General features: G+C 62.2%; 42 protein-coding genes and 1 pseudogene. 21 read left to right on the top strand and 22 right to left on the bottom strand.

From position 1 onward, the window contains the following. Positions 1-202 precede the first annotated feature (202 nt). Positions 203-451 (top strand): YfhL family 4Fe-4S dicluster ferredoxin, encoded by a 249-nt coding sequence (locus Q1W40_RS10755; RefSeq protein ID WP_300711747.1) that lies wholly within the window; start codon positions 203-205, stop codon positions 449-451. Positions 452-457: 6 nt separating this feature from the next. On the opposite strand, the gene pth is transcribed toward Q1W40_RS10755, so the two are convergent. After that, positions 458-1,093: an aminoacyl-tRNA hydrolase gene (gene pth, locus Q1W40_RS10750; protein WP_300711745.1), complete on the bottom strand. Its 636-nt coding sequence runs from the start codon at positions 1,091-1,093 to the stop codon at positions 458-460. Between the two features lie 56 nt (positions 1,094-1,149). Here pth and Q1W40_RS10745 point away from each other — a divergent pair, with 56 nt between their 5' ends. Both Q1W40_RS10745 and Q1W40_RS10740 read left to right on the top strand, forming a co-directional pair. Further along, positions 1,150-1,371, top strand: a complete 222-nt coding sequence (locus Q1W40_RS10745; RefSeq protein WP_108286412.1) for a SlyX family protein — start codon at positions 1,150-1,152, stop codon at positions 1,369-1,371. After that, on the top strand, positions 1,371-2,429 hold the full coding sequence (locus Q1W40_RS10740) for an RNA methyltransferase (protein ID WP_300711742.1): 1,059 nt from the start codon (positions 1,371-1,373) through the stop codon (positions 2,427-2,429). Before Q1W40_RS10745 ends, Q1W40_RS10740 begins: the two co-directional genes overlap by 1 nt. On the opposite strand, the gene Q1W40_RS10735 is transcribed toward Q1W40_RS10740, so the two are convergent. Continuing rightward, the gene (locus Q1W40_RS10735; protein WP_300711740.1) at positions 2,410-3,306 is read right to left on the bottom strand and encodes an EamA family transporter; all 897 of its coding nucleotides are present in this window, start codon (positions 3,304-3,306) and stop codon (positions 2,410-2,412) included. The genes Q1W40_RS10740 and Q1W40_RS10735 overlap by 20 nt on opposite strands. 10 nt (positions 3,307-3,316) lie before the next feature. After that, positions 3,317-3,817 (bottom strand): methylated-DNA--[protein]-cysteine S-methyltransferase, encoded by a 501-nt coding sequence (locus tag Q1W40_RS10730; RefSeq protein WP_300711737.1) that lies wholly within the window; start codon positions 3,815-3,817, stop codon positions 3,317-3,319. 272 nt (positions 3,818-4,089) lie between these two features. Between Q1W40_RS10730 and Q1W40_RS10725 the strand changes: the two genes are divergently transcribed. The 3 genes from Q1W40_RS10725 to Q1W40_RS10715 all read left to right on the top strand — a co-directional run bounded on the left by Q1W40_RS10725 (position 4,090) and on the right by Q1W40_RS10715 (position 7,941). Continuing rightward, positions 4,090-5,493 carry a phosphomannomutase/phosphoglucomutase gene (locus Q1W40_RS10725; RefSeq protein ID WP_300711735.1) on the top strand — a complete coding sequence of 468 codons (1,404 nt, stop codon included), beginning with the start codon at positions 4,090-4,092 and terminating at the stop codon, positions 5,491-5,493. Between the two features lie 24 nt (positions 5,494-5,517). Beyond that, positions 5,518-6,591: a glycosyltransferase family 4 protein gene (locus Q1W40_RS10720; RefSeq protein WP_300711733.1), complete on the top strand. Its 1,074-nt coding sequence runs from the start codon at positions 5,518-5,520 to the stop codon at positions 6,589-6,591. A 66-nt stretch (positions 6,592-6,657) separates the two neighbouring features. Then, a complete protein-coding gene (locus tag Q1W40_RS10715) occupies positions 6,658-7,941 on the top strand; it encodes a 3-deoxy-D-manno-octulosonic acid transferase (protein WP_300711731.1) in 1,284 nt (427 codons plus the stop codon). A 189-nt stretch (positions 7,942-8,130) separates the two neighbouring features. Here the strand turns inward: Q1W40_RS10715 and Q1W40_RS10710 are convergent, their stop codons facing one another. The 7 genes and pseudogenes from Q1W40_RS10710 to Q1W40_RS10680 form a co-directional block, all read right to left on the bottom strand. Next, on the bottom strand, positions 8,131-9,483 hold the full coding sequence (locus Q1W40_RS10710) for a TolC family outer membrane protein (protein WP_300711729.1): 1,353 nt from the start codon (positions 9,481-9,483) through the stop codon (positions 8,131-8,133). 50 nt (positions 9,484-9,533) lie between these two features. Further along, the gene (locus Q1W40_RS10705) at positions 9,534-9,863 is read right to left on the bottom strand and encodes a rhodanese-like domain-containing protein (protein ID WP_300711727.1); all 330 of its coding nucleotides are present in this window, start codon (positions 9,861-9,863) and stop codon (positions 9,534-9,536) included. Between the two features lie 5 nt (positions 9,864-9,868). Further along, positions 9,869-10,528 carry a protein-L-isoaspartate O-methyltransferase gene (locus Q1W40_RS10700; protein WP_300711725.1) on the bottom strand — a complete coding sequence of 220 codons (660 nt, stop codon included), beginning with the start codon at positions 10,526-10,528 and terminating at the stop codon, positions 9,869-9,871. A gap of 39 nt (positions 10,529-10,567) precedes the next feature. Next, a pseudogene (locus Q1W40_RS10695) lies at positions 10,568-13,729 on the bottom strand (efflux RND transporter permease subunit). 12 nt (positions 13,730-13,741) lie between these two features. Continuing rightward, positions 13,742-14,863, bottom strand: coding sequence for an efflux RND transporter periplasmic adaptor subunit (locus Q1W40_RS10690; RefSeq protein WP_300711723.1), 1,122 nt, complete (start codon positions 14,861-14,863; stop codon positions 13,742-13,744). 6 nt (positions 14,864-14,869) lie between these two features. Next, entirely contained in the window at positions 14,870-15,511 is a 642-nt protein-coding gene (locus Q1W40_RS10685; protein ID WP_300711721.1) for a TetR/AcrR family transcriptional regulator, read from the bottom strand. Positions 15,512-15,652: 141 nt separating this feature from the next. After that, complete coding sequence (locus tag Q1W40_RS10680) at positions 15,653-16,840, bottom strand: acyl-CoA dehydrogenase (RefSeq protein ID WP_300711719.1); 1,188 nt, start codon at positions 16,838-16,840, stop codon at positions 15,653-15,655. A gap of 99 nt (positions 16,841-16,939) precedes the next feature. Here Q1W40_RS10680 and Q1W40_RS10675 point away from each other — a divergent pair, with 99 nt between their 5' ends. From Q1W40_RS10675 to Q1W40_RS10655, 5 genes are all read left to right on the top strand, one after another. Then, entirely contained in the window at positions 16,940-17,833 is an 894-nt protein-coding gene (locus Q1W40_RS10675) for a LysR family transcriptional regulator (protein ID WP_300711717.1), read from the top strand. Between the two features lie 207 nt (positions 17,834-18,040). After that, entirely contained in the window at positions 18,041-18,574 is a 534-nt protein-coding gene (gene msrA, locus Q1W40_RS10670) for a peptide-methionine (S)-S-oxide reductase MsrA (RefSeq protein WP_300711715.1), read from the top strand. A 45-nt stretch (positions 18,575-18,619) separates the two neighbouring features. Continuing rightward, the gene (locus tag Q1W40_RS10665; protein WP_300711713.1) at positions 18,620-19,003 is read left to right on the top strand and encodes a DUF2946 family protein; all 384 of its coding nucleotides are present in this window, start codon (positions 18,620-18,622) and stop codon (positions 19,001-19,003) included. Positions 19,004-19,075: 72 nt separating this feature from the next. Continuing rightward, positions 19,076-21,070: a TonB-dependent receptor gene (locus Q1W40_RS10660; RefSeq protein WP_300711711.1), complete on the top strand. Its 1,995-nt coding sequence runs from the start codon at positions 19,076-19,078 to the stop codon at positions 21,068-21,070. 82 nt (positions 21,071-21,152) lie between these two features. Further along, a complete protein-coding gene (locus tag Q1W40_RS10655) occupies positions 21,153-22,112 on the top strand; it encodes an AEC family transporter (protein WP_300711709.1) in 960 nt (319 codons plus the stop codon). A 20-nt stretch (positions 22,113-22,132) separates the two neighbouring features. Here Q1W40_RS10655 and pdxH read toward each other — a convergent pair whose 3' ends face one another. Together pdxH and Q1W40_RS10645 are read right to left on the bottom strand one after the other, a co-directional pair. Further along, on the bottom strand, positions 22,133-22,765 hold the full coding sequence (gene pdxH, locus Q1W40_RS10650) for a pyridoxamine 5'-phosphate oxidase (protein ID WP_300711707.1): 633 nt from the start codon (positions 22,763-22,765) through the stop codon (positions 22,133-22,135). Positions 22,766-22,830: 65 nt separating this feature from the next. Further along, complete coding sequence (locus tag Q1W40_RS10645; RefSeq protein WP_300711705.1) at positions 22,831-23,457, bottom strand: gamma-glutamylcyclotransferase; 627 nt, start codon at positions 23,455-23,457, stop codon at positions 22,831-22,833. A gap of 40 nt (positions 23,458-23,497) precedes the next feature. Here Q1W40_RS10645 and Q1W40_RS10640 point away from each other — a divergent pair, with 40 nt between their 5' ends. From Q1W40_RS10640 to eda, 3 genes are all read left to right on the top strand, one after another. Next, the gene (locus Q1W40_RS10640) at positions 23,498-23,713 is read left to right on the top strand and encodes a hypothetical protein (protein WP_300711703.1); all 216 of its coding nucleotides are present in this window, start codon (positions 23,498-23,500) and stop codon (positions 23,711-23,713) included. 180 nt (positions 23,714-23,893) lie between these two features. After that, a complete protein-coding gene (gene edd / locus Q1W40_RS10635; protein WP_300711701.1) occupies positions 23,894-25,735 on the top strand; it encodes a phosphogluconate dehydratase in 1,842 nt (613 codons plus the stop codon). Then, complete coding sequence (gene eda, locus Q1W40_RS10630) at positions 25,726-26,373, top strand: bifunctional 4-hydroxy-2-oxoglutarate aldolase/2-dehydro-3-deoxy-phosphogluconate aldolase (RefSeq protein ID WP_300711699.1); 648 nt, start codon at positions 25,726-25,728, stop codon at positions 26,371-26,373. Before edd ends, eda begins: the two co-directional genes overlap by 10 nt. Before the next feature lie 318 nt (positions 26,374-26,691). Here the strand turns inward: eda and gloA are convergent, their stop codons facing one another. Beyond that, positions 26,692-27,102, bottom strand: coding sequence for a lactoylglutathione lyase (gloA, locus tag Q1W40_RS10625; protein WP_300711697.1), 411 nt, complete (start codon positions 27,100-27,102; stop codon positions 26,692-26,694). A 242-nt stretch (positions 27,103-27,344) separates the two neighbouring features. Here gloA and Q1W40_RS10620 point away from each other — a divergent pair, with 242 nt between their 5' ends. From Q1W40_RS10620 to Q1W40_RS10610, 3 genes are all read left to right on the top strand, one after another. Continuing rightward, complete coding sequence (locus tag Q1W40_RS10620) at positions 27,345-27,722, top strand: VOC family protein (RefSeq protein WP_300711695.1); 378 nt, start codon at positions 27,345-27,347, stop codon at positions 27,720-27,722. Further along, the gene (locus tag Q1W40_RS10615; RefSeq protein WP_300711694.1) at positions 27,719-28,597 is read left to right on the top strand and encodes a PA4780 family RIO1-like protein kinase; all 879 of its coding nucleotides are present in this window, start codon (positions 27,719-27,721) and stop codon (positions 28,595-28,597) included. The genes Q1W40_RS10620 and Q1W40_RS10615 overlap by 4 nt, the downstream gene beginning before the upstream one ends. A gap of 80 nt (positions 28,598-28,677) precedes the next feature. Continuing rightward, a complete protein-coding gene (locus tag Q1W40_RS10610; RefSeq protein WP_300711749.1) occupies positions 28,678-29,367 on the top strand; it encodes a DTW domain-containing protein in 690 nt (229 codons plus the stop codon). 45 nt (positions 29,368-29,412) lie between these two features. Here the strand turns inward: Q1W40_RS10610 and Q1W40_RS10605 are convergent, their stop codons facing one another. The 4 genes from Q1W40_RS10605 to Q1W40_RS10590 form a co-directional block, all read right to left on the bottom strand. Continuing rightward, positions 29,413-29,964 carry a PaaI family thioesterase gene (locus Q1W40_RS10605; RefSeq protein ID WP_300711693.1) on the bottom strand — a complete coding sequence of 184 codons (552 nt, stop codon included), beginning with the start codon at positions 29,962-29,964 and terminating at the stop codon, positions 29,413-29,415. Positions 29,965-30,102: 138 nt separating this feature from the next. After that, a complete protein-coding gene (locus Q1W40_RS10600) occupies positions 30,103-30,999 on the bottom strand; it encodes a dioxygenase (RefSeq protein ID WP_300711691.1) in 897 nt (298 codons plus the stop codon). 11 nt (positions 31,000-31,010) lie between these two features. Then, positions 31,011-32,627 (bottom strand): AMP-binding protein, encoded by a 1,617-nt coding sequence (locus tag Q1W40_RS10595; protein WP_300711689.1) that lies wholly within the window; start codon positions 32,625-32,627, stop codon positions 31,011-31,013. Between the two features lie 15 nt (positions 32,628-32,642). Continuing rightward, a complete protein-coding gene (locus Q1W40_RS10590; protein ID WP_300711687.1) occupies positions 32,643-33,452 on the bottom strand; it encodes a citryl-CoA lyase in 810 nt (269 codons plus the stop codon). Between the two features lie 213 nt (positions 33,453-33,665). On the opposite strand from Q1W40_RS10590, the gene Q1W40_RS10585 reads away from it, so the two are divergent. The 4 genes from Q1W40_RS10585 to Q1W40_RS10570 are packed head-to-tail and all read left to right on the top strand — an operon-like array spanning position 33,666 to position 38,196. Beyond that, positions 33,666-34,859 carry an amino acid ABC transporter substrate-binding protein gene (locus Q1W40_RS10585; RefSeq protein ID WP_108324900.1) on the top strand — a complete coding sequence of 398 codons (1,194 nt, stop codon included), beginning with the start codon at positions 33,666-33,668 and terminating at the stop codon, positions 34,857-34,859. Position 34,860: 1 nt separating this feature from the next. After that, positions 34,861-35,712 carry a branched-chain amino acid ABC transporter permease gene (locus tag Q1W40_RS10580; protein ID WP_300711683.1) on the top strand — a complete coding sequence of 284 codons (852 nt, stop codon included), beginning with the start codon at positions 34,861-34,863 and terminating at the stop codon, positions 35,710-35,712. Next, positions 35,705-37,489 carry a branched-chain amino acid ABC transporter ATP-binding protein/permease gene (locus Q1W40_RS10575; RefSeq protein WP_300711681.1) on the top strand — a complete coding sequence of 595 codons (1,785 nt, stop codon included), beginning with the start codon at positions 35,705-35,707 and terminating at the stop codon, positions 37,487-37,489. Before Q1W40_RS10580 ends, Q1W40_RS10575 begins: the two co-directional genes overlap by 8 nt. A 2-nt stretch (positions 37,490-37,491) precedes the next feature. Next, a complete protein-coding gene (locus Q1W40_RS10570) occupies positions 37,492-38,196 on the top strand; it encodes an ABC transporter ATP-binding protein (RefSeq protein ID WP_300711679.1) in 705 nt (234 codons plus the stop codon). Positions 38,197-38,222: 26 nt separating this feature from the next. Here Q1W40_RS10570 and Q1W40_RS10565 read toward each other — a convergent pair whose 3' ends face one another. Genes Q1W40_RS10565 through Q1W40_RS10545 form a run of 5 tightly spaced genes read right to left on the bottom strand, consistent with a single transcriptional unit; the run spans position 38,223 to position 42,252 of the window. Further along, positions 38,223-38,858 carry a 2-dehydro-3-deoxy-6-phosphogalactonate aldolase gene (locus tag Q1W40_RS10565; RefSeq protein WP_300711677.1) on the bottom strand — a complete coding sequence of 212 codons (636 nt, stop codon included), beginning with the start codon at positions 38,856-38,858 and terminating at the stop codon, positions 38,223-38,225. A gap of 14 nt (positions 38,859-38,872) precedes the next feature. Then, positions 38,873-39,775, bottom strand: coding sequence for a 2-dehydro-3-deoxygalactonokinase (locus Q1W40_RS10560; protein ID WP_300711675.1), 903 nt, complete (start codon positions 39,773-39,775; stop codon positions 38,873-38,875). Then, entirely contained in the window at positions 39,772-40,707 is a 936-nt protein-coding gene (locus Q1W40_RS10555) for a sugar kinase (protein ID WP_300711673.1), read from the bottom strand. Before Q1W40_RS10555 ends, Q1W40_RS10560 begins: the two co-directional genes overlap by 4 nt. A gap of 4 nt (positions 40,708-40,711) precedes the next feature. Then, positions 40,712-41,716 (bottom strand): D-erythronate dehydrogenase, encoded by a 1,005-nt coding sequence (denD, locus tag Q1W40_RS10550; RefSeq protein WP_300711671.1) that lies wholly within the window; start codon positions 41,714-41,716, stop codon positions 40,712-40,714. Next, positions 41,716-42,252 carry a hypothetical protein gene (locus Q1W40_RS10545; RefSeq protein WP_300711669.1) on the bottom strand — a complete coding sequence of 179 codons (537 nt, stop codon included), beginning with the start codon at positions 42,250-42,252 and terminating at the stop codon, positions 41,716-41,718. The genes denD and Q1W40_RS10545 overlap by 1 nt, the downstream gene beginning before the upstream one ends. Positions 42,253-42,351: the final 99 nt, after the last annotated feature.

Genomic DNA, 42,351 nt, shown 5'->3' with positions numbered 1-42,351 from the left:
TGCCGTCAGAGACAACGGAATGGCAGTGCAGGTCAGCGTTCATGATGTATTCCACAGCTTCATTTTAGGCCCACAGCGTGCGGACCCCTTTGGTGTTGTGGAATTTTGTGATTCCCCAACAGCCCTGCCTGCGGGCGGGTTGGCGTCACTCGTCGATAATCGTGGGCATGAACCTGATTGCGAATTTTGTGGAGTCCTTGGCATGGCTTTGATGATCACCGACGAATGCATCAACTGCGATGTGTGCGAGCCCGAGTGCCCCAATCAGGCGATTTACCTGGGCGAAGAAATTTACGAAATCGACCCGAGCAAATGCACCGAGTGCGTCGGGCACTTTGACGAGCCCCAATGCGTGCAGGTCTGCCCCGTGGCCTGCATCCCGGTCAGCCCCCAGCACGTGGAGACCTCAGAATCCCTCTGGGCCAAATACCGTCGCTTGCAAGGGCAGTGATGTCACTCAGGCGGGGTCTGTCGACTCGGGGGGCACCGCCTTCGGCGGCTTTGGCGGTTTCGGGCGCGGCGGCTTGCTGGTGTGGATCAGGGCCATGGCTTTCTCCATCTCGCCGTCCAACAGCAAAGGCAAGGCTTTCACGGAACGCGCAATGCTGTCTTCGATGGCGGTGCGGTGCTCGGCCATGGGTTTTTTCAATACCCAGCTGACCACTTCGGATTTGACGCCGGGATGGCCCACGCCAATGCGCAGACGCCAATAGTCGGCGGTGCCCAGCTGGGCGTGGATGTCGCGCAAACCGTTGTGTCCGGCATGGCTGCCGCCCAGCTTGAGCTTGGCTTCGCCGGGGGCGATGTCCAGCTCGTCGTGTGCCACCAAAATCTCTTGCGGCTGAATCTTGAAAAACCGCGCCAGCGCGCTGACCGATTTGCCCGACAGGTTCATGAAGGTCTGGGGTTCCAGCAACCACACCGTCTGGCCCTTCACGGTGGTGCGGGCCATCAGGCCGTGGTAGCTGCGCTCGGGCACCAGCGAGACCTTGAGTTCGCGGGCCACCGCATCGATCCACCAAAAACCGGCGTTGTGGCGGGTGTCTTCGTATTCAGTGCCGGGATTGCCCAGGCCGACTAAGAGTTTGATCATGGGACGTGATTATCCTTGGCGCCTGATGGGGGCAAAAATCAGGTCCAATACAGGCCATGGACATTCCCACCCCAATTGAAAACCGCCTGGTCGATCTGGAGATCAAGGCCGGCTTCACCGAAGACCTGCTGGACCAGCTCAACGCACAGGTCTACCGCCAGCAACAGCAAATCGACGCGCTCATCCAGGAGCTGCGCCAGATGCGCGATCGCCTGCCCGAGTCGGGTGGTGGCGCCGAGGTGCGCAATTTGCGTGACGAGATCCCGCCGCATTACTGATGCCCATTCCCAGCTTTCACAGCGTTCAGGACATCCGGGAGTACTTGTGTGCCCTGGGCGCCAACGCCCTGCACGAGCAGCGCATCTTGCGCTTGTGGGTGCAAGCCAAGCCGCAGGACAGCGGGCGCAGGCCTTTGACGAGCTTCATGCCCACAGCGGTGCGCGACGCGCTGCCTGCGCTGAGTGATGCGCTGACAGGTCTGGCCACCTTGCGCGAGCAGCATCCCGGTCAAGACGGCTCCGCCCGTTTGCTGGTGGGCCTGCAAGACGGCCAGACCGTGGAAAGCGTGCTGCTGCCGCGTGACGGGCTGTGTGTTTCGAGCCAGGTGGGCTGCGCCGTGGGCTGCGTGTTTTGCATGACCGGCCGCGAAGGCCTGATCCGTCAGGTGGGCAGCGCCGAGATCGTGGCGCAAGTCGCGCTGGCCCGCACGCTCAGGCCGGTCAAAAAAGTGGTGTTCATGGGCATGGGTGAGCCTTCGCACAACCTCGATCAGGTGATGGAGGCGATTGACCTGCTCGGCACGGTGGGCAACATCGGGCACAAGAATCTGGTGTTTTCCACGGTGGGCGATGCCCGGGTGTTCGAGCGTCTGCCGCAAGGCCGCGTCAAGCCTGCATTGGCCCTGTCGTTGCACACCACACGGGCCGATCTGCGGGCGCAGCTGCTGCCGCGTGCGCCGCGCTTTGACCCGCAAGACCTGGTCGAAGCCGGTGAGGTCTATGCCCGCGCCACGGGCTACCCGATCCAGTACCAGTGGACGCTGATCGAGGGCGTGAACGACAGCGACGAAGAAATCGAGGGCATCGTGCGCTTGCTCAAGGGCAAATACGCCTTGATGAACATGATCCCCTACAACGCGGTGCCCGATCTGCCTTATGCCAGGCCGAGTTGGGAACGCGCCGCTGAAATTGCCCGCACCTTGCACCAGCGGGGCGTGCTGACCAAACTGCGCCAGTCAGCCGGTCAAGATGTGGACGGTGGCTGTGGTCAGCTCAGGGCGCGCGATGTGGTGCAGCGGGTGCAGATTCACCGCCAGATCAACGCCCCGGCAGCTTGACCAGTCCGCTGGACAGGGCCGTGCCCGCCAGAATCACCGCGCCGCACAGCAGCATCCAGGCGGTCACGCTTTCGCCCAGAAACAGCACGCCGTAGGCGATGGCAAACACCGGCACCAGAAAGGTGACCGTGAGCGCGCGTGCGGGTCCGGCGTTTTCAATCAGCTTGAAATACAGGATGTAGGCCACGCCAGTGCAGAGCACGCCGACGGTGATCAGAGACCACCAGGCGGTCGCGCTGGGCCAGTGATCGGGGTGAAACCACAGCGCAGGCAGCACCAGCGTCAAAGTGGCGCCGATCTGGCTGCCGGTGGCGGTGACCAGCGGCGGCAGGCTGGGGATGTGCTTTTTGGTGAAGCTGGCCGACAGCGCATAGCAGCTGGTGGCGGCCAGGCAGGCCAGCACCGCCCAGGCTGGGGCAATGCCCGAGGCGTTGGGCTTGAAGCTCGCCTGTCCACTGGCCAGCAGCACCACGCCGCCAAAGCCGATGGCCAGACCTACACTGCGTGACAGACTGGGCTTGTCGCCCAACCAGACCCAGGCCACCAGCGCGCCAAACAGCGGCACCGTGGCGTTCAGGATGGACGAAAACCCTGTGGTGATGTGCATCACCGCAAAGGAATACAGGGCAAAGGGAATGCCGCTGTTGAGCACGCCTACAAACAGCACGGGTTTCCAGTGTTGCCGCAGGGCGGACCAGTGGCCTTTGGCCAACATCAACGGCAGCAAAAAAGCCGAAGCAATGGCCACCCGAATGGCCGCGGTGGGCAGCGCGCCCAGTTCCACCGCAGCCAGACGCATGAACAAAAAGGACGAGCCCCAGATGGCGGACAGGATCAAAAAATCAGCCAGCCAGCCTTTGGCGTGAGATGAATGCATGGAGAAGGTGTCAGATGCCGGGATGGCCTTCCAGCCGCAGCAGCGCCTGTTTGCGCCACAGCCCGCCGGCATAGCCAGTGAGTTGACCACCGGCACCCAAAATGCGGTGGCAAGGCACGATGATACTGACCGGATTGCGGCCAACAGCAGCGCCCACAGCGCGCACGGCTTGGGGCTTGTTCAGTTGTTTGGCCAGATCGCCATAGCTTTGGCTCTGGCCGGCATTGACCCTGAGCAGGGCTTGCCATACCGATTGCTGAAACGCGGTGCCGCGTGACAAATCCAGGGGCAGGTCGAAGCTTTGGCGCTGACCTGCAAAGTAGGCCTGCAATTGCGCTGCCGTTTGCTGCAGCACCGGGTCTTGGGGGGCGATGGGCCAACTTTGGATTTGCGCCGGGCTCGGGCCATGGCGCTGTTCATCGAACCACACCCCGCACAGACCACGCTCGCTGGCCGCTAAGGTCATGCGGCCCCAAGGGCTGTCGATGTGCAGGCTGTTCCAGTGGGTCATGGATGGGCTTTCCAGTTCAGGGGGCGTTGAGAACGGTTGGGCCATGTTAACGGCAAGAGGATGGAATGCGTGGATCCCGCATCGAGTGCGGGATGACAGGTTTTAGGGGATGACAGGGCTTAGGGGATGACGGGGCTTGTGGGATGCCGGTTGGCAGGCACCGCGTTTCGGGCCGGTTTCGAACCGGCGGCGCCTACAATGCAGGCAAAATCTGCCAGTCGGTCTTTCCCGCTCGGGAAGGGCGCTCCTTCAAGTCTTTTGATCTCTGTCCCATGCAAGTCACCCCTTCGATTTTCAAAGCCTATGACATCCGTGGCGTTGTCCCTTCTACGCTGAACGAAGCGGTCGCAGAAGGCCTGGGCAAGGCCTTTGGCACGGTGGCACTCGCCGAAGGGCAGACCACGGTGGCCGTGGGCCGAGATGGCCGTTTGAGCGGTCCGGCCTTGTCGGCCGCGCTCATTCGCGGTCTGGTGGCTGCGGGTGTGCAGGTCATCGACATCGGCATGGCGACCACGCCCATGTTGTACTTTGCGGCCAACACCGCTTGCCAAAGCGGCATCCAGGTGACCGGCAGCCACAACCCCAAGGACTACAACGGCTTCAAGATGGTCTTGGCCGGTCGCGCCATTTATGGCGATGAAATCCAGGCCCTGCGCCAGATGATGGAAACCGAGACTTGGCAGCTCCAAGCCGGTGGCGGCGTGTCGCAATTGGACGTGCTGTCCGATTACACCCAGCGCATCGTGGGGGACATCCGCTTGGCACGCCCCATGAAGATCGTGGTGGATTCGGGCAACGGCATCGCCGGTGCCTCGGCCCCCGGCATCTTCCGTGCCCTGGGTTGCGAGGTGATCGAGCTGTTCAGCGAAGTCGATGGCGAGTTCCCCAACCACCACCCCGACCCCAGCAAGCCCGAAAACCTGCAAGACCTGATGCAGGCCCTCAAAACCACCGGGGCTGAACTGGGCCTGGCTTTTGACGGGGACGGCGACCGTCTGGGCATCGTCACGAAAGACGGCAACAACATTTACCCCGACCGTCAGATGCAGCTGTTTGCCGAAGATGTGCTCCAGCGTGTGCCGGGCGGCACCATCTTGTTTGACGTGAAATGCTCGCAGCGCCTGGCCCCGGCCATTGAAGCTGCAGGCGGCAAAGCGCTGATGTACAAAACAGGCCACTCGCTGATCAAGGCCAAAATGAAAGAGGTCGAGGCCGCAGGTGGTCAGGCCCCCTTGGGCGGCGAGATGAGTGGCCACATCTTCTTCAAGGAGCGTTGGTACGGTTTCGACGACGGCACCTACGCGGGTTGCCGCTTGCTGGAAATCGTCAGCAAGCAGCCCGATGCCAACGCGGTGCTCAACGCGCTGCCCAGCAGCTTCAGCACGCCCGAGCTGAACGTGGCCTGCGCCGAGGGCGAGCCGCACACGGTCACGAAAGCCTTGCAAGCCAAGGCGGGCAGCACCTTCAGTGCACCGGCCAAAGTGTCGGACATCGACGGTCTGCGTGTGGACTGGCCCGATGGTTTTGGTTTGATCCGGGCCTCCAACACCACGCCCGTGCTGGTGCTGCGTTTTGAAGGCCAGACCGAAGCGGCGCTGCACCGCATCGAGTCCGCCATGCTGGCCTTGCTGCGCTCGGTCAAGCCCGATGCGCAGATTGGCGCTGCGGCCCACTGAACCACGCTTGACCGAAAGCCCCAGATGAACCCCGCCAACGCCGTGCTCAGCCAAGACCCCGAGGTCATTGTTTTCAACCTCAAGGAGCGCTATACCGGCGTGTCGGCCACCATCAACGCCTTGGTGCCGCTGCAGGCGCACCAGTGGCGGCTGGGCTTTTGCGGCACCCGCATGTCCAACGGCATCGACGGCATGACGCTGCGCGAAGCCATCAAGTTGTCGCGCAAGCCGCCCGCAGGCCGTGCGTTTCGCATCTGGCATGTGCGTCGTGACCCGGAAATGATGGCGGCGATTTTTGCGCGAGATGTGCTGCGCTTGCCCATCAAGTTGGTCTTCACGTCCGCAGCGCAGCACCTGCACGGCGCATTCCCGCGTTGGCTGATTTCCAAAATGGACGCGGTCATCTCCACCACGCCCTTGGCCGCATCGTTTGTGCCCAACACCACGGCGGTGGTGCCGCACGGCATCGACCTGTCACGCTTTTCGCCACCGGCCGACAAGCGCACGGCCTGGAAAGATTCGGGCCTGCCCGGTGAATACGGCATTGGCGTGTTTGGCCGTGTGCGTCCCGACAAAGGCAGCGATGTGTTTGTGGACGCGATGATCGAAGCCTTGCCGCATTTGCCCGGGGCCACGGCGGTGATCGCCGGTTTGGCTCAGCCCAAGCACCAGGCGTATCAAGACGAACTCAAAGCCAAAATTGCCGCTGCAGGCTTGGCCGAGCGCATCGTCTTTTTGGGCGAAGTGCCTGCTGGCGAAGTGCACCGTTGGTACCAACGCTGTCTGCTGTGTGTGGCCTGCCCACGTTACGAGCCTTTTGGCCTCACGCCGTTTGAGGCGGCGGCCACCGAGTGCGCGCTGGTGTGCTCACGCACCGGTGCGTTTGACCAGTTGGCCATCCCCGGCTTGACTGGCGAGATGGTGGACACGGGCGATGCGCCCGGTTTGGCACAAGCCGTGCGCAAGGTCTTGAGCAATCGCGAGCAGGCCTTGCGCATGGGCCAGGCAGCGCGTCAGCGAGTGGTCGAGCACTTCTCTCTAGCCAAAGAGGCCGAAGGCATTGGCCGCGTCTATGCGCAACTGTTTGCGGCTGCCTGAGCGTTGATGACCGTGTCCAGGCTAAGTTGGTTGGAGTGCGTTGCGTTGTCGGCTTATGGGCTGTTGATGCGCAGCTTGCAGCCACTGCTGCGGCGCAAACTGCAGCGGCGCGGCCTGCAAGAGCCGGGTTATTTGCAGCACGTGCCTCAGCGCTTTGGCCTGTACGACTCACCCGCGCCCGAGGCCGGTCGTGTCTGGGTGCACGCCGTGTCGCTGGGTGAGACGCGTGCAGCGGGCCTGCTGATCGACGCTTTGCGCCAACGCCTTCCGGGCATGCGCTTGTTGCTCACGCACAGCACCGCCACCGGTTGGGCGCAAGGCCAGAGCCTGCTGCAGCCGGGCGATGCACAAGCTTGGTTGCCGTGGGACACGCCCGAGGCCACGCGCCGCTTTTTGCAACACCACCGCCCGCGTTGCGGCTTGTTGATGGAGACCGAAGTCTGGCCTGCGCTGGTGCAAGCCTGCCAGCAACAGGCGGTCCCGCTGTTGCTGGTCAATGCGCGTTTGAATGACAAGTCACTGCGCGCTGCCCAGCGTTGGTCTTGGCTGTCCAGGCCAGCCTATCGGGGCTTGCATGCTGTGCTGGCGCAGTCCCCCGCGGATGCCCAGCGGCTGGGCGCCCTAGGTGCCCAGGTCAGCGCGGTCTTGGGCAACCTCAAATTTGATGTCAAGCCCCAGCCGCTGGCCCAAGCGCGTGCCCAGCAGTGGCGCGCGCAATGGACCCGCCAGGGGCAAGCGCGGCCTGTGGTCATGTTGGCCAGTACCCGCGAAGGCGAAGAGGTCCTGTGGCTCAACGCGCTGGCGTCCAATGCCTGGCGTGCACAAGCTTTTGCCGATGCAGGCGTGTTGTGGCTTGTGGTGCCGCGCCATCCGCAGCGTTTTGACGAAGTGCACCAACTGGTGCAGGACCGTGCTTGGTCGGTGTTTCGCCGCAGCGCTCTGCCTGAAGAGGGGCCTTGGCCTGTTGACGCCACGGACGCGCAAATTTGGCTGGGCGACAGCTTGAGCGAGATGCCGCAGTATTTCCATGCCGCCGACATGGCGCTTTTGGGCGGCAGCTTCATGCCCTTGGGCGGTCAAAACCTGATCGAGGCGGCGGCATTTGGCTGCCCCATCATCATGGGCCCGCACACCTTCAATTTTGTCGAGGCGTCGGAGCAGGCCCAGGCTGCAGGCGCCGCGCAGCGCGTGGCCGACATGGACGGTGCGCTGGATCAGGCGCTGTCGTGGTTGAATGACCGTGCTGCCCTGGCCCGGGCGCAACAAGCGGGTTTGGACATGGTGGCGCAAGGCAGAGGGGCCGCTGACCGTTACGCCCAAGCGAGTCTCATGGCACTGAACGCTCGGTAGCGCGGCGGCTTCATCCCAATATGGGCCTGCTGAGGCCCCCAGTCGGCGCCAGGCTTTGAGCTGAAGCGCACGCCATGCAAGTACCGGGATTTGTCATGGCGAGCCAAGCGTGGCCACGGCGTGCCGCAAAAACAGTTCAGCCCTGCCAACCGGTGAGGACTGACAGGGCTGAGGGCTGAGCGCAGCTGTTTATTTCTGCAACAAGGCGTTGATGCTTTGCAGGTCTTCGGCCTTGAGTGTGCCGCTGGCCTGGCGCAGCTTGAGCTGGCCGAGCAGGACGTCATAGCGGGCTTTGGCCAGATCACGCTTGGTCTGGTACAGCTGGCTTTGGCTGTTGAGCACATCGATGTTGATGCGCACACCCACCTGGTAGCCCAGCTTGTTGGCGTCCAGTGCTGCTTGGCTGGAGGCTTCTGCCGCTTGCAAGGCTTTGACCTGACCCAGACCCGACTGCAGGCCCAGATAGGCGGTGCGTGTCGCTTGCGCGATTTGACGCTGAGCGCCTTCCAGATCGCTGCGGGCTTTGTCTTCCAGGGCCAAGGTTTCGCGGATGCGGTTTTGGGTGGCAAAACCGGCAAACAGGGGCATGTTGGCGGTGATGCCAGCGCTGGCGATGTTGAATTGGTTGGTGCTGCCTGTGAATGTGGTTGCCAAACCGTTGATGTTTCTTTGCGCGTTGTAACCCAAGGTGAAATCCACCGTGGGTTTATGGCCGGCTTCAGCTTTGGCCGTCTCAAGTTTGGCAATCTCCAAGGCGGTGCGCGCTTGCTGAATGGCCGGGTGTGATTGCTCACCTTGCGCTATCCATTCTTCAGGACCGGAGCCTGTGACCGGTGGCAAGCTGGCTTGAGGTGACAGGCTCAAAGGCTTGGCATCGGACTTGCCGACCAGCAACTCAAGGGCCACTTTTTTCACGCGCAGGTCGTTGTCTGCTGCAATTTCCTGAGCGGTCACCAAGTCGTAGCGCGCTTGGGCTTCACGGGTGTCGGTGATGGTGGAGGTGCCGACTTCAAAATTGCGTTTGGCGCTGGCCAATTGCTCAGCCACCGCTGCTTTTTGCGCTTGCACAAAGGTCAGGCTTTGCTGAGCAGCCAAGACTTCGAAGTAAGCCTGTGTGGTCCGCACGATCAGGTCTTGCTCAGCTTGATTCAAGGCCGCTTGTGCGATCTCCAGAGTCTTTTGGCTTTGCTGGTAGGTCGCCAGATTGCCTGGGCGATAAAGTGGTTGGCTGGCATTGATGCCGGCCGTTTGTGTGGTGTAGCTGTAATCGGACGTTGTTTGAGGTGTGATTTCCCGATTCGAGCGTGTCGCTCCCCCGCTGAGGTTCACCGTGGGCAACAAAGCCGCCTTGCCTTGATCCGCTTTGGCCTGGTTGGCCAAGAATTGTGATTTTGCCGATTGGTACCCTGCGTCAAAGCCCTTGGCCATCTCGTACATGTCGACCAGACTTTGTGCGTGGCTGTTGCAGGCAAAGGCCAACGACAGGAGCGCTGCCAAGGGCAGGCACTTGAACAAGGCGGGGTTGGAGCGTTGGTGCTGCATGGGGGGCTTTCTTGAAATCCGGTGAATAGGCGAAGCGCAATGAACGGGCATCAATACACGGGCACAGTGGGGTCTACTTGCAGTGACCAGGCATGGATGCCACCGGCCACATTGACCACCTCAAAGCCTTGTTGGGCCAGGAAGTGGGCCACCTGCTGGCTGCGCGCACCGTGGTGGCACAGGCAAGCCATGGGGCGTGACCGGTCCAACTCGTCCAGGCGCCCCGGGATGGTCTGCATGGGCATGTGCACCAGGTCCAGGCTGTCGGGCCGGGCACTGGCGGTCTGCAGTTCCCAGGCATCCCGCACGTCCAGCAGCACGGGGCGGCTCGCTTGCTGTGCAGCCCAGTCGTTCAGTTGTGCAGGTGTGATCTGTTGCATGGTGTTCAGAATGCGAAGCGCGAAGGCTCGGTGAAACCGTTCAAGCGAGGGGCATTGCAGTCCCAGGGCTCGGTGGTGGTGAAACTGCTGTCGCTGCTGCGGGTGACCACGGTGGCGCGCATCATGGGTTCGTCGCCCACGATGGCCACCAGACGGCCGCCCACCTTGAGTTGTTGCAGCAAGGCTGTGGGCACCTGGGCCACCGAGCCATTGAGCAAGATCGCGTCGAAGGGACCATCGGCAGTAGCACCCTGGCTGCCATCGGCCACGCGCACGCTGACGTTGGTCGCACCAGCTTTTTGCAAATTGGCTTGGGCCTGCGCCGCCAGGCTGGCATCGGTCTCCAGACTCAGCACGCTGGCGGCCTGGTGGGCCATCAGGGCGGCCATGAAACCGGAGCCGGTGCCGATGTCGAGCACTTTGTCGGTCTTCTTCAGTGCCAGCTCTTGCAGCAGTCGGGCTTGCACGCGGGGGGCCAGCATGACCTGGTTGGCGGCGGCGCCCAGGGGGATTTCCATGTCCACAAACGCCAGGGCCTTGTGGGCCAGGGGGGCGAAGTCTTCGCGGCGAACCACCGACAACAAGTCCAGCACTTGCGGGTCCAGCACTTCCCAAGGGCGGATTTGCTGTTCGATCATGTTGAAGCGGGCCTGGTTCAGATCCATTTTTTTACTCCTGAGGGGTTTTCCAATATGGGTTTGATTTTACTGGGCTGATCCGACTGCGCCCTGACGGGCTGGTGCCAGACCGGCTTTGCGGCGCAGCCACTGCGCCAGGTCGTCCATGTAGCAATACACCACCGGTACGACCACCAGCGTCAACAAAGAGGAGGTGATCACACCACCGATCACAGCCTGGCCCATGGGGGCGCGCTGCTCGGAGCCCTCGGTCATGGCAAACGCCAAGGGCACCATGCCGAAAATCATGGCCAGCGTGGTCATCAAGATGGGCCGCAAACGCACTTTGGCGGCCATCAGCAGGGCTTCGCTGCGTTCCATGCCTTCTTCACGCGCGCGGATGGCAAAGTCCACCAGCAAGATCGCGTTTTTAGTGACCAGGCCCATCAGCATGATCACGCCGATGATGGAGAACATCGACAAGGTCGAGCGGAACAGCATCAGGGCCAGCACCACGCCGATCAGCGTCAGGGGCAGGGCGGTCATCAGGGCCAAGGGTTGCAAAAAGCTCTTGAACTGGCTGGCCAGGATCATGTAGATGAAGATCACGGCCAGCGCCAGGGCGGACAGGGCGTAGCCAAAGGACTCGGCCATGTTTTTGGTGGAGCCGCCGAACTGGAAGCGGTAGCCCGGGGGCAAGTTCAGGCCTTCCATGACCGTCTTGATGTCGCCCGAGACTTGGCCTGCCGCACGGTTGTAAACGTTGGCGTTGATGGCCACCTCGCGGGTCAGGTCACGGCGGTTGATCTGGTTGGAGCCGGTGCTCTCGCTGACCTTGGCCACCTGGCCCAGGCGCACGATGCGGGTGCTGCCGTCGGCCGCGTTGAGCGCAAAGGGCAGGCGCTCCAGGTCCTGCATATTGTTGCGGGCATCGGGCGACAGGCGCACGTTCACATCGTAGGTTTGGTCATCGGGGGCGCGCCAGTTGCCCACGGTTTGCCCGGCCACCAAGGTGCGCAGCGGTCCGGCCAGTTGGGCCGTGCCCAGACCCAGATCAGACGCTGAGGTGGTGAGCACCCTCACCCCGATGGTGGGTTTGTTGGCTTTGACGCTGGAGTCCAGATCGACCAAGCCAGGGATGGCGCGCAGCTTGTCCATGGCCTGCAGGGTCAGGCGTTCCAGTTCGCGCTGGTCCGGGCCTTGGATGGAAAATTCGATTTGCTTGTTGCCGCCCACGCTGTCGAGCAAACCGGCATGCGTGACGGTGATGCCAGGCACTTGCTGCAAGCGTTCACGCAGGGTGGCCGACATCTGGTCCACGCTGCGTTGGCGGTCTTTGCGGTTGACCAGGCGCACATAGATGCTGGCGTTGTTTTTGCCCAGCGCGTTGCCGGTGTTGAGCGTGGCCACGGTGTAGCGCACCTCGGGGAACTCCCGGATGATGCTTTCGACCTGGCGCGCTTTGGCTTCGGTGGCTTCCAGCGAACTGCCCACGGGCGTCTGGAAGTTCACCGAGGTTTCGGAAAAGTCGGCCTTGGGCACGAACTCGGTGCCCAAGAGCGGCACCATGAAGATGCTGGTCACGAACACGCCAATGGCCATCAACACGGTCTTGCGTTTGTGCACCAGCGACCAGGCCAGGATTTTTTGGTAGCCGTCGGACAGCTTGTCGGTACCCGTGTCAAACCAGTGGGTCACACGGCCAATGGTTTTGTCGTAAAGGGTCACAGGGGCGTGGTGCTTGCCGTGTTCTTCGATGCTGGGGTCGTGCCAGATGCTCGAGAGCATGGGGTCGAGTGTGAAGCTCACAAACATCGAGATGCCCACGGCCGCCACGATGGTGATGCCGAACTCGTGGAAGAACTTGCCGATGATGCCTTCCATGAAGCCGATCGGCAAAAACACCGCCACGATGGACAAGGTGGTGGCCAGCACCGCCAGGCCGATTTCCTAGGTGCCTTCCATCGAGGCGTCATAGGCGTTCTTGCCCATCTGCACATGGCGCACGATGTTCTCGCGCACCACGATGGCGTCGTCGATCAGCAGGCCCACGCACAGCGACAGGGCCATCAGGGTGATCATGTTGATGGTGAAGCCGAACATGTTCATGAACATGAAGGTGCCGATCAGCGAGATCGGCAGCGTCAAGCCGGTGATCACGGTGGAGCGCCAGGAGTTCAGGAACAGGAACACGATCAGCACCGTCAGGATGGCGCCTTCGATCAGGGTGCGGCGCACGTTGTCCACCGCCACACGGATGGGGCGCGAGCTGTCGGTGATGGGCTCCAGACGCAAGCCAGGTGGCAGCTGTTTTTGCAGTTCGGCCACGGTCTTGACCAAGCCGTCGATCACCTGGATGGTGTTTTCATCTTGCGACTTTTGCACCGACAAAAGCAAGGTGCGCTGGCCGTTGTAGAGCGCCAGGGAGTCAACTTCTTGCGCGCCATCCTGCACGGTGGCCACTTGCGACAGGCGCACCGGCGAGCCGCCTTTGCGGGCCACGATGATCTGACCAAAGTCTTCGGGGCGCTTCATGCGCGACTCGACCTGCACCATGCGCTCTTGCTCGAGCGAGCGGATCGCGCCCACGGGCAGGTCCTGGTTTTCAGCGCGCACGGCGGCCACCACCTGGTCGGCGGTGATGCCCAGCGCTTCCATGGCCGAAGGCTGTAAATACAGATTGATCTCGCGGCGCGTGCCGCCCACCAGGGTGACCGAGCCCACACCGCGCACGTTTTCCAGGCGCTTTTTGAGGACTTGCTCGGACCAGTTGGTCATCTCCACCGCGGTGGGCACTTTGGCCTGGGTGGTGTCCGGCACCACGGCCAGCGACCAGATGGCTTTGCTGGAGGGGTCAAAGCGCAGCACCTTGGGTTCCTTGACTTCGGTGCGCAGACTGGGGCGGATGGACGCGACTTTTTCGCGCACGTCTTCGGCGGCCTTGCGGCCGTCGATGTGCAGCTGGAATTCGATCACGACGACCGACTGGTTTTCGTAGCTGCGCGAGGTCAGGGCGTTGATGCCGGCGATCGAGTTGACGCCTTCCTCGATCTTTTTGGAGACTTCGCTTTCCACAATTTCGGGCGATGCGCCGGGGTATTCGGTGCTGATCACCACCACCGGAAAGTCGATGTTGGGGAACTGGTCAACTTTGAGGCGCTGGTAGGCAAACAAGCCCAACACCACCAAGGCCAGCATGACCATGGTGGCGAAGACGGGGTTTTTCAGACTGACACGGGTGAACCACATGCTGAGTGCCTTTTACTGAGCCGCAGCCGTGAACTTGAGCTGCACGCCTTCACGCACCGCCCCTGCACTGGCCGCCAGCACTTGCGTGCCTTCGGTCAAACCTTCGACGGCCACCATGGCCAGTCCTTGAACTTCGGTGCGCGCACCGGTTTTGACGGGCACATGCTTGACGGCCTTGTTCTCCAACACTTGCACATAAGGCTGCGGCTTGTCGGTGCGCACACTGCTCACCGGCACGGCCATGGCCTGCACGGTCTGGGTGCCCAAGGCGCCTTCGGCAAACAGGCCCTGGCGCAAGCCCTCGCGCCCCGACACGCCCAAGTACACCAACACGCTGCGGCTGCCCGCCTGGGCGCTGGGGTTGATGCGCAACACACGGGCCTCGACCGGCTGGCCCACGCCTTCGATGTTCAGTTGGGCCTTCATGCCCACACGCACTTGGGCGGCATCGTTGGCGGGCAAGGCGGCTTCGAGTTCGAGCTGTGAGAGGTTGACGATCTCGACGATGCGGGCATCGATGGCCACGCGCTCACCGGCTTGTGTCAGGCGCTGGGCAATCTGGCCAGAAAAAGGTGCTTTCAAGTTGGCATCGTCCAGCGCCTTGTTGGTCACATCCAGCGCAGCCAGGGCGGCCATGTAAGTGGCCTTCGCACCGTTCAGGCTGGCTTGCGAGGTGATGAGCGCGGTTTGCGAGATGAAGCCTTGGTCCACCAAGGCCTTGTTGTTGTCGTATTGGCGCTGGGCAATGTCCACCTGCGCTTTGGCCGAATCGGCTTGCTGCTGGGCCTGACGTTGGCGTGCCTGGTATTCGGTGGGGTCTACGCGGGCCACCACTTGGCCCGCTTGCACGGCATCGCCTTCGCGCACGGTCAAGGCCACCAGTTCACCGGCCACGCGGGCCTTGATGAAGGCGCTTTGCGTGGCTTTGAGTGCGCCGGACACCGGCAGGCCCAAGGCCAGGGCTTGGGTTTTGACGGTGAAGACATCGGCGTTGGCCAACTCCAGCACTGGCGTGCTCACGGCCGTGGCAGTGGGGCTGTTGGCGGCCTTGCGCTGACTCAGTACACGGGCGCCTCCGGCCACCAGCACAGCGATGGCCACACCCGACAAGATCCAGATGGTTGTTTTTTTCATGGCAGATCAAGAAGTAGACAAACCACGCACCAGCAACTGGGCGTGTTGGGAAATGAATTGTTCAGGGTTGATTTGTTCGGTCTGCGGGCTGCATGGGCCCATGGAGTGTTTCCACATGACCAAAAACAGCAGCGGCGCCATGACGGAATGCAGCGCCAACTCGATGTTCATGGGGCGCAGCTCGCCCCGATCAATGCCTCTTTGCAGCGCAAAGCGCACCAGGGCCTGTCCGGGCTCGATCACTTCCTGGCGGTAAAAAGCAGCCAATTCAGGAAAATTACTCGCCTCGCTCATCACCAGCTTGGAAATGCCGGAAGCCTTGGTGGCGCCATACCGGTGCCACCATTGGAGCAGCATCCATTCGAGCAATTCACCCGTGGGGCCTTGAAACTGCGCCACCTCGGCTGCGCCTTGCGTCACAGGGGCCACCACGTTTTCGCGCACCACGGCCTTGAACAGGTCTTCTTTGCTGGGGAAGTACAAGAACAAAGTGCCTTTGGACACCCCCGCACGGGCGGCCACTTCTTCCACGCGGGTGGCGGCAAAGCCTTTTTCGACGAACAAGTCCAAAGCCGCCTCCAGGAGTTCTCCGGGGCGGTCTTGTTTGCGGCGTTCGCGTTTATGGGGGGCGGATGCTTCGGTGTTCACACAAACCAGTTGGCTAATGACTGACTGGTTAGTAATGTAGTGGCTGACCTGATGCGCGTCAAGCCGGTGGCCCACACAAGAAGGTCAATCGCAGGTCAAGAAAAAGGGGCCGAAGCCCCTGAGTGTGCTTGAGCTTGGCGCTCAATTGGCGAATGCCGGGATGCCCGTGATGGCGCGTCCCAAGATCAAGGCGTGCACGTCGTGCGTGCCTTCGTAGGTGTTGACCACTTCCAGGTTCACCAGGTGACGCGCCACGCCGTATTCGGCGCTGATGCCGTTGCCGCCCATCATGTCGCGGGCCAGGCGGGCAATGTCCAGCGCCTTGCCGCAGCTGTTGCGTTTGAGGATGGAGGTCAGGTCCACCGAGGCCGTGCCTTCGTCCTTCATGCGGCCCAAGCGCAAGCAGCCCTGCAGGCCCAGGCTGATTTCGGTCAGCATGTCGGCCAGCTTTTTCTGGATGAGCTGGTTGGCAGCCAAGGGGCGGCCAAATTGCTGGCGGTCCATCACGTATTGGCGGGCGCGGGCGTAGCAGTCTTCGGCAGCGCCCAGAGCGCCCCAAGCGATGCCGTAGCGGGCGCTGTTCAGGCAAGTGAAGGGGCCTTTGAGGCCGCGCACTTCGGGGAAGGCGTTTTCTTCAGGGCAGAAGACTTCGTCCATGACGATCTCGCCGGTGATGGAGGCACGCAGGCCCACTTTGCCGTGCACAGCAGGAGCGCTCAAACCCTTCCAGCCTTTTTCCAAAATGAAGCCGCGGATCTGGCCGCCATCGTCCTTGGCCCAGACCACGAAGACGTCGGCGATCGGGCTGTTGGTGATCCACATCTTGGCGCCAGACAGGCTGTAGCCGCCGGGCACTTTCTTGGCGCGGGTGATCATGCTGCCAGGGTCGGAACCGTGGTTGGGTTCCGTCAGGCCAAAGCAGCCGACCCACTCACCACGCGCCAGCTTGGGCAGGTATTTCTGCTTTTGCGCTTCGGTGCCAAATTCGTTGATCGGCACCATCACCAGCGACGACTGCACGCTCATCATGGAACGGTAGCCCGAATCCACGCGTTCGACTTCGCGAGCGACCAGGCCGTAGCAGACGTAGTTGAGGCCCGCACCGCCGTATTGCTCGGGGATGGTGGCACCCAAGAGGCCCAGCTCACCCATCTCGGTGAAGATGGCGCGGTCGGTGGTCTCATTAAGAAAGGCGTCTTTGACGCGAGGCAAGAGGCGTTCCTGGCAATAGGCGCGGGCGGCCTCGCTGACCTGTCGCTCGTCGTCGGTCAATTGGGCGCTCAGGTCAAAGGGGTCTTCCCAGTTGAAGGTGTTCTTGTGGGTGGCCATGGTGTGTCTCCTTAAAAAAAGTGCTGAGGGTGATTGTCATGGCGGCATGAATAGCTGTCTAATATTGATTATGGATTCATCAATATAAATTTTTAATACATGGAATTCCGTCACCTGCGTTACTTTTTGGCCCTGGCCGAGGAACTGCACTTTGGCCGGGCCGCGCAGCGCCTGTCGATCTCGCAGCCGCCGCTGTCGCTCAACATCCAGCAGCTTGAAGCGTCTGTGGGGGCGCAATTGTTCACCCGCAACAGCCGCGGCGTGCAGCTCACCGCTGCCGGGCAGGCTTTTGTGCCCGCCGCCCGCGCCCTGCTGGCCCAGGCCAGCGACGCCGCCCGCGAAGCCCGTGAGGTGGCCGAAGGGCAGGCGGGCGAGCTGCACATCGGCTTTGCCGGGACCATGCTGTATTGCGGGCTGCCGCAGTTGCTGGGGCGCTTTCAGGCCAGCCACCCGCGCCTGAAGCTGGTTCTGCTGGAGCTCAGCTCCAGCGAGCAACTGTCCGAGCTGGTGCGCGACCGGCTGGACGTGGGCTTTGTCCACACCCCCCGCGTGCCGCCGGGTTTTGATCAGGTGTTGGTCGTCAGCCAACCGCTGGTGGCCTGTCTGCCGCAGTCGCATCCCCTGGCGCGGTCCAGCCATGTGGGCCTGGACCAATTGCAAGGCGAGTCCTTGGTGGTGGTCTCGCGCACGGTGTCGCCCGACTACCACGCCCGCATCTTGAGCGAGTGCGAGCAGGCGGGTTGGTTGCCCCCGGCGGTGCACGAGTTGCGCCATTGGCTGAGTGTGGTGTCGCTGGTGTCGCAGGGCTTGGGCGTGGCGCTGGTGCCGCAGGCCTTGCAAAAGTCGGCGCTGGCCGGTGTGGCCTTTGTGCCGCTGGCCCAGGCCGATGTGCGTTACGACACCCGCTGCCTGTGGCGCAGTGGCCGCGACCAGATGGCGCTCAAGGACTTCGTGCAGGCGGTGCAGGGTGGTGTGCAAAGCCTTGTTTCATAATTTGCCCAGCAGGGTGTTGCGGGTGTGACCCAGGTGGATCCCGGATCCAGTCCGGGATGACTGGCCATCGGGTTTTTGCCACGTGAAGGACCTGCCACCGTGTTGGTCACACCGGGCGAAGGCCAGGTGTGCAAGCTGAACCATCCACCGTGTTTGTCACCCCGGGCGAAGACCCGGGGTCCAGGCTGAACCATCAAGGAAAAAAACATGACTGCAACATTGGTTTTGGGCGGAGGCTGCTTTTGGTGCACCGAGGCGGTGTACGTGAAGGTGCGCGGCGTGAGCGACGTTGAGTCGGGTTATTGCAATGGACAGACGCTGGCGCCCACTTACGAACAGGTCTGCACAGGCCGCACAGGCCACAACGAGGTGGTCAAGCTGGTGTATGACCCGACGGAAATCAGCACGCGCGAGCTGCTGGAAATCTTTTTTGTCATCCACGATCCGACCACGCTGAACCGCCAAGGCAACGATGTGGGCACGCAATACCGCAGCGGCATTTACTTCACCACGCCCGAACAAGCCGATGTAGCCCAGGCGCTGATCGCCGAGCTGAATGCGGCGCAAGCCTTTGGCCGACCCCTCGTGACCGAGGTCGAGCCGCTGGCCAACTACAGCGCGGCCGAGGACTACCACCAGGACTTCTTCGAGCGCAACCCCTACCAAGGCTATTGCATGGCCGTGGCCGCGCCCAAGGTGGCCAAGTTCCGCCAGACCTTTGCGCAATGGGTTCGGGCATAAAATCAGCGTCCCTATCGTCAAGTCAGACAGCTCAGGCTGTTTGAATTGTTGATCGTCACCCTCATGATTCACCGCTTGTTTCGCAGCCGATTTGTCCTGACCCTTTGGCTGGTCGCGGCTTTGCTGTGGGCGCCGATTTGGGGGCAGTGGCACGGCATTGCGCACCAGGTTCAGCAAGCGGTCTCAGCGGTCGAACAGGTCTCGGATTCGGCCACTTCGCTGGCACACGACAGTGAGGGCCATGCCATCGGCTCGGCGCTGTGTCAGGTCCTCGACCACCTGGGGCACGTCAGTGCGCTGGCGTCCTGGCCCGTCCAGATGCTGCTGCAAAGCCTGCCGCAGACAGCACTTCCCAGTCTGGCCTACAGGCCCGTCGGCCTCCCAGTGTGGTGGGCCGCGCAGGCCCGAGCACCCCCCGTTCAGATCTGATTTTCCAAGCGCTCGTCTGTTCAGCCCCTCCTCGGCTTGAGCAGACGGTCTTCGGCTTTTCACATCTGAACCATGAAAAAAATTCCATCTCTTTCTGTGCTGGCCTGCGCCAGCTTGTCTGCCTTATCGGGCTTTTCTGTGGCCAGCGCACAAACTTCGGCGAACGAGGTGGTCATCACCGGCAACCCGTTGGGGCGTACGCAAACCGCCTTGCCCGTCAGCGCCTTGGGGGGTAACGAGCTGATCGAGCGCGGGCAAACCACCTTGGGCGAAACTCTGAACGGTTTGCCCGGCGTGTCCAGCACCTACTTTGGTCCCAACGCCAGCCGCCCCATCATCCGGGGTCTGGACGGTGACCGCATCCGGGTGCTCAACAACAGCGCCTCTAGTCTGGATGCGTCTTCCCTGAGCTATGACCATGCGGTGCCGCTGGATGTTTTGTCCACCGAGCGCATCGAGGTCTTGCGCGGTTCAGCCGCTTTGCAATACGGCGGCAGTGCCGTGGGCGGGGTGGTCAATGTGATCGACAACCGCATCCCGCGCGAAGCCTTGTCGGGGGTATCGGGCAAAGCGCAGCTGCAGGCGGGCACTGGCAACGCCGAGCGCAGCGCAGCGGGCCTGGTGGAGGCCGGCAACGACCGCTGGGCGCTGCATGTGGACGGCTTTGAGCGGCGCACGGGCGATGTGCGGGTGCCCGTGTCGCTGGCCTGCGACAAAACGGGTGAAACCCGCTACGCCCGCCGCATCTGCAACTCGGCCAGCCAATCACAAGGCGGTGCCATCGGCGCCAGCACTTTCTGGTCCGATGGTTACTTGGGTGCCTCGGTCAACAGCTACCAGAGCGACTACGGTACCGTGGCCGAAGACCGGGTGACGATCGGCATGAAGACCACGCGCTACGCACTCGAAAGCCAAGTGCGGAATTTGCCCGGTTGGTTTGAAAGCGTCAAAGCCCGCATGAGCCACACCGATTACCAGCACACCGAATTTGACAACGGCATCTCTGGCACTGTGTTTGCCAACCAAGGCCAGGACTTGCGCCTGGAAGCGCGTCACCGCGCCTTGGCTGGGTGGCAAGGCGTGCTGGGCGCGCAGCTGGAGTCGAGCCGGTTTTCTGCCGTGGGCGATGAGGCATTTGCACCCTTCAGCCGCACCCGCAGTCGGGCGTTGTTTGTGCACGAAGAGTTGCCCACCGCTTGGGGACAGGTCAATGCCGGTGCGCGTTGGGAGTCGGTGCGCGTGCAGTCCCTGGGCAACCCTTCACTGGACCGTTTTGAAGTCGGCACGCGCGATTTCACACCTTGGAGCCTGGCCGCTGGCGCGGCTTACAAGCTGTCTTCTGCCTGGGCTTTGACTGGCAATGCCGCCATGTCGCAACGCGCGCCCAAAGATTACGAGCTGTTTGCCAATGGACCGCACCTGGCCACCCATGCTTGGGAGGTGGGCAACAGCGCGCTGGGGCTGGAAAAGTCCAACAGCTTGGACTTGGGACTGGACTGGAAGAGCGGGCCCCACCGCATGACCGTGACCGCTTTTGCCAGTCGCTTCGCCCATTACATCGGCTTGATGAACACAGGTGAAACGCAGGAGGAGCTTCCTGTGCAAGCCTATCAAGGCGTCAAGGCGCGCTTTCAGGGCTTGGAAGTCAACGGCCGTCAGCGCCTGTGGCAAGGACCTTCCACACTGGATCTGGACTGGCGCGCCGACACGGTGCGCGCCACCAACAGCAGCACCGGCGAGCCCTTGCCGCGCATTGCACCGCTGCGCCTGGGGGCCACGCTGGCCTATGCCCAGGGGCCGTGGAGCAGCAAGCTGTGGGCCGATTGGCATGCCGCGCAAAACCGCGTGCCCAGTGGCAGTGTGGCCACCGGGGCCTACACCTTGCTCAACGCCAGCCTGTCTTACCGCCAGAGGCTGGACGCTGCGGTGCTGCACTGGTTTGTGCGGCTCGACAACCTCAGCGACCAGCTGGCCTACAGCGCGACCTCGATCCTGACCAGCACCGCGTTTGGTAAGTCGCCGCTGCCGGGCCGTTCCCTCAAGCTGGGCGTGCAAGCGAGTTTTTGAGGGCAGCAGGGCAGCCCGCAAGCGCAGGCTCTACGTGGTTTCCGTGGTGCCGCGGGCTTGAGTGACCGGGATAATCCCCGGCATGAACCTTGACCACCCCGTCCTTTCTTCGCTGCTGCCTGTGGTCTTGCTGATCTTCATCGGTTTCGTCTCCGGGCGCGCCAAGCTGGTGCGACCTGAAGCCGTGCGCGACTTGTCCAACCTGGTGTTTCTGGTGCTCACGCAGGCCATGCTGTTTCGCACCATGAGTTCGGTGCATCTGGAGCGCTTGGAGCTGCGCCCGGTGTTCCAGTACTTCGTGGTGGCCGGGGGCTTGTTCTTTGCCGTGCTCTTGGTTTATGGCCGCGATTCACGGGCCTCGGTGCTGGGGCTGGCGGGCATTTTCAGCAACACCTTGATGATCGGCGTTCCCTTGATCGGCTTGGCCTATGGGCAAGAAGGCCTGGTTTTGCTGTTCACCTTGATTTCTTTGCACGCGCTGGTGTTGCTGACCCTGGCGACCTTGGTGCTGGAGCTGCAGATGGCGCGCGAGCAAGCCGCTGAAACGGGCGAACAGCGGCACATGTTGCGGACCGTGTGGCAAGCGGTGCGCAGCGCCATCGTCCACCCGGTGCCCTTGCCCATCTTGGCGGGTTTGCTGTATGCCCAAACCGATTGGGGGCTGCACCCCGTGGTGGACAAACCCTTGCAGCTGCTGGGCAGTGCCTTTGGTCCGGTGGCACTGGTGTTGGTGGGCATCACTTTGTCGCAGACTTCCATCGGTGCGCGCTTGAAGGAAGCCGTGCGCCTGTCGCTGGTCAAGACCGTGGTGCACCCGCTGCTCATGGCGGCCGTGGGTTGGGCGCTGGGCATGCGCGGCTTGCACCTGTCGGTCATGGTGGTGGTGGCCGCATTGCCTATCGGGGCCAATGTGTTTTTGTTTTCGCAGCGTTACCGCAAGGAAGAAGACACCGTCACCGCAGCGGTGGCCGTGTCCACGGCCATGGCGCTGGTCAGCGTGTCGGTGGTGATGGCGGTGCTGCCTTTGTTGCCGTCTGCCTGACCTGTCTCAGGCGCTCTGGCTCAGGGCGCCAGCCGCTCGCGCAGCCACTGATCACCGTCTTGCGTGTAACGCAGCCGGTCATGCAGACGGCTTTTGCGGCCTTGCCAGAATTGCCAGCTGTCCGGCACCAAGCGGTAGCCGCCCCAGTGCGGTGGGCGTGGGGGCTTGAGCATGAACTGCGCCGCGTATTTGGCGGCGTTGGTCACCAGGACCGTGCGGCCTTCAATCACCTGGCTTTGCGGCGACGCCCAGGCGCCAATGCGTGAATCGAGCGGCCGGCTGTGGAAGTAGGCATCGCTTTCTTCGTCTGAGACTTTTTCCACCCGGCCTTCGATGCGCACCACCCGTTCAAGCTCGACCCAATGGAACTGCAGCGCCGCAAAGGGGTTACCCGCCAGCTCGCGGCCCTTTTGGCTTTCGTAGTTGGTGTACCAGACGATGCCGCGCTCGTCGTAGCCCTTGATCAGCACCACCCGGGTGCTGGGGCGCAAGTCGCTGCCCACGGTGGCCACGGTCATGGCGTTGGGCTCAGGCACTTCGGCGGCAATGGCTTCTTGCAGCCATTGCTCAAATTGTTTCAACGGATTGGCGTGCGAGGCGTTTTCGTTGAGTTCGGCTTTTTCGTAGCTCTTGCGCAGGTCGGCGATGTTCATGGCTTGGAGTATAGGCAGCGCCTTGGCGCCGCACTTTGTTGCAGGTCATTCAAGGCCGGTAAATGTCACTCGGCATGGCGCAACAAGGCGGCCAGCGCCGGGTCTTCGATACCGTGGGCCTGCAAGCTGCGGTAGGTTTCCAAGGCATAGTCCAGCGTGGTGCCAAAACGTCCACTGGCATGCTGAAAAATTTGCCGGTAAGTGTCTGCGGGCAAATCTCCGGTGAAGCTGGGGCTGCTGCGGGGCAAGGTGAAGGCCAGTGCCTTGACGGGACCTTGGGGCGTTGCGCAAGGCAGCCAGCAGGGCGTGTAGACATCCATGGGCATTTCGCGGGCCCACAGCCGGGTGAGCACTTCGTCGGCCTGCTCTTGGGCCACGCGGTAAACCACCCCTTGGCAGCTGCCGCCTGGCAACAAGGCAAACACCAGGCCCGGACATTGCGGGCTGCCCCGGTTCAGGCGGCTCCACATTTTGAGGGCGCGGTGCCAGCCCCAGACCTGTGTGCGGTGCTGTTCTTGGGCCTCAAATTCGGGGCGCCACAAGAGCGAGGCGTAGCCAAACACCCACAAGTCCTGACCCTGGGCGCATTGGGCGCGAAAGCGTTGCAATAAGCCGCTTTGCTGTGCCGTGGTCTCTGGCGGGGTGGGTCGGCCGGTTTCGGCTTGGGTGAAGCTGTCAGTCATGTGCAACAAGGCCCCATTACAATCTCGCCACTATTTTCGGAGAAAACACATGTCGACCCCTCAAGATGACAATCAACCCGTGGTTTGGGCCGTTCTGGTCGCCGTGATCGTGCTGGCCATTGGCCTGGCCATCGGTTTCGGTATCGCCAAGAGCAAGAAAGCCGCACCTGCAGCCCCCGTGGCGGCTGCCGCTGCAGCACCTGCCGAGGCCTCTTCAGTCCCTGCATCGGCTGCACCAGCCGCTTCTGAAGCTGCGAACAAGTAAGCGCTCCAGCTGCAGCGTCAAAACCCGCCTCGGCGGGTTTTTTTGTGCCTGCAACAGCTTCAAAACAGCCTGTTGTCGACTTGTACCCTGTCTGTAACCGTTCAAACGGCGCAAACCGACTGTTCGCGGTTACCATCGGTGATGTAATTTTGTTACCAAGCCTTTCAAAGGCCCAAGTTCATGACACTTCACCCGACATTGGCGGCCATCACAGCCCGCATCACCGAGCGCAGCCGCCCGACCCGTCAGGCCTATTTGCAGCAGGTCGATGCCGCTGCCCAGCGCGACCCCGGTGCCCAGCGCCTGGGCTGCGCCAACGTGGCCCATGCCTTTGCCGCCATGCCCGAGGGCGACAAGGGCCGCGCCACGGCGCTGGACAAAATCAAGGTGGTGGCCCCGCGTGCGCCCAACATCGGCATCGTCAACGCCTACAACGACCTGCTGTCGGCCCACGCGCCGCTGCAGCACTACCCGGATCTCATCAAGGACGAAGCCCGCAAACTGGGCGCCACCGCGCAGGTGGCCGGGGGCGTGCCCGCCATGTGCGATGGCGTGACCCAGGGCACACCGGGCATGGAGCTGAGCCTGTTCAGCCGCGACGTGATCGCCATGGCCACGGCGGTGTCGCTCAGCCACGATGTGTTTGATGCGGCGCTGATGCTGGGCGTGTGCGACAAGATCGTGCCGGGCCTGCTGATTGGGGCTTTGCAGTTTGGCCATTTGCCCACGGTGTTTGTGCCCGCAGGCCCCATGACCAGCGGCCTGTCCAACAGCGCCAAATCCAAGGTGCGCGAACAAGCCGCGCAAGGCCTGGTCGGCCGCCCTGAGCTGCTCGAAGCCGAGTCAGCCGCCTACCACGGCGAGGGCACCTGCACCTTTTATGGCACGGCCAACAGCAACCAGATGCTGCTCGAAGCCATGGGCCTGCATGTGCCCGGCACGGCCTTCATCAACCCGGGCGAGGGCGTGCGCCAAGAGCTGACCCGCGAAGCGGCCCGCACCGTGCTGGCGCTGGTCAAAGATAAAAACTTCACGCCCATTGGCCGCTTGGTCGACGAGCGCTGCATCGTCAACGCCATGGTGGCCTTGCTGGCCACAGGCGGCTCGACAAACCATTTGATCCACTGGGTGGCGGTGGCGCGTGCGGCGGGCATCGTGATCGACTGGGACGACTTCTCGGCCTTGTCGGACGTGGTGCCGCTGCTCACCCGCGTGTACCCCAACGGCAGCGCCGATGTGAACCAGTTCCAGGCCGCAGGCGGCCCGGGCTACGTGATCCGCGAGCTGCTCGATGCGGGCCTGATGCACGCCGATGTGCTGACGGTGCGCCCTGGCGGCCTGCGTGAATTCACCCGCATCCCTTCTGCGCAGAATGGCCAGCTGGTCTGGCATGACGCAGGCCTCAGCCAAGACGACACCGTGGTGCGCCCGGCCAGCAGCCCATTCAGCGCCACGGGTGGCTTGAAGCTCTTGCAAGGCAATCTGGGCCGCAGCGTGATTAAGATCTCGGCCGTGCCCGAAGCCTTTCATGTCATCGAAGCCCCTGCCCGCGTGTTCAATTCACAAGACGAATTGCAAGCCGCGTTCAAGGCCGGTGAGCTGGACCGCGACATCGTCTGTGTGGTGCGCTGGCAAGGCCCGCAAGCCAACGGCATGCCCGAACTCCACAAACTCACGCCGCCGCTGGCCGTGCTGCAAGGCAAGGGCTACAAGGTGGCGCTGGTCACCGATGGCCGCATGAGCGGTGCCTCGGGCAAAGTGCCCGCCGCTATCCACGTCTCGCCCGAAGCCGCAGCCGGTGGCCCGCTGGCCAAGGTGCAAGACGGGGATCGGGTCCGCCTAGATGGCGTCGCAGGCACCCTGCAGGTGCTGGTGAGCGAGGCCGAATGGGCCGCCCGCCCGCTGGCCCAAATGCCTGCCGAGCTGCGCGCTGCCAACGGCGTGGGCATGGGCCGTGAACTGTTTGCCAACATGCGCCGCAACGCGCTCAAAGCCGAAGAAGGAGCCTGCACATGGCTGTGAATCTGAGTGGAAATTTGACCGCCCTGCAAGTGATGCAGGACGCCCCTGTGATCCCCGTGATCGTGCTCACCGACGTGGCGCATGCCGTGCCCATGGCACGTGCCTTGGTTGCAGGCGGCATCCGCATGCTCGAAGTCACGCTGCGCACCCCGCAGGCCCTGGCCTGCATGGAAGCCATCGCCAAAGAAGTGCCCGGTGCCGTGGTGGGCGCGGGCACGGTGCGCAGCGCCGCCGATGCAGCCGCAGCCGCCAAAGCCGGTGCCCGTTTTGCGGTGAGCCCCGGTTACACCAAAACGGTGGGGCAGGCTTGCCGCGACAACGGTTTGTCGCTGTTACCTGGTGTGGCCACCGGAAGCGAAATCATGATGGCGCAAGAAGACGGCTACACCGAACTGAAGTTCTTCCCGGCAATGCAGGCGGGCGGCCCCGCCATGCTCAAGGCCTGGAGCGGTCCGTTCTTTGATATGAAGTTTTGCCCCACGGGCGGTGTGACGCAACAAAACGCGAATGACTTGCTGAGTCTGCCCAATGTGGCGTGTGTAGGTGGCTCATGGTTGGTGCCAGCGGATGCACTGGCCCAAGGCGACTGGGCTCGCATCGAAAAGTTGGCACGCGAAGCCAGTCAGCTGCCGCGCTGAACTGACCGATGGTCCTGCGCGGCAGTTTGAAACCTGATTGATTTGTCATACCCGACTTGATCGGGTATCCATGACAGTCGAAGGCATGGACCCCCGATCAAGTCGGGGGTGACAGAGGGGGGCATCGGATGACAGCGAGTGACATCGGGTGAATGTGTCATGACCCGCCCCATATGTCATACCCGGCTTGACCGGGTATCCATGGCAGTCGAAGGCATGGACCCCCGATCAAGTCGGGGGTGACAGTGGGTGATCAAGTCGTGGTTGACAGTAGGTGAACAGATCGAAGGGGACATTGGCTGAACGGGGCCTGCCGCTTCAGCCCAGACCTTGCCCAGCCGCGTACTCGGCCCTTTGGATCAGCTCGACCTTGTAGCCATCGGGGTCGGTGACAAAGGCGATCACGGTGGTGCCGCCTTTGACGGGGCCGGGTTCGCGGGTCACGTTGCCCCCCGCGGCTTTGATCTTCTCGCAAGCCGCATACGCATCGGGCACGCCCAGCGCGATGTGACCGTAGGCCGTGCCCATGTCGTAACTTTCCGTGCCCCAGTTGTAGGTCAGTTCCAGCTCGGCATGGTCGGGGTTGTTGCCGTAGCCCACAAACGCCAGCGAGTATTTGTACTCCGGGTTTTCCGAGGTGCGCAGCAGTTTCATGCCGAGCACCTGGGTGTAAAAGTCGATGGCGCGTTGCAAGTTGCCGACGCGCAGCATGGTGTGAAGAAGTCTCATGAGATGGATCCAAGGGTGAAGAGTCGTTTTTTATCCAAGGCCATTGCAAAGGCAGGCCTTTGTGGGGACAGCGATGGGGGACTGAGATGGTCTCAAGCGCGTAGCTTGCCCCATAGCGCTTGGCGGTGCAATCCCTTGGGCGACGGCATGCATGCCGCCTCATCCCCAAGCCACTCAATAGACACAGCACATGGTCCACAATCGACAGGTCCAATATCGGACTTCATTCAATGGGGATTGCAATGTTCAGCCATGTCATGGTCGGGGTGAAAGACCTCGAAGCCTCTAAAAAGTTTTACGACGCCGTGTTGGGCACCTTGGGGCAGGCCCCGGGGGTGGGCAACAACAACCGTTATTTTTACCGCAGTCCCGCCGGTTCGTTTGGCATCACCACGCCCATCAATGGCGAAGCCGCGAGCGTGGGCAACGGCAGCACCTATGGGTTCAAAGCCACTTCGATCGAGCAAGCTGATGCCTTCCACGCTGCAGGCATTGCCCATGGCGGCGTGACTTGCGAAGACCCACCCGGTTTCCGTGAAGGCCCTGCAGGCAAGCTCTACCTGGCTTATCTGCGCGACCCGGACGGCCACAAGATCTGCGTCTTGCATCGCCCTGGATGAAGGCTCCGCCAAGGCTGCAAACCCTGGTTGACGAGGGTTTGATCGACACCGTGGTCCGCCAGCTCATGAGCGGCAAAGAGGCCATGGTGTTTGTGGTGCGTTGCGGCGACGAAACCCGCTGCGCCAAAATCTACAAAGAAGCCACCCACCGCAGCTTTCGGCAGGCGGTGGATTACACCGAAAACCGCAAAGTCAAAAACTCTCGCTCGGCCCGGGCCATGGCCAAGGGCAGCAAGTTTGGCAGGCAAGAGCAAGAAGCTGCCTGGCAAAGCGCCGAGGTGGATGCGCTTTACCGCCTGGCCGCAGCCGGTGTGCGCGTGCCCCGGCCCTTCAACTTTTTTGACGGTGTTTTGCTCATGGAGCTGGTCACCGACGCGCATGGCGACGCCGCCCCGCGCCTGAACGATGTGGCCTTCACCCCCGAGCAAGCCCAGCAGCACCACGCTACCTTGATTGGCGAAGTGGTGCGCATGCTGTGCGCGGGTGTGGTGCATGGCGATTTGTCGGAGTTCAACATCTTGCTGGCGCACATCCCCGGCGAGGGCGATCTGTCCGGTGTGGACGAGCCGGTCATCATCGACTTGCCGCAAGCGGTGGACGCTGCTGGGAACAACCATGCCCAGCGCATGCTGCTGCGCGATGTGGCCAACCTGCGTGACTTCTTTGGGCAGTTCGCCCCCGATTTACGCCAGACCGAGTACGGCCCAGAAATCTGGAGCCTCTACCAAGCGGGTTTGCTGAGCAACGAGACCCCGCTGACCGGGCACTTTGAGCGTTCTACAGCCGACGTGGACATGCAGGCTGTCTTGCGCGAGATCGACGATGCGCGTGATGAAGAAGCCGCTCGCCGATTGCGCATGGCGACGGCGCTTTGATGGGACATGCTCGTTTGAAAACGCCCCACGCCGTCTCGCGCTTGCGCTCTGAGCGCTTGGCCCGCAGTGCCAAGCCCTTCATGGCCCGTGGTGGTATCAAGGGCGAGCGTTGCCCTGGCTGCCGACTGGTGCCCAGCCACTGCATCTGCGCACTGCACTCCGAGCTGCCCACGCAAGCGGGCATGTGTTTGCTCATGGCCGACATCGAGCCGCTCAAGCCCAGCAACACCGGCTGGCTGATCGCCGATGTGGTGCAAGCCACCTTCGCCTTTGCCTGGGCACGCACAGAGGTCGACCCCGCCTTGCTGGCGCTGCTGGCCGATCCGCAATGGCAGGCCTTTGTGGTGTTTCCGGGCGAATTTGTGGCGCCCGAGCGGGTGGTGCACGAGCTGCCGGTTTTGTCCGAAGGTCGGCGCCCCTTGTTCGTCTTGCTCGATGCCACTTGGCCCGAAGCCCGCAAGATGTTCCGCAAAAGCCCGTACCTGAACCATTTGCCTGTGCTCAGTTTGAACCCTGAGCAAGTGTCACGCTACCAGCTGCGCCGCTCAAGGCGGGAGGATCATTTGTGCACCAGCGAAGTGGCGTCGCTGTGCCTGGAATTGGCAGGCGAGTCTCAGGCCGCCCAGACTTTGCAGGCTTATTTGGATGTCTACACGCACCATTACTTGCAAGCCAAGCACCAGTTGCCGCCCGACCTGCAAGGGGCCGCGCACGCCCAGTGGCGAGCAGTCAGAAGCGAGATGTCGCCATCGATCGGGTCTGAACTTTGAGGCCATGCACCGTGCCCTGCGCGAAGGGTGGCATGGCGTGCCGAATCAGGCAGCAGTTTTCCCCGGCATTTCAAAAACCAGACAGGCCGTGCTGGCATGCGCGTACAGCGTGCCATCGGGGCCGACCAGGCGGGCTTCGGCGGTGGCCAGTTGGCGGCCGCAGTGCACCACTTGGCCAATGGCCCGCACGCGCTGCACTTTGGGGGTGAGGGCCTTGACCAGCTTCACGCTCAATTCGGCTGTGGTGTAACTTCGCCCCGGCGGCATCATGGTGTGCACGGCACAGCCCAGGGCCGAGTCGAGCAAGGTGGCAAACCAGCCGCCGTGCACCGTGCCCAGCGGGTTCATGTGGTCCAGCCCGGGCGTGCCCTGAAAGATGGCTTGGCCTTCACTCACCTCCACCAGCACGAAGTTCAAAGTCTTGGCGATGCTGGCGTAAGGTAGTTCACCCGACAGCAAGCCTTGCATGACGTCCAGACCTGTCTTGCCTGCCGTCTGCTCACGCGATGCCACGCCAGGACCCACGCCAGCGTCCAGGCGGGCACGCACCACGCGTTCTTCTTCGATCCAGGTTTCGAGTTCAGAGGGGCGTGTCATCTTGTGGTGAATTGGGAAAACATGGTGAAAAAAATTGATCGGCCAGCGGCTGAAAGCAAGCCGATTATTGTGTGCCTCCAAGGGGTGGCTTCTTCGCATGCTGGCCAGCGATTGCGCCAGACCGCAACGCGAAGTCGCTCATTTCAAAGCATCGGTCATGATGAAGTTGTATTCCAGGGTGAAGAAGTCCCGGTCCATGACTTTGCCATCTGGCGCCTGGCCAGGGGTCTGGGGCTTGAAGTCGGCGATCAAGGAGGGGCGAACGCCAAACACGGCATCGCTGTAGAGGTTCTTGCTGGTGCGGTCAAAGATGTGGGTGATCAGTGGACGCTGGCCAGGGGCCTGAATGCGGAAGTGCAAATGCGCAGGGCGCCAGCTTCTGCCGGTGGTGGCCTGGAGCATCTGGATGGCGGTGCCGTCTTGCGGGACGGGGTAGTCCACTGGCAAAACCGACCAGAAGCTGTAGCGTCCGTCGGCACCTGTGGTGAGGGCGGCTCGCGCCCAAGGCCCGTTTTCTTCAATCCCATCTTGCACGTCGTACAGCCCCCGATCGTCCGAATGCCACACATCGATCACGGCATTCGCCACGGGTTGACCGTGGATGTCCAAGATCTGGCCTTGTGCATACATGGGCGTGCCGGCCGCACCTGCACTGATGTCTTCGCCCATCGCAAACTGGGGCGCATTCTCGAGCAGAAAGGGGCCGACCAAGGTGGGCTCCGTGGCGTGTTCCGGACGGGGGTAGTCTTGCGTGACGGTCAGCATGGACAGGCCAAAGGCGTCCGAAAAGATCATGAATTCGTTGCGGCCCGGTGAGCACCATTTGCCGGTCTCTTCCAGAAAGCTCATGGTGAATGCCCATTCCTCTGAGGTGAGTTTGACCTCTTTGGCAAAGCTGTGGATGTGCTTGATCAAGGACAGCATCAGCTCACGCAGCCGTGGATCGGGCGTTTTCGAGTAACGCGCCAGCACCTCTTCGGTGATCAGGTGCAAGGCGTCGTAGCGGTGTTCGGTGGTGTTGGGGGTATCGCTCATGATGGAACTTTCTAGGATGAAAAATCGGTGGCCTGACGGCGCAAGTTGTCTGCGGGTTTGAGTCTGAATTTGGCGATCTTCATGGAGCCGGTGTGCGGCAGACTGTCGACCATGACGATGTAGCGGGGGCGCTTGATGGGCGACAGGTGCAACTGGGCATAGGCATGCACGACTTCGGGCGTGACGGCCGTGCCGGGACGGGGCACCACGGCCAACAAAATTTCTTCTTCGCCCAGGTCAGACGCCACACCGATTGAGGCGCATTCGAGGATGTCCGGATGGCTGCCGATGGCCGAATCGATCTCGGCGCCCGAGATGTTTTCGCCGCGGCGGCGGATGATGTCTTTCTTGCGTGTGAAGAAAAACAGGAAATCGTCGGCATCGCGCCGCACCAAGTCGCCGGTGAGGAACCAGCCGTCCTGGAAGCTGGCCGCCGTTTGCTCGGGGTCTTTGAAGTAGCCCTGCATCAGGGTGGGTGTCTTGACGGCCAGCTCGCCCACTTCGCCGATGGGCAATTCTTGTCCGTCTTCACCCATCACGCGAACTTCTGGCCATGCAATGGCCGGATCGGGGTGCGGTGATATGCAGCCCATGCTGCCCAGTTTGTGAGGGCCCATGAAAGGGTTGCTCAGCACGCCGGGGATCTCGGTCATGCCATAGCACTCGATCAACACCGGCACATGAAAGCGTTGCTGGAAAGTGTCCAGCAAATCGCGATTGAGCGGCGCCAAAAACATCTTGCGCAGGCTGTGATGGGGGGCAAATTCTTCGATCGGTCTGCGCGCCAAAATCGCCGCTGCCGACATGATCACATTGACCTCGGTGGCGCGGGTCTCGGCGGCTTGTTGCCAGAAAGTGGATGCAGAAAAACGGCGGATCAAGATCAAAGTGCCACCGCACGCCATGGCGCCGCCCAGCGAGTACATCAACGCATTGATGTGGAACAGCGGCAGCACACACATCAGACGCTCATCGGGCTGCAAATACATGCGGTGCACAAAGGCTTCGGCCGTGAGCAAGTAGCTGCGCTGGCTGTGCATCACCCCTTTGGGGAACCCGGTGGTCCCTGAGGTGTAGATGATCATGCAGGTGCTGTCGGCCGTGCCTGTGCGCGTGCTGCGGTCCGGTGTGCAGTCTTGCCATTGATGCAGCAAAGATATTTCACCCCCGGGCTGATCGTGCTCGATCACCACTTGCCAAGGCACAGCGTTCATCTGGCAAGTGGCCTCTTGCACTTTGCTCAGGGCTTCGGGTGAGCAAATCACGCCGCGCACGCCCGCATGCTCAAAAATGTATTGGGCCTCGCGTGCTTCGAACTCGGGATTGCAGGGCACCAGGATCGCGCCCACACGTGCACAGGCATTGAGCAAGACCACCGTCGCCGGATGGTTGTAGGCCATGAGCCCGATGCGGTCGCCCGCTTGCACGCCGCGCGCTAGCAACCAGGCCACGGCACGGTCGGCTTGTTCGGCACAAGCTTGCCAGCTCATGACGGTGCCCTGGTACTCCACCATGGGCTGATCGCCCAATCGGCGAAGCCGTGCCTGGAAAAATTGATCGATCGAGAAGTCGTGCGCATCAAATTGGCGAAGCACTTCCAAAGGCGCCAAAAGCGTTGTTGTGGTCATGGTGTGCAACCGGGTTCAGCGGGCCACGGGCGGGCCGTCGTAGGTCATGGCATGCTCGGCGGCGCTGGCGAGCTTGAAGCCAATGGGTCGGGTTTGCTCCTCCAGAATGTGCGCCACCAACGATGCGGTGCGTGCCAGCAAGGGGATGCCCTTGAGCGCACCGGCAGGGTAGCCCGCGTCCAGCAACACTGCAGGAATGGCCGCCGACACGTTCATCGGGAAGGGCCGACCATAGACGCCTTCGACGTGCGAGGCCAAAGCCTGCAAGGCGCGCACATGCTCGCCTGCGACGCCCCATTCGTTGGCCAGATCGATCAGTTTGGTCGCCCGTGGATCACCGAGTTTGTGCACCGGGTGGCCAAAGCCGGGCAGGGTTTGCTTGGCGGCGCGAAAAGCTTGCAGCCGTTCGCGCGCAATGTCTTCCAGTGTTTTGTCTTCTTGCGCCGCCTGCGCCAGCATCGCGATCAAGAGGTGCCCGGCTGTTTCAGAGGCGCCCAAAATCACCGGACCGCAACCCAGCAGGCCCGCAGCCACGGCGCCTTGCACCGAGTCTGGCGCTGCGGCCAGGGTCATGCGTGCGGCTTGAACGGAGGGCACCAAGCCATGCTCAGCCAATGACACCATGGTGGCATCGGCCACGCGCACCAAGTTGTCGCTGGGGGTTTCACCCGTCAACAAAAACAAAAAATACGCGGTGAAAGATTGCTGGCCAATCACATCGCGGCACAGGTCTTTGCCGCGCACGACGATGCGGTCCACCTCGGCAATGGCCATGTGCGTGGAGCCCGAAGGTGTGAATGCGCTGGAAGCGGGTGTGGTGCTCATGTTCTGGGGCTCTGTGGAATATGGAAATTGCAAATCAGGGCGTGGTGCAAACACACACCCTGCGCGTCACTGTGATGTGCATGGCCATGGATTCGCAAGCGCGTTGGCGACAGCGCTTCAACGGGTTATTCCCAATGGGCGGAAGTGGTGTGGCTTCCATAATGGATTGGCAAATTTTGCGAATTTCATCCACACAGACCTGAGGAATCAACCATGCAAAAGCGGCCTTTCCTGAAAGCACTGGGTTCGTCCTTGTTGCTCTCTTCGACTTCGACATGGCTGCATGCGCAGACCAAACCGATACGGGTCGGGAGCACCTTGTCCTTGACGGGCCCTTTGGCTGGCACGGCTGTGATGCACAAGATTGCGGGTGACATCTTCATCGAGCAATTGAACAAACGCGGCGGCTTGCTCGGTCGTCCGGTCGAGTGGGTGGTCAAGGATGACCAGTCCAAACCCGACCTTGCACGCACTTTGTACGAGCAACTGATCTCGGGCGACAACGTCGATCTGTTGATGGGCCCTTATGCCACCGCCAACTCGCTGGCGGCCATGGGCGTGGCTCAGCGCAATGGCAAGGTCTTGATCACCAATTCTTTTGGCATCCCTTCGCTGGCCAAGTACGACATGCACTTCCCCGCGTATGTCATGGGCATCGATCCGGGCACCACGGTGCCCAACACCTTGCTCGATGCCATTGCCGCTGGCGGTGCCAAGCCCCAGTCGGTGGCCATCGTCACCAGCAAATTCCCTTCGGTGGTGTTTTTGTCGGTGGGCGCACGCGAGGTCTTCAAGAAGCGCGGTCTGCGTGAAGCCTTGTGGCTGGAGTGGGAGTTCGGCAACCGCGACTTTGGCCCCATTGCTTCGCGCTTGAAGGAAGCCAATGCCGATGTGGTCTGGATCGGCTCGATCGGTGCGGAAAGCATTCAGTTGTTGGAGGCGATGAACAAGATCGATTACAAGCCCAAGATCCATTTCCACGTGTACCCCACCCCCGGGCCGCTGGCCCAATCGCCACTGGCGGCCAATGCGCTGACCTTGACCACCTTCGAGCAGCATGCGCCGTTCACCAACAACCCCGCTTATGCAGAAGCGATCAAGATGTACAACGAGCGCGCAGCCAAAGCCAATTTGCCCGACACCGTGTTCGAGTTGCAGGCGGCCAATGCCTTCACAGGTTGGCAGTTTCTGGAAGCGGGCATCAAGGGTTCAGGCAGCCTGGAAGATGCGAAGATTGCCGCATGGCTCAAGAAAAACCGTGTGGACACCATCATTGGCAAAGTCCGCTTCGATGGCCCCAACAACTACGGCGATGACCTGAACCGCATCAAGCAGTTGCAAGGTGGCAAGTGGGTCGTGATCCACCCCAAAGACGTCGCCTTGCCCGGCAGCAAGATGCAGTTCTGACATGCCCAGCGCAGGGCTGTTACTCCAAGCGCTGGCCTCTGGCGTTTTTCTCGGTGCCCTGTATGGCCTCATCGGCCTGGGCATCGGTTTGGGCTGGGGCTTGCTCAGGCAAATCAACTTGGCGCATTTCGCCTGGGTGTTCCTGTCGGCCTACATCACCTACGAGCTCAAAACGCGACTGGGTGTGGACCCGCTGCTTTCCTTGCTGGTGTTGGTGCCGCTGTTTGCGGCATTGGGCATGGCTTTGCAGTCGGTGTTCGCCCGCTTTGCCATCACGCCCTTCAATTCACTGCTGGTGACGTTTGGCATCACGGTGTCGGTGGAGGCTTTGCTGCAATGGATCTGGAGTGCCGATTTCCGTCGCATGTCTTCGGTGTATGACGAGCACAAGTTCCGTTTGGGCACTGTGGTGGTGACCTATTCCGAGGCCTTGACCTTGGGCATGTCGCTGGCCGCTGTGGCGCTGGTCTGGTGGATGCTGCACCGCACCGACATGGGCAAGTCGGTGCGCGCCAGCGCCGAAGACCCGGCGATCGCCACGGCCTTTGGCATCAACGCCAAGCGCCTGGCCGTTTTGTTGGCGGGCTTGTGTGCGGCGCTGGCCGCTTGTGCGGGCGTCTGCGTGGCTTTGACCTTCACACTCGCACCCTCGCAGATATTTGCCTGGGTCGGCGTGGTGTTCGCGGTGGTGATGATTGGCCGATTGGGCTCAGCATTGACGCCCTTGGTGGGTGGCTTGGTGATCGGCATCAGCGAGTCCATGACCCAGGCCTTGATTGCGCCCACCTGGGCGCCTTTGGTGGCGTTCACGGTGTTGATCCTGATTCTTTTGCTCAGGCGTGGTGATGAATAAGATCCAGCGAATTTCCATCCTGTTCGTGGTGTTGGCACTGCTGTTTGCGGCGCCTTACATGGGCCTTCCGGTCCACCTGCAGTCTTTGCTGTATGTGGTTTTTTTCTGGATGACGCTGGCCACCTCCTGGAACATGCTCTCGGGATACTCGGGGTATTTCTCGTTCGGCCATGGGGCATTTTTCGGTGTGGGCATGTACGGCATGGCCACGCTGGCCACCAAAGCCGACTGGCCCGTGGTGCCTGCCGCGCTGGGCAGCGGATTGCTCGCGGCGCTGCTGGCTTTGGCCATCGGGGCGCTGGTGTTCAATGTGCGCAAAATCCGTGGTGAATCGTTCGCCCTGATCACGCTGGCGGTGGGCTTTGTGCTGGCCACGGTGGTGGTCAACACGCCCATCGATGGTGGCCCTGGGGTCTACCTGATGGGTGTCCATTTGCCGCAGTGGGGGCCCAAACCCGCGTCCACCTTTTATTACGCCAGTTTGGTCTTGACGGTCTTGTGCGTTGCCGTGGCCTGGCGGCTGTTCCATGCCCGCGCGGGGCTGGGCTTGCTGGCCATCCATGACGATGAGGATGCCGCCGAGGTCAATGGTGTGCCGACCTTCTGGCTCAAGATGGGCGCTTTTGCGCTCTCGAGTTTCTTTGCCGGGGTCATGGGCGCCATCCATGCTTTGTACGTGTCGTATGTCACGGTGGGGGAGACTTTCAACATCACCGTCCCCTTGACCGTGGTGCTCATGAGCGTGCTGGGCGGCAGCCGCCACTGGGCCGGTCCCATGGTGGGCGGCATTTTGATCACGCTCTTGCTCAACGCCTTCACCGCCGGTGAGAGCGCGCTGATCGGCAAGGTCATCATTGGCCTGGTGCTGGCGGGGGCTGTGCTGGTCATGCCGCGTGGCATTTTGGGCACTTGGCAGTTGCGTCAACACAAGCGCTTGATCCAGAACCAGCGTGAGCCCGCTGCTGGGCATGGTGAATCCGTGCATGGCCAGCCGGATGAGCTGGTGCTGGAGCGACCTTTGACACGCCCGGCCGATGCCCCCGACCGCGAGAAAGTGCTGGAAGTGCGTGGCCTGAGCAAGCAGTTTTCGGGCATCCGTGCCTTGAATGGGGTGGACCTTGATTTGTACCGCGGCGAGATTTTGGGCTTGCTCGGCCCCAACGGTTCGGGCAAGTCGACCTTCATCAACGTGGTCACTGGCCATTACAAGCCGACCGAGGGCACGGTGCTTTTGCGTGGTCAATCCTGTGCCGGTTGGCCTGCCCACCGCATTCGCAGGCAAGGCTTGTCGCGCACCTACCAAATCCCGCGTCCATTCAATGGCTTGACGGTCTTGCAAAACGTCACCCTGGCCGCGCATTACGGCGGCGCGCGCCTGACGGATGCGCAGGCCCTGGCCGAGGCGCAAGAGTGGATGCTGTTCACTGGTTTGCAGGACAAAGGCGATCATTTCCCTGATGAGCTCAACCTGCACCAGCGCAAGTTCCTGGAGCTGGCACGCGCTTTGGCGGCGCGCCCGCAAGTGCTCCTGCTCGATGAGGTCTTGTCGGGTTTGACGCCGTCGGAGATCGGTGCCGCCGTGCAGACGATTCGTCGCATCCGCGAGCGTGGCACCTCCATCGTGTTTGTCGAACACGTGATGAGTGCCGTGCTGGCCCTGTCGGACAGGCTGGTGGTGCTCAACCAAGGTGAAGTCATTGCCGAGGGCCACCCTCAAGATGTGATGTCCCGTCCCGAGGTGGTCCGGGCTTATCTGGGTGATGAGGCGGCGGTGTAACCATGCTCCAAATAGAACAAATCCAAGTCAATTACGGCGCGGCACCTGCCCTGTGGGACGTGTCCATGCAGATCGAGGCTGGCGAGCTGGTCTCGGTCATCGGCCCCAACGGCGCTGGCAAGACCACTTTGATCAATGCGGTCATGGGCCTGTGCCCGCTCAAGTCGGGCCACATCGCCTGGGAAGGCGAGACGGTTTCGGCCTTGCCGGCGCACCGCTTGTGTGAAAGAGGCCTGGCCCTGGTGCCCGAAAGCCGACGCTTGTTCACCGGCATGACGGTGCGTGAAAACCTGGAGCTGGGGGCCATGCACCCGGCCGCACGCGCGGTGCGCGACCGGACATTGGAGCAGGTGTGTGAGCTGTTTCCCGCCGTGCGGGCCAAGCTCGGTCAAGTGTCGGGCACCTTGTCGGGCGGTCAGCAGCAAATGGTGGCCATCGGGCGGGCCATGATGGCGTTGCCCCGTTTGTTGTTGCTCGATGAGCCTTCCTTGGGTCTGGCGCCCAGCATCGTGGGCGAGATGTTCCGGGCCATCGAAGCCATCCACCGCAGCGGCACGGCCGTGATGCTGGTGGAGCAAAACGTCAGCCGTGCGCTGGCGATTTCACAGCGCACCTATGTGCTGGAAAACGGCCGTGTAGTCACTTCGGGCGTCTCGTCCGAGCTGAGCCGCCGCGACGAAATCCGCAAGGCCTATTTGGGCATTTGATCTCGGCGTTTGATGTTGGCCTTGGATCAGCCCCGCAGGGCCTGAACGAAGCGCTGCGCGGCCTCGCGCACCTGCTGCTCGGTGCATCCGGGCTTGTACAAAGCCGAGCCCAAACCAAAACCGTTGGCACCCGCGCTCAGGTAGGAGGCCATGTTGTCGGGGGTGATGCCGCCCACAGGCAGCAGCTGCACCTCGGCGGGCAAAACAGCGCGCATGGCCTTGAGCACGGTGGGGGTGATCAATTCCGCCGGGAAAAGTTTGAGCGCATGCGCACCTGCAGCCAAGGCCGCAAAGGCCTCGCTGGGTGTGGCCACGCCGGGCACGCAGGCCAGGCCCAGGCGCACGGCTTCGTGCACCACAGCGGGGTCAAAGTGCGGCGAGATGATGATGCGACCGCCTGCGGCGTGCACCTCGCGCACCTGGGCTGTGCTCAGCACGGTGCCTGCACCGATCAGGTGGTTCGGGTGCTCTGCGGCCAAGGCTGCGATGCTGTCCAGCGGGCGCGGTGAATTCAGTGGGACTTCGATCAAGGCAAAACCGCTGTCCACGAGGGCATGGCCAATGGCGGGAGCCTCTTGCGGTGTCAGGCCCCGCAAGATGGCGACCAGCGGCAGCTGCTGGAGGGCGCGTGAAAATTGTTCGGGGATGGCGAGGGTGTTCATGGTGTGGTGTTCCGTCAGGCCGTCAGTTCTTGGGCCAGTGCGGCATGGCCGGCCCAGGTGGCTTCGTCGCCCAGGCGCTGGCTGGTCAGCCCCAAGCTGTGCAAAGCCGCCGCGTAGCGCTGCGTGAGCAAGGCGCTGCCCACCAGCAGCACGGTGCTGCCGGGTCGGGCCATGGCGCGCAGTTCCTCGCCGATCAACAGGCCCGACAAAAAAGACGGGTGTTGCGCAGCAGGCAGGCTGCCAAACAGGGCCAGGGTGCGGGTGGCGAAAATGCTGGACAAAACACTGGGTGTGCGTTGCGCCAACTGCACGCCGTGCACAAAAGCGTCTTCGTGCCAGGGGGCATCGGCAGGCAATGTGCGCGAGAGGATGGAATGCTGGCTCAGCAAGGCAAACACCTCGCCGGTCATGAAGCTGCGAAAGCCCGTCACGCGGCCTTGCGCGACCTGCGCCCATTTGCTGTGCGTGCCGGGCAAGACCACGGTGGCATCGCGCAGACCGGTCAAGGCCAGCGCACCGAAAATCTGGATTTCTTCGCCGCGCATCACATCGTGCTGCGGCACGGGCAAGCCGTCATCGTGCAGGCAGCTCAGGCCGGGCACGATCGCCAGTCGGTCTGCTTGCACCCAGAGCAGCCGCGCCGTGAGTTCGTCAAAGCCTGCAGGGCAAGGGCAGTAGGGCGCTTCTTGCCAACCCTGCTGGCTGCCCGCCATGCCCGAGATCAGGCACAGGGCGCCTTGGGCCTGCATCCAGTCGCCAAAGCATTCTTGAAACACAGCATCAAACTGGCCGGGGGCCACGGTCATGATGCCGCGTGGGAATTGTCGCGATTCAAGGACCTGGCCTGCCGCACCCAGCCGCGCCCCGCGCAAGCTGCTGGTGCCCCAGTCCACGGCGATCAAGGTGCGCTGGCTCATGACCGTAGGTATTTCATCACCGTATCGGGGCGGGGCAAAGGGGCCACAGCGCCATAGCCTTGCACCGACAAGGCAGCCGCCGCGTTGGCATAGGCGGTTGCGGTCCACAAGTCATCGCCTTGGGACAATCGAGCCAGCAGGTTGCCCGCAAAGCAGTCACCCGCGCCTGTCGCGTCCACCGCTTGAACGGCCAGCCCGGGCACACGCCGCTGGGTTTGGCCATCGGATGCCAAGGCCCCCTCCGCCCCGAGCTTGAGCACCACCTGCTGCGCACCTTGGGCATGGCTCCAGGCGATGATGGCCTGGGGCTCGGTCAAACCGGTCAGGGCCGTGATGTCTTCCAGGCTGGGCAAAAACAAATCACACAGACCGATGGCGTGGGTGATGCACGCTTGCGCGCGGGCCAGCGGCCACAGCGACAAGCGCAAATTCGAATCCAGGGCCACACGTGTGCCTGAGGCGCGGGCCAGCTGCATCGCCGCGAAAGCCGTGTCACAGGCCGATGCCGAAATCGCGAGGCTGATGCCCGACACGTGCAGCCAGCGGCTGGCCGCTATGGCGCTATGCCATGTGGCGGCATCGGCCGCTTGCATGCGGCTGGCGGCCGATCCGGCGCGGGCGTAGCTGAAGTGGTGGCCTTGCGCATCGTGGCTGACAAAGTACATGCCGGTGGGGGCGTTGACATCGCGCAGCACGGCATCCGTGTTCACGTTTTCGCTGTGCCACAAATCCATCAGGCGGTCGCCCCAGCGGTCGGTGCCCAGGCGCGTCAGGTAAGCCACTTGTGCGCCAGCCCTTGCGGCGGCAATGGCGGCATTGCTGGTGTCGCCGCCGAAGCCTTGCAAATACAAAGGGGGCTCGGCCTGGGTCTGGTTGAACTCGACCATGGCCTCGCCCAAGGCGACGATGTCCCTCGATTTTCCGCTGCTCATGGTTTCAGGCCAGACCTTTCAAGGCATCGGCCGGGTAGCCGGGGCGGGTCTTGCAGTCTTCGATGTACTGTTCAATGATGGTTTCAAAGCTGTCGTCGGCACGCAGGCCCAGCGCATGAGCGCGCTCGAAGGTGCAGCCCTTGGCCCAGTTGTCCACGATGCCGGCGATACGTTCGTCTTTCTCAAAAGTCACGCGGGCACGCACGGCGGGGCCAGCGACTTTTTCCAGGGCGGCCAGCATGTCGCTGACCTTCACATTCAAGCCTGGCAGGTTCAGCGCCATGCGGCCACCGAAGGCTTCGCGGCTGGCTTCGAACACGGTGATCAAACCCTTGACGGTGTTGCCTGGTGAAGAAATCGGGTGCGACACGTGGGCATCCACCGGGCAGGTAGAAGCCGTGCCCGCCAGAGGCTCACGGATGATGCCGCTGAAAAACGAAGACGCTGCGCCATTGGGCTTGCCCGGGCGAACCGCCACGGTCATCAGCCGTGCAGCGCGACCGTCGATGTAGCCCTTGCGGGTGTAGTCGGCCACCATGTACTCGATCATCAGCTTGTGCGTGCCGTAAGACGTTTGCGGCGTGGGCAAAGTGGTGTCGGCCACCAGCGCAGGCATGGGGTTGGCCGCATCAGGACCAAACACGGCCACCGAGCTGGCAAACACCAAGCGTGAGGCTTTTCCCGAGGCGCGGATGCTGTCGAGCAGCAAGCGCGAGCTGTCCACGTTGGAGCGCAGGCCCAGGTCAAAGTCGAGTTCGCACTCGCCCGACACTGCTGACGCGAGGTGGAACACGCCATCAAAGCCGCTTTTGAACAAATCGCCTTGCGCCAGCATGGGGCCAGCATGGCCCTTGACCCGTGGGTCGGCCAGCAGGTCTGCTGGGGCAGGGAACAGGTCGGCAATCACCAGTTCGGTCACAGTTTGGCCATTGAGCTGGCCTTTTTTCAAAATCTCGCGCGCCAAGCGGGCACCCAAAAATCCGGCACCGCCGGTGATCAAAATACGCATCAAAATTCTCCTGAAAAATTGAATGAATAGGGTGTGACGGTCATGCCAGACTTGGTCCGACATCCATCTTCAGCCGTCATGCCGGACTTGATCCGGCATCCACGGTGGTTGAGCGATGGATCCCGGGTCAAGCCCGGGATGACAGAATTGGTGATGCCCCGGACGACAGAAGCGGTCGTGCCCTGCGGGTATGTCATGCCGGACTTGATCCGGCATCCACGGTGGTTGGGCGAAGGATCCCGGGTCAAGCCCGGGATGACAGAATTGGTTATGCCCAGGACGACAGAAGCGGTCGTGCCCTGCGGGTATGTCATGCCGGACTTGATCGGGCATCCACGGTGGTTGAGCGATGGATCCCGTGTCAAGCCCGGGATGACAGAATTGGTTATGCCCAGGACGACAGAAGCGGTCGTGCCCTGCGTGTATGTCATGCCGGACTCGATCCGGCATCCACGGTGATTGGGCGATGGATCCCGGGTCAAGCCCGGGATGACAGACGCGGACAAGTCCGGGATGACCGGGTTGATGTGGGCCATCAATGGTTGTCTTTGGGCACGGCCGCGCCGCGCTGTCCGACCAAAAAGTCCATGTCGGCGCCTTCGTCGGCTTGCAGCACATGGTCGATGTAGAGCTTC

This window comes from Limnohabitans sp. (assembly GCF_030158565.1).
Classification (GTDB): Bacteria; Pseudomonadota; Gammaproteobacteria; order Burkholderiales; family Burkholderiaceae_C; genus Limnohabitans_A.
Note: the sequence above shows the minus strand (reverse complement) of the source record. Positions and strands in the feature narration are given on the sequence as shown.

Bases quoted from the DNA above. Each gene is read 5' to 3' on its own strand.
- Q1W40_RS10710 (WP_300711729.1), bottom strand. From the start codon at position 9,483: ATGCAGCACCAACGCTCCAACCCCGCCTTGTTCAAGTGCCTGCCCTTG.
- Q1W40_RS10740 (WP_300711742.1), top strand. From the start codon at position 1,371: ATGCCCATTCCCAGCTTTCACAGCGTTCAGGACATCCGGGAGTACTTG.
- Q1W40_RS10585 (WP_108324900.1), top strand. From the start codon at position 33,666: ATGCAAAAGCGGCCTTTCCTGAAAGCACTGGGTTCGTCCTTGTTGCTC.
- Q1W40_RS10610 (WP_300711749.1), top strand. From the start codon at position 28,678: ATGGCCCGTGGTGGTATCAAGGGCGAGCGTTGCCCTGGCTGCCGACTG.
- Q1W40_RS10700 (WP_300711725.1), bottom strand. From the start codon at position 10,528: ATGGATCTGAACCAGGCCCGCTTCAACATGATCGAACAGCAAATCCGC.
- Q1W40_RS10545 (WP_300711669.1), bottom strand. From the start codon at position 42,252: ATGGCCCACATCAACCCGGTCATCCCGGACTTGTCCGCGTCTGTCATC.
- Q1W40_RS10620 (WP_300711695.1), top strand. From the start codon at position 27,345: ATGTTCAGCCATGTCATGGTCGGGGTGAAAGACCTCGAAGCCTCTAAA.
- Q1W40_RS10560 (WP_300711675.1), bottom strand. From the start codon at position 39,775: ATGAGCCAGCGCACCTTGATCGCCGTGGACTGGGGCACCAGCAGCTTG.
- Q1W40_RS10675 (WP_300711717.1), top strand. From the start codon at position 16,940: ATGGAATTCCGTCACCTGCGTTACTTTTTGGCCCTGGCCGAGGAACTG.
- Q1W40_RS10690 (WP_300711723.1), bottom strand. From the start codon at position 14,863: ATGAAAAAAACAACCATCTGGATCTTGTCGGGTGTGGCCATCGCTGTG.
- eda (WP_300711699.1), top strand. From the start codon at position 25,726: ATGGCTGTGAATCTGAGTGGAAATTTGACCGCCCTGCAAGTGATGCAG.
- Q1W40_RS10745 (WP_108286412.1), top strand. From the start codon at position 1,150: ATGGACATTCCCACCCCAATTGAAAACCGCCTGGTCGATCTGGAGATC.
- Q1W40_RS10580 (WP_300711683.1), top strand. From the start codon at position 34,861: ATGCCCAGCGCAGGGCTGTTACTCCAAGCGCTGGCCTCTGGCGTTTTT.
- Q1W40_RS10605 (WP_300711693.1), bottom strand. From the start codon at position 29,964: ATGACACGCCCCTCTGAACTCGAAACCTGGATCGAAGAAGAACGCGTG.
- Q1W40_RS10715 (WP_300711731.1), top strand. From the start codon at position 6,658: ATGCGCAGCTTGCAGCCACTGCTGCGGCGCAAACTGCAGCGGCGCGGC.
- Q1W40_RS10730 (WP_300711737.1), bottom strand. From the start codon at position 3,817: ATGACCCACTGGAACAGCCTGCACATCGACAGCCCTTGGGGCCGCATG.
- Q1W40_RS10720 (WP_300711733.1), top strand. From the start codon at position 5,518: ATGAACCCCGCCAACGCCGTGCTCAGCCAAGACCCCGAGGTCATTGTT.
- Q1W40_RS10755 (WP_300711747.1), top strand. From the start codon at position 203: ATGGCTTTGATGATCACCGACGAATGCATCAACTGCGATGTGTGCGAG.
- Q1W40_RS10570 (WP_300711679.1), top strand. From the start codon at position 37,492: ATGCTCCAAATAGAACAAATCCAAGTCAATTACGGCGCGGCACCTGCC.
- Q1W40_RS10590 (WP_300711687.1), bottom strand. From the start codon at position 33,452: ATGAGCACCACACCCGCTTCCAGCGCATTCACACCTTCGGGCTCCACG.
- Q1W40_RS10735 (WP_300711740.1), bottom strand. From the start codon at position 3,306: ATGCATTCATCTCACGCCAAAGGCTGGCTGGCTGATTTTTTGATCCTG.
- Q1W40_RS10660 (WP_300711711.1), top strand. From the start codon at position 19,076: ATGAAAAAAATTCCATCTCTTTCTGTGCTGGCCTGCGCCAGCTTGTCT.
- Q1W40_RS10615 (WP_300711694.1), top strand. From the start codon at position 27,719: ATGAAGGCTCCGCCAAGGCTGCAAACCCTGGTTGACGAGGGTTTGATC.
- Q1W40_RS10595 (WP_300711689.1), bottom strand. From the start codon at position 32,627: ATGACCACAACAACGCTTTTGGCGCCTTTGGAAGTGCTTCGCCAATTT.
- Q1W40_RS10725 (WP_300711735.1), top strand. From the start codon at position 4,090: ATGCAAGTCACCCCTTCGATTTTCAAAGCCTATGACATCCGTGGCGTT.
- Q1W40_RS10555 (WP_300711673.1), bottom strand. From the start codon at position 40,707: ATGAGCAGCGGAAAATCGAGGGACATCGTCGCCTTGGGCGAGGCCATG.
- pdxH (WP_300711707.1), bottom strand. From the start codon at position 22,765: ATGAACATCGCCGACCTGCGCAAGAGCTACGAAAAAGCCGAACTCAAC.
- Q1W40_RS10640 (WP_300711703.1), top strand. From the start codon at position 23,498: ATGTCGACCCCTCAAGATGACAATCAACCCGTGGTTTGGGCCGTTCTG.
- edd (WP_300711701.1), top strand. From the start codon at position 23,894: ATGACACTTCACCCGACATTGGCGGCCATCACAGCCCGCATCACCGAG.
- Q1W40_RS10655 (WP_300711709.1), top strand. From the start codon at position 21,153: ATGAACCTTGACCACCCCGTCCTTTCTTCGCTGCTGCCTGTGGTCTTG.
- pth (WP_300711745.1), bottom strand. From the start codon at position 1,093: ATGATCAAACTCTTAGTCGGCCTGGGCAATCCCGGCACTGAATACGAA.
- Q1W40_RS10705 (WP_300711727.1), bottom strand. From the start codon at position 9,863: ATGCAACAGATCACACCTGCACAACTGAACGACTGGGCTGCACAGCAA.
- Q1W40_RS10600 (WP_300711691.1), bottom strand. From the start codon at position 30,999: ATGAGCGATACCCCCAACACCACCGAACACCGCTACGACGCCTTGCAC.
- Q1W40_RS10575 (WP_300711681.1), top strand. From the start codon at position 35,705: ATGAATAAGATCCAGCGAATTTCCATCCTGTTCGTGGTGTTGGCACTG.
- Q1W40_RS10680 (WP_300711719.1), bottom strand. From the start codon at position 16,840: ATGGCCACCCACAAGAACACCTTCAACTGGGAAGACCCCTTTGACCTG.
- Q1W40_RS10565 (WP_300711677.1), bottom strand. From the start codon at position 38,858: ATGAACACCCTCGCCATCCCCGAACAATTTTCACGCGCCCTCCAGCAG.
- gloA (WP_300711697.1), bottom strand. From the start codon at position 27,102: ATGAGACTTCTTCACACCATGCTGCGCGTCGGCAACTTGCAACGCGCC.
- msrA (WP_300711715.1), top strand. From the start codon at position 18,041: ATGACTGCAACATTGGTTTTGGGCGGAGGCTGCTTTTGGTGCACCGAG.
- denD (WP_300711671.1), bottom strand. From the start codon at position 41,716: ATGCGTATTTTGATCACCGGCGGTGCCGGATTTTTGGGTGCCCGCTTG.